A 57671-nucleotide genomic window follows, 5' to 3' on the forward strand; every position below is an offset into this window, starting at 1 on the left:
AGTTGGAAGACAACGTGGTGCTCGGCACCATGATGCTGGAAAGCGGCGAAGTTGATGGTCTGGTATCCGGCGCGGTTCACACCACGGCGAACACCATTCGTCCACCGCTGCAGCTGATCAAAACCGCGCCAAACAGCTCGCTGGTGTCGTCTGTGTTCTTCATGCTGCTGCCGGAGCAGGTTCTGGTGTATGGCGACTGCGCCATCAACCCGGATCCCAATCCAGAACAGCTGGCAGAAATCGCCATTCAGTCTGCCGATTCAGCCAAAGCCTTCGGTATCGATCCACGCGTAGCGATGATCTCTTACTCCACTGGTAACTCCGGTGCCGGTAGCGACGTTGAGAAAGTGCGTGAAGCCACGCGCATCGCGCAGGAAAAACGCCCGGATCTGGTGATCGATGGTCCGCTGCAGTACGACGCCGCGATTATGGAAGACGTCGCCAAATCCAAAGCGCCAAACTCTGCGGTTGCCGGTCGCGCTACCGTGTTCATCTTCCCGGATCTGAACACCGGTAACACCACTTACAAAGCGGTACAGCGCTCTGCTGATCTGATCTCCATCGGGCCGATGCTGCAAGGCATGCGTAAGCCGGTGAACGACCTGTCACGCGGCGCCTTGGTGGATGACATCGTTTACACCATCGCATTGACGGCGATTCAATCCCAGCAGGCCGAAGGCTAATCCCTTCCCCGCCCGGCAAAAAAGCATGCACTTCGGTGCGTGCTTTTTTTTTGCCCCGCACTTCACTGGCATAAACCCTGCGCTGCGCTAACACTGATTGAAGTCTGCCGCTAATTGCGAGGTGAATAATGAGCAACAGTGATGTGCACAGCCGTCGTTTACAAGCCACGCCGCGCGGCGTAGGCGTGATGTGTGATTTCTATGCGGTGAAAGCCGAGAATGCCACGGTGTGGGATCAGCATGGCCGCGAATACACCGATTTTGCCGCAGGCATCGCGGTGCTTAACACCGGGCATCGTCACCCGAAAGTGATGGCGGCGGTGCATCAGCAGCTTGAATGTTTTTCCCATACCGCATTTCAAATCATCCCTTATGAGAACTACATTCACCTCGCTGAGCGGCTTAATGCGTTAGTGCCGATTAATGGCGCGGTGAAAACCACCTTTTTCTCAACCGGTGCAGAAGCGGTCGAAAACGCGGTCAAAATTGCGCGCTCGGCCACCGGTCGTCCCGGCATCATCGCCTTCACCGGCGCGTTTCACGGCCGCACCAATATGACAATGTCGCTAACCGGCAAAGTGGTGCCGTATAAAACCGGTTTCGGTCCCTTCGCCAGTCCGGTGTTTCACGCGCGCTATCCCAACGCGCTGCACAACGTCACAGTTAGTGATGCGCTCGATAGCCTGGAAGCGATTTTCCGCAGCGATATCAGCCCGCAGCAGGTGGCGGCCATTATCTTTGAACCGGTTCAGGGCGAAGGCGGTTTCTACAGTGCGCCGCCAGAGTTTGTCGTTGCGCTGCGTGAGTTATGCGATCGTCACGGAATTCTGCTGATCGCCGATGAAATTCAGAGCGGTTTTGCGCGCACCGGCAAGCTGTTCGCCAGCGACTATTACGCTGTAAAGCCCGATCTCATCACCATGGCGAAGAGTCTGGCCGGTGGTTTCCCGCTCTCGGCGGTGTCGGGACGCGCGGAAATCATGGACGCGCCTGAACCTGGCGGCCTGGGCGGAACCTATGCTGGCAGTCCACCGGCGATTGCGGCGGCGCTGGCGGTGTTAGAGATCATTGAAGAGGAAGCGCTGTGCAGCCGCGCCAATCAATTAGGCAGCCGATTAAAACAGGTGTTACAGCGTGCGGATTGTAAAGCGCTGGCGGAGATACGCGGATACGGCTCGATGATAGCGGCGGAATTCAATGATGCGGCGGGTAAGCCGTCGGCGGAGATTGCCAGAGCTATTCAGCAGCAGGCGCTGGAGCAAGGTTTGATTCTGCTAACCTGCGGCGTGTACGGCAACGTGATTCGCTTCCTCTATCCGCTGACCATTCCGGATGCGCAGTTCGAGGATGCTTTGACGCTGTTGACGGGTATTCTGCGGGAACATTAACAATTGTGTATAAGGTCGCCATAAATGGCGACCCTACGGCATGATTATGCTTCGCTGCTCTGCTTACGGCGCGCAGCATCGCTGTTACGGCTCAGCCACAATGACAACGCCTTAAGCGAATCATCGGTGAACTCGTCACAGCGCGCGGTGATCTCTTCCGGCGTCATCCAGAAGATCTCGTCTACTTCCTCTTCCTGCATAGCAAACGGACCATGGGAAACGCAGCTGAACAGCCCGCCCCATACTCGGCAATGCTGATCTTCAAAGTAGAACTGCCCGTGCTCGGCGAACGGAACGGCCGCAATACCCAACTCCTCTTCCGCTTCACGACGTGCAGATTCCAGCAGGTCTTCCCCGCTCTGCACCACGCCACCGGCAGTGGCATCCAGCATACCCGGCATGAAGTCTTTGATTTCAGTGCGACGCTGCACCAGAATTTTGCCCATGCCATCGTGCACCACAATATAGGTCGCACGATGACGCAGACACTGCGCACGCATCTGCGCACGGCTGGCCTGCGCAATGACTTCGTTCTCTTCGTTAACGATATCAACCCACTCGATACCGTCACCTGCCGTTTGATCCACCATCCGTAACCCTTTTCTGTTTTCGGCGTGCCCAGCACGCGCCTGTTTGCCATGCTTTATTAGAATAGGCGGTAAGGTAAAGCGTTCTTTTCGCCATCGCAAGGCGCATCGTGCTCAGCGTGTTTTACCGGATTCCGCTAACCAAAGTTGCACCGAAGCACGCTGCCACTGGAACTCAGCATAGTGCTGTAGCTTCACTGGCAGCGCATCGCCGTGCAGCGCCAGACGATTAATCATCACGGCTAAATCGGTATCCGCAATCGACCATTCGCCAAACAGATTTTGCTGTCCGTCAGGCAAAAGGCGCTGCACCGCAGCAATGAGTTTATTAGCGGCTTGCTCACCCGCTGGCGTAAGCGGCGCAAAACGTTCGCCGGCGAACAGCACTTCGGTGGGACGCTCGGAGCGCAGCGCCATCAAATCGCTGCGCAGCCACGCCTGCACTTCGCGCGCATGCGCGCGTTTCTCGCGATCGCGCGGATAGAGCCGCTCGAATTCTGGCGCCGGAAAACGCTCTTCCAGATACTCGGCAATCGCTGAAGATTCCGTCAACAGCACATCATCGATTTGCAGCGTAGGCACGCGGCAGGTCAGCGACAGCGCACGGTATTCATCATCCCACTGCGCATTCTGCGATAAATCGACGCGCTTCAGGGTGAAGGGAATGCCCTTCTCGGTTAGCGCAACATAAACCGACATGGCGTAAGGACTGAAAAAGCAGGAATCTGACCACAAGGTAATGGTTGGATAATTCATTGGCTGCCTCAGGAAAGCGTCAGGTGTGCATCATGTTTACCGATTTTTATTTGTTAAGGCAATGGTGCGCTGGTCGGATCTTTAGCTGCTAAGACCAGCGCTGACTTTTCCTTTTTCTTCATAAGCGTAAGCCGAGTCACGCCGCGCGCACGCTTCTCTTCTATGCTCAATCTGAGCAGATAAAAAATGACAAGGAGGCTCAACATGCATTTACTGATCACCGGCGGCACCGGCCTGATTGGCCGCCACCTGATTCCGCGTCTGTTGCAGCTTGGCCATCAGGTGAGCGTTGTTACGCGCGATGTCGCCGCCGCACGCGAAAAACTCGACGCCAGCGTCGCGCTGTGGTCCGGCATCAATCAGCAAACCGATTTAAACGGCATTGATGGCGTTATCAACCTCGCGGGCGAACCGATCGCCGATAAACGCTGGACCGAGCAGCAGAAGCAGCGGCTATGCGAAAGCCGCTGGCAAATTACCGAGCAGCTGGTGTCGCTGATTCACGCCAGCAGCAATCCCCCACAATTTTTGATTTCCGGCTCGGCTACCGGCTTTTATGGCGATACCGGCGATCTGGTGCTGACCGAAGAGGATCCGGGGCACGACGAGTTTACCCATGCGCTGTGCGCCCGTTGGGAGCAATTGGCGCTCACTGCGCAGAGCGATCGCACCCGCGTCTGCCTAATGCGAACTGGCGTGGTGCTGGCGAAAGAAGGTGGCGCGTTATCGAAGATGAAGCTGCCGTTTAAGCTTGGCGTCGGCGGCCCGATTGGCAGCGGCAAACAGTATCTGCCGTGGATTCACATCGACGATTTGGTTAACGCGATGCTGTGGTTGATCGACCATGCTGAACTGCGCGGCCCCTTCAACATGGTTGCGCCCTATGCGGTGCGCAATGAGCAGTTCGCCGCCACGCTCGGCCATGTGATGCATCGTCCGGCCTTTATGCGCACACCAGCCAGCGCCATCAAGCTGATGATGGGTGAATCGGCGGTGCTGGTGCTCGGCGGACAACATGTGTTGCCGAAGCGCTTAGAGGAGTCAGGCTTTGGTTTTCGCTGGTACGACCTGGAGGAAGCCTTGCGGGATGTCGTGTAGGGTCGCCATTAATGGCGACCTGGTTAAACTAACTCCGCTGCTGCACAACACTTGATTTCAACGCAGCCGGTTCGCGCGTATGTCCCGGCTGCGGCACACGAATAATAAAGGTCAGCACACCAGCAAACACATACAGCGCGGTATACGCCCACACCACGCCAACGATATCGAAAAACGGCAACATCACCGAGGCGATCGCAGGCGCAACAAAGTTACTTAGTCCAGCCGACAGATTGTAAATGGATACCGCAGCACCTTTATGATGCGGCTCCAGCGTTGGAAACACCGCAGTCATCGGCACAAAGGCCGCGACAAAAATCCCCAACATCACCGCCGGAATCAACGCCACCCAGAAGTTATGTCCGGCATACAGCGGCAAGTAGTAAAACGCCAGACTGGAAATTGCCATACCGAGGCAACCAAACCAGCGCACCTGACGGATCCAACCCAGTTTCTCGCCGGTAATGCCCCAGAAGATGTTGGTAAAAATGGTGACGAAGAAGAACACCGCCCAGATTTGCAGCCACTCGGAAATGGTAAAACCAAGGCGATCGACGAACAGCAGCGGCATGATAATGGCAAAACCAAACAACGACAGCGTGTTGATGATGCGAATTAAACAGGCATAAAACACATGCTGGTTGGTAAACAGAATGGTTACCGCGCGCGACATTTCGGTCATTTTGTCGCGCATCGGAAAATTGACGCGTGAACGGTCAACCGGCACATGACGCAAGCTGAAGTAAGCCAGCACGCCACCGCAGGCAACCCAAATGATCGCCAGCCACAGCGTGCCGGTTTCGCCCAGCATCGGGATGGTCAGACTCGGCAAATAGCTGCCGACCACACCGATGCCAACTGAATACATCGCCCAGAACCAACCGGTGGCGGCCGCCAGTTTTTCACGCGGCAGCACCTGTACCAGCAACATCATGAATGAGTAGATAAATAGCGGATACGCCAGACCGCGAATGCCGTAGAACAGCACCATCAACGGATAGTTGCGCATGCCAAGGCCGAGTGACATAAACAGCGTGTGCATCACAATCCACAGCACGAAGCCAATCATCATGGCACGCTGGGGCGTAATCAGTTCCGCCACCACGCCCGATGCCCAGGCGGCCAATGCTGCCGCCAGCCCGTAGAAGGTAAACACCACCGCTGACTGCGCCGGCGTGAAGCCCATATCGGTGATATGACGCGACAGGAACGCCATTTCAAAGCCATCGCCCGCCATAAAAATAGCGATGGCGAGGAAGCCCCAGAACATTTTTTTCGGTAAGCCAAACCAGTAATCATTCGATTGCATCTCATTCATCCTCTGTTTGGAATTATTCAGGTAGCAACGCTCGCGCCTGCTGCTGTTGGGCATAGAGCGTGCGGAACAGCTGCAATCGCTGCTGCAGCACCTTGCCGCGCGCAGCATTTGGCTGATAACGCGCCTGCACCGGCGGTTTAAGGCAAACTTCGCTCTCCACACCGCCAGTGGCCAGCCACGCCAGACGCGCAGCCCCCAAAGCGCCGGACGCGCTGGCGGGATGCGTGACGATCGGTAGTTGCAGCACATCGGCGATCAACTGCGCCCACAGCGTGCTGCGCGCCCCGCCGCCGGTCAGGCTGCACTGCAGAATCTGGCGCTGCGCATCACCGAGCACCGCGAAACCGTCGGCCAGACCAAATGCCACGCCTTCAATCACCGCGTAGCCGAGCAGCGCGCGTGGCGTTTCATGGCGCAGATTGAAGAAGGAACCGGAGGCGTCAGGATCGTTGTGCGGCGTGCGTTCACCAGAGAGATAGGGCAGGAAAACCGGCGCATGCCGCCGCTGTTCTTCGCTGAGTTGCGCCATCTCATCCATCAGTTGGCTTTCGGTAACGGAGAGCAGATTGCACAACCAACGCAGGCAGCTGGCGGCACTGAGCATCACGCTCATCTGGTGCCAGCGTCCGGGCAAGGCGTGGCAGAAAGCGTGCACGCCCGATTGCGGATCGGCCAGCAAACGGTCGTTGACCACAAAGATCACGCCGGAGGTTCCCAGCGAGATAAAGGCATCGCCCGGATTTACCGCACCAACGCCGACTGCCGAAGCAGCATTGTCGCCAGCGCCGCCCGCCACGCAGACTGCAGCCGATAAGCCCCATTCACTTGCCAGATCGGCTTTTAATGTGGCGCTGACGGCGCTGCCTTCCACTAACTCCGGCATGTTGGCGCGCGTGAGTCCGGTGATGGCCAACAGTTCGTCGGACCAATCGCGCTTTGCTACGTCGAGCCACAGCGTGCCCGCCGCATCTGAAGGTTCACTGACAAAGCGTCCAGTCAAACGCCAGCGCAGATAATCTTTCGGCAGCAGCACTTTGTCGATGCGACGAAAAATCTCTGGCTCATGTTCTGCCACCCAGCGCAGTTTGGGTGCGGTGAAGCCAGGCATGATCATATTGCCGCTAACTTGCATCATCTCTGGATGTTGCCTGCTCAACGCTTCACACTGCGGCGCGCTGCGCGTGTCATTCCACAGAATGCACGGACGCAGCACCTCGCCCTGCGCATCCAGCAGCACCGCGCCGTGCATTTGTCCCGACAAGCCAATGGCGCGAATCTCGCTCCACGCCTGTGCAGCTTGCTGGCGTAATCCAGCAAGCACTTCACCGCACGCTTGCCACCAGCGTTCTGGATCCTGCTCCGCCCAGTGTGCATGCGGGCGTTGTACGTTAAGCGTGGCGTGATTCGAGGCGATGATCTCGCCCTGCGCATTGATGATCAGCGCTTTGAGCTCCGAGGTACCAATATCAATTCCCAGATACATGCTGCGCTCCTTACACTGCGGCCAGCGAGCGTTCTGGCTGTTTCAGCCACAGCTGCAGATCCGCCACGCTGCGCGTCACCAGCGCATGAAACGCCTTATCCTGTGCCAGTTCGCCAAACAGCGCGCTATCGCTGAGGAAAGCATTCAGTGCATCGGAGCGGCTAAACTGCTGGCGTAGCGCATCGGCTTGCAGCACGCCATCCTGATAGGTGTAAGGCAAATCATCACTGGCCCAGCGTTGCAGAAACAGGAAGAACAGCGCAGGCAGCACGGCGGTGGCCGCCGGTTCTGCACCGCGCTGATAGCATTCGCGCAGTGTTGGCGTCACCATGCCGGGGATTTTCGACAAACCATCTGCACCTACACGCTGGTTGGTGTCTTTGATGTAGGGATTACTAAAGCGCGCCAGAACCACATCGCGGTACTCGGCTAAATCCAGCGGGCTGGGCGACAGCGATGGCATCACATCCTGCGTCACGTAGTCATACGCCAACTGATAGATCGTTGGCTGACGCGTGCTGTCATCGATGTAATTGAGGCCAATCAGCGTGCCTGCCCAGGCAATCGCCGCATGCGTGGCGTTGAGGATACGGATTTTCGCCTCTTCCCAAGGCAATACCGATTCCACCAGCTCAACGCCAACCTTCTCCAGCGCCGGACGTCCGGCAATGAAGTCATCTTCAATCACCCATTGAATAAAGGATTCGGCCATCACCGCCGCGCCATCGTCTTTACCGGTGGCGGCCTTGACGCGCTCAGCCACATCCGGCGTCGGGCGCGGCGTAATGCGATCCACCATGGTATTGGGCGACGTGGTATTTTCGCGCACCCAATTCGCTAAGGCGTTATCGCCTTTGGCCGCAAGAAACGCGAGGAAGCCGTGACGGAAACGTTCGCCGTTGTGGCGCAGGTTATCGCAGTTGAGCAGCGTAACCGGCGCGCCACCGTTCGCCACGCGCTGCGTGAGGATGCGCGCCAGCGCGCCATAAATCGTGCGGATGTCGCCTTTCACATCGGCCTGCACATCCGGCTGGGTTAGGTCCAGTTCGAACTCCGGCGTCAAATAGTAACCGGCTTCAGTGACGGTAAAACCGATCACACGGGTTTCACTTTTCGATCCCTGCTCAACCAGCGCGCTGATGTTGTTATCCCACGGCAGGATTTTGCGCAGTGAAGTAATGGTTTCGTAGGCCCGATCGCCATTTGGCGTCACGGTTTCCAGCACATATTCGCCATCTTGCGCAGCGAGTTGCTGCAGCAATGGCGCGGCATCATTGCGGATATTGCCGAGGGCAATGCTCCAGCTATCATCGCCCTGCTCACGTAATTTATGCAGATAACACGCCTGATGAGCACGGTGAAAAGAGCCTGCGCCGATATGCATCCACACTGATTGATTGGTCATAGCTGCCTCAAAGTAAACATTTGCCACGATTAAGGGCATTTGCCCGATAACGCGTAGCATAGTGCGACCCCGCAGCCATGTTCTGCGAGCCAAATCACAATTAATACTTTTGCTCTTTTTTAGGGCTTTTGCTCAGTTAACACTTAACCGGCATCTCGCGTTAACATGGCGCACCGGTTTTGACGGAACAGTGCGATGAGCAGAGAAGAGAAAAAACAAGAACTGGCAGCACGTGCGGCCTGGATGTATTACGTGGCGGGCGTGACGCAGCAGGAGATTGCGCGCGCATTAGGATTGTCGCGTCAGGTGGCGCAGCGTTTGGTCTCCAGCGCGCGTGAAATGGGCATGGTCAGCGTAAAGATCGATCATCCCGTCACCCACTGTTTGCATCTGGCGCGTGAGGTTCAGGAGAAGTTTGGCCTGCAGCTGTGTCGCGTGGTGCCTTCCGCCAATCTTGATGATGACGCTATTCAGCAGATGCTGGCAGTTGAAGGCGCGGCTGTGATGGCGCAATACATCAGCGAGGAGCAGCCGCAGGTGTTTGGCATTGGTTCTGGTAAGACGCTGCGCTCGATGATCGATGTGCTTCCCTGGGTTGAGCGACCACAGCATCAATGCGTGTCGATGATTGGAGCGATTGCGCGGGACGATTCGGGTACGCGCTACGACGTGCCGCTGAAGATGGCGGAGAAGATGCAGGGAAAATATTTCTTCATTCCTGCGCCGCTGTATGCGGATACGCCCTCCGATAAAGAGATGTGGATTCAGCATCAGGTTTACCAACGCGTGACACAGCGGGCATTGCAGGCGGATGTCGCCTTCGTCGGCATTGGTGAAGTTCAGCCCGGCTGCCCGCTGCATGCCGAAGGCTTTATCACCGATGCACAAGTAGCAGCGCTCAACGCGCGCGGCGTGGTCGGCGAAATGCTTGGGCACTTTTTCAATCAGCAAGGTGAACGCGTGTTGGGTGAAACCGATGAACTGCTCACCAGCGTGTTGCTGGAGAGTAAGACGCAACGCCAGATTATTGGCTTTGCCGGCAGCGAACGTAAATATCCAGCGATCCGCGCCGCGCTGCAGGGCGGCTGGGTGTCAGGTCTGGTGACCGATGAGGATACAGCGCTGAAGTTGTTGCGGGATTAGGCATCTCCTTCCCCCGCTTGCGGGGGAAGGCCGGGATGGGGGACAGCCCGCACAAAACTACTTCAACGATCCCTTCAAAAATTGCTGCAAGCGTGGGCTTTTTGGGTTACCGAACAGCTCATCTGGTGAACCTTGTTCTTCAATCTTGCCCTGATGCAGGAAGATCACATGATTAGAGACGTGACGAGCAAACTCCATCTCGTGCGTCACCACCACCATGGTTTTGCCCTCTTCCGCCAGCTTCTGCATGATGCGCAGCACTTCGCCGACCAGCTCCGGATCGAGCGCCGAAGTGGGTTCATCAAACAGCAACACTTCGGGCTCCATCGCCAGCGCACGCGCAATTGACACGCGCTGCTGCTGACCACCTGAGAGATGCACCGGATATTTGGCACGCGCACGCGCATCAATGCCGACTTTATCCAGATACTTAATCGCCCGCTCACGCGCTTCCGCTTTGCTCAGCCCCAGCACCTGAATCGGTGCTTCGGTGACGTTATCCAGCACCGTCATGTGGCTCCACAGGTTGAAGTGCTGAAACACCATCGTCAGGCGCGTACGCAGCATACGCAGCTGCTCTTTGTTCGCGACTTTCAGTTGGCCATCGGTGTCGCGCACCAGATTGATCTGCTGGTTGTTGACCACAATGGTGCCTTCGCTCGGTTTCTCGAGGAAGTTAATGCAGCGTAAGAAGGTACTTTTCCCGGAACCGGACGAGCCAATAATGCTGATCACATCGCCGGCATTCGCCTGCAGCGATACGCCTTTCAGAACTTCATGTTCACCGTAACGTTTGTGCAGTTCGGTAACGCTTAATTTATTGTCAGCCATAGTGATACTCAATGCGATGAAGAAGGTTTTACGTGCGCCAGGAAGCGTTGTTCAGCTTTGCGGAACAAGCTAATCAGCCCGTAAGAGATAATCAGATACAGCACCGCAGCGATGCCAAACGCGGTAAACGGCTGATAGGTGGCCGAGTTGATATCGCGCGCGATTTTTAACAGATCCGGCACCGTCGCGGTAAACGCCAGCGCGGTGGAGTGCAGCATCAGGATCACTTCATTGCTGTAAGCCGGCAGCGCGGTACGCAGCGCCGAAGGCAGAATAATGCAGCGATACAATTTAAACGGCGAGAAGCCATAGGCGCGCGCCGCTTCGATTTCCCCGTGCGGCACCGAACGAATCGCACCGGCAAAGATTTCGGTGGTATAGGCGCAGGTATTCAACGTGAACGCCAGCAACGTACAGTTAAGTCCACTGCGGAAGAAAGCGTTCAGCAGCTCAGTGCCTTTCACCACTTCCAGCGTATACATGCCGGAGTAGAACACCAGCAGCTGCACATACAGCGGCGTGCCACGAAACACATAGGTGAACAGCCAAACCGGCGTGGAGATAAAGCGGTTAGAGGAGACGCGCGCAATCGCCAGCAGCACCGCGAGCGAACCGCCGATCACCACCGAGATGATCAATAACCACAGCGTAATCGCGATGCCGGTAAAACGGTAACCATCGGTCCAGAGCAGCTGTTTCCAATACTCCTGAATAATTTCAATCATAGCTCTGCCCTTTTCACACCCACCGTGTAGCGACGTTCAAGCCACCACAGCACGCCGTTCGACAGCGTGGTAAACACCAGATAAATCACACCCGCCACAATGGCGAAGTAGAACGGCTGCCAGGTACTTTTGCCAGCCAGCTGCGTGGCTTTCACCACATCTTCCAGCCCCAGCAGCGAAACCAGCGCCGTGGCTTTGAGAATAACCTGCCAGTTGTTGCCGATGCCCGGCAGCGCAAAACGCATCATGGCCGGGAACAGAATGCGACGGAAGGTTTGCGAGCCGGTGAATCCGAACGCGGTTGCCGCTTCGATCTGCCCTTTAGGCACCGCCAGAAACGCACCACGGAAGGTTTCGGTGAAGTAAGCGCCATAGATGAAGCCGAGCGTGATGATACCGGCGACCATCGGATCGATATCAAACTGCGCCAGTCCCAGCGCATCGGTGAGAGTATTCAGCGCGATCTGCAGACCGTAGAAGATCAGCAGCATCAACACCAAATCAGGCACACCGCGGATTAAGGTGGTGTAGCCTTCAAACAGCATCGCCAGCGGGCGACTGCGGGAAAGTTTGGCGCCAGCACCAATTAAGCCGAGCACCACCGCCAGCAACACGGAACTGAGCGCCAGCTCCAGCGTCACAAGGGTGCCCTTGAGGATTACTTCGGAATAGCCATACAACATGGGTTCAATCCTGTCGTGAGGGTAAGTTACAAACGCTGCCCAACTGACGGACAGTCCTAACCAGGAAATTTGAATCGCAGGATGGATGGCGGCAAGCGTATGAAGCCGGGCAGTTTACATATGTAAGCGCCCGGAGTGAATACTTATGTGCAACCTTCCTGCATTTCACAGACCAGGATTAGGAAACAGGATAATTAATCGCCGTACACGTTGAAATCAAAGTACTTCTTGGCAATCTTGTCGTAAGTGCCGTCTTTGCGCATCTCATTAAAGGCTTTATCGATCGCCGCTTTCAGGTCTGCGTCATCTTTACGCAAGCCCATACCGGTACCCACGCCAAAGACTTTTTCATCTTTCACCGCTGGGCCCGCAAACGCATATTTAGCGCCAACAGGCTGCTTCAGGAAGCCTTCGCTCGCCTGCACTTCGTCCTGGAACGCGGCATCAATACGGCCAGCATTCAGATCCTGATACACCAGATCCTGGTTAGCGTAAGGCGTAACGGTGACACCTTTTGGCTGCCAGTACTCTTTTGCATAAGTTTCCTGGGTGGTGCCCTGCAGCAGACCGATGTTTTTGCCTTTCAGCGATTCAATGGTCGGTTGCAGCGTTGAGCCTTTTGGTGCCACTAAGCGCGCGTTCGCGGCGTACAGTTTTTCAGAGAAGTTGATCTCTTCCTGACGCTTTTCGGTGATTGAAAGAGAAGAGATGATGGCGTCGATCTTCTTCGCTTTCAGCGACGGGATCAGCGCATCGAAATCACTTTCCACATAAGTACATTTAGTCTTGATACGCTTACAAATTTCGTTCGCCAGATCGATATCAAAGCCAACCAGCTGACCTTGCGCGTTCTTGGATTCGAATGGCGGATAAGTCGGGTCAGTTCCGATGCGCAGCGACTGCGGTACAGCGGCGAAGACACTCGCGCTACTTACCATTGTCAGCATCAGAGAAAGAGCCAGAACTCGCTTTTTCATAGGTAACCCTCAAGTGAAGTGCTTATTGTTATGTGGTGCGTGATGTGTTGGTTTGCGCTGTAAGCTGTGCAGGTTTCATGCCAGTTATGCGAATTGGCTAAACGCTGCGCAAGCGCGCTAAATACTGCGCCGGTTAGCGGCGCAAGCACTTAGTTTGTGAGGGAAATATAACAGCGGTGTGAGGAAGAAAAAGCGACATTGTTAACTTTTGGTGCACAAGATGCACGAAGAGTGATCGCACACGCGAATTTGCACACGAGCAGTGCATTAATGCACCATTATGCGCCACTCCAGCGAGTGAAAAGATCTTCCGGCAGCTCAATATCGAATTGATCGAGCACGCGATTCACCGTTTGATCGACTAAATCGCCGATGGATTGCGGACGGTGATAGAACGCCGGCACCGGCGGCATAATCAGCGCACCCAACTCTGCTGCGGTGGTCATCATGCGCAGATGTCCCAGATGTAGCGGCGTTTCACGCACGCACAGCACCAGCTTACGCTGCTCTTTCAGTACCACGTCAGCGGCGCGGGTCAGCAGGCTGTCGCTGTAGCTGTGCACAATGCCCGACAGCGTTTTCATTGAGCACGGCGCAATCGCCATGCCGAGGGTTTTGTAGGATCCGGATGAAATGCTGGCAGCGATGTCGCGCACGTCATGCACCACATCGGCCATCGCTTGCACCTCGCGCAGGCTGAAATCGGTCTCCAGCGCCAGCGTTTGCCGCGCGGCGGGGCTGATCACCAAATGGGTTTCCACCTCCGCCAGCGGTTGCAGCACTTGCAACATGCGTACGCCGTAGATCGCGCCGCTGGCGCCGGAAATGCCAATGATCAGTCGTTTCATAATTCAGCCTTGCAGGTTCAGATTGCGGCAATGATAGCGGCTCGCTGAACAAAAATACAAAAACAAACAGGGCGGGATTGCGCCCGCCCTGCTTTTACTCTGCCACAACCTCCGGCTTAGCCTTCGTTGTGCAGCTCCAGCCCTTCCACTTCAGTCTGACGCGCAATGGCTTTGGAATCGTCATTACGCAGCGACTGCAGATACTCAAGGTACTGTTGATCGACGTCTTTGGTGACGTAGATACCGTTAAATACCGAGCACTCAAAGTTGGCGATATCCGGGTTCTCTTCACGAACCGCTTCGATCAGATCGTTGAGATCCTGGAAAATCAGCGCATCGGCTTTGATCAGCTGGCAAATCTCATCCACTTCGCGGCCGTGCGCAATCAGTTCGGTCGCACTTGGCATGTCGATGCCGTACACGTTCGGGAAACGAATTTCCGGTGCCGCCGAGGCGAGATACACTTTTTTCGCGCCCGCTTCACGTGCCATCTCAATGATTTGCTCAGACGTGGTGCCGCGTACGATGGAGTCATCCACCAGCAACACGTTCTTATCACGGAACTCAGCACGGTTGGCGTTCAGCTTACGGCGAACCGCGCTGCGACGCTGCTGCTGGCCTGGCATGATAAAGGTGCGGCCAACGTAGCGGTTCTTCACGAAGCCCTGACGATATGGCTTGTCGAGGATGCGCGCGATTTCCAGCGCGATATCGGTCGAAGTTTCCGGAATCGGAATCACCACATCGATATCCAGATCTTCCCACTCGCGGGCAATTTTGTTGCCCAGCTTGGTGCCCATGCGCACGCGCGCGCTGTACACCGAGATTTTGTCGAGGAACGAATCCGGGCGGGCAAAATAGACGTACTCGAACAAGCATGGATTGGTTTTCGGGTTCTCGGCGCACTGACGCGTCGAAAGCTGGCCCTGCTCGGTGATGTACACCGCTTCGCCAGGTGCTACATCACGAATGAACTCGAAGCCCAGCGTATCCAGCGCCACGCTTTCTGACGCCACCATGTATTCGGTGCGGCCCCCGGCGATAACGCGCTTGCCCAGCACCAGCGGACGAATACCGTTGGGATCGCGGAAGGCGACCATGCCGTGTCCGATAATCATTGAAACCACTGCGTAAGCGCCGCGCACCTGCTGATGCACCGCCGCCACCGCAGCAAAAATGTTGTCAGCTTCCAGCGGATAGTGCTGAAAACGGTCCAGCTCCTGCGCAAAGATATTCAGCAGGATTTCGGAATCTGAGGTGGTATTGACGTGACGGCGACCCGTTTCGAACAGCTGTTTACGCAATTCATGGGCGTTGGTCAGGTTGCCGTTATGCGCCAACGTGATGCCGTAAGGGGAGTTCACGTAGAAAGGCTGCGCTTCAGAGGCGCTGGAGCTGCCTGCTGTTGGGTAGCGCACATGGCCAATGCCGATGTTGCCCTGCAAACGCTGCATGTGACGCGCTTCGAACACATCGCTGACCAGGCCGTTAGCCTTACGCAAACGGAAGCAGTTAATAGCATCGATGGTACAAATGCCGGCGGCATCCTGCCCGCGGTGCTGAAGCACCGTTAACGCGTCATAGATTGACTGGTTTACTGGCATAAAACCGGTGATACCAACAATACCGCACATATTGTCTTTTCCTCATTAGCCGCACGCCCGATGGTGTCACCGGGGTAAAAAACTCGACGTACTTTTCAGGTAATCGAAAAACCACCTGATGATGTAACTGAATTCGGGGATAAGTTGCGACTGTTGCCAGTCCGGACTTTTCGAAAAGCCGGTGAATGTATCGAGGAAGAACAGCATAGCAGATACGATCAGCACGCCACGCAACGCCCCGAAACAGACACCCAACACCCTGTCGGTTCCCGACAAGCCAGTTTTTTCAACCAGCGAGCCGATGACATAGTTGACGATGGCACCCACAATCAGGGTAGCAACGAATAACACCCCGATGGCGATGCCGTTGCGCACCAGTTCGTCGCTAAAACCGGTAAACCAGACTGCAAGGTAGGCGTAATAATGACTGGCGACAAAAAACGCGCATCCCCAGGTAACGAGAGATAAGGCTTCCCGGACAAACCCACGAATCAGGCTGACCAGAGCCGAAAAACCAACTACCGCAATAATGACGTAATCAATCCAGATCATGAACTCTTCCAGCCCAGTGCTATCGCACCCCTGCATCCAGTTCGGGGCGCATTCTAACAGAAAAAGAAAACGTTTGCGTAGGGTTTTCCGGTTCTGTTTCCGCAAAAAGGGCGATGAAAAAAACTTTCCTCGCCCTGTGTATTATCAGGGATTTAATTCCCTGATATTCAATGATTTTATCGCCGCGCTTCGCTACGAAACTTTTGTAAAGCCGCGCCTTTTACTGTTATCGGCGCGGCTTATCAGCGCTTTATCTGGCGCTATACGGTTTCACCACACCACCGAGGCCGGAAATGCTTTGCAGCTCACTCAGCGAGCCTTGCAGCTTGGCTTTGTTCGCATCCGGACCAACATAAATACGGGTGATTTGTCCCTGCACCGGCGTCGACGGCACGGTGAAGGCGCGATAACCGGAGAGACGTAGCTGCGCGACAATCTCGCTTACTTTCGCCGCATTCTTCAGCGCTCCGAGCTGTACCACAAACGCCTGGCCGGCTGGCGCTGCAGGTTCACTCTGCTTCGGCGTTTCCACCGGTTTTGGCTGTTCCACCGGCTTCGGCTGCTCGACAGGTTTCGGCTTCGGTTGCTCAACCGGTTTTGGCTTCGGCTGTTCAACCGGCTTCGGTTTCGGCTGCTCGACCGGTTTTGGCTTCGGCTGTTCAACCGGTTTCGGCTGCACTTGCTGATGCACCGGCGGCGGCGTCACCACGCTTGGCTCGCTATTCTGCGTTGGCTGCTCGCTGCCGTTGGTGGCGGTCTTACCGCCGTTCTGATTTTGTGCCGCGCCCGCCCCTTCCGGCGGCTGCGCCGGTAAGGGTTGCGTCACCGGCGGCACCATTTCGCTATCCTGCTGATCGTCCGGTTTTGGCACCAGCGGAATGGCGGCGAACTCTTCTTTATAGTGCTTCTTCTTACCGTCCAGCAGGCCGGGCAATACGATGACACCAATCGCCACCAGAATGACCGTACCGACTAAGCGATTTTGGAACTTACTTGCCACTGCCGTTCTCCGCTGCCATCGATTCCATAACCTGCGCTACGGTGTGGAAAGAGCCACACACCAGAATCACATCTTCGGGACGCGCCTGCTGACGCGCCGCTTGCCAGGCCGCATCAACGTTGCTGTAGGCCACGCCGCCATCCAGATGAGCGAGGAGCTCATCGGCGGAGGCACCGCGCGGGCCGTCGAGCGGCGCGCAGTACCAGCGGTCAACCTGAGGCGCCAGCGCCGCCAAAGTCCCCGCGATATCTTTATCGTGCAACATACCGACCACCGCATGCACTTCACCGCTGTGCGGCTCTTCAGCCAGGCGTGAAGCCAGATAATAAGCGGCATGCGGATTGTGCGCCACATCGAGAATGACGCGCGGCGCTTCGCTGACGGTCTGGAAACGCCCCGGCAGAATCGCGAGCGGCAGATGCTGACGAATAATCGCTTCGCTCACCGTTAAACCCGACGCACGCAGCGCGGTCAGCGCGGTGGCGGCATTGGGTAACGGCACCTGCGGCAGCGGTAAATCGCGCAGCTCGCCGTGCGCATCCTGCAACATCCAGCTGGCGCCGGTTTGCTGCCACTGCCAGTCGCGATTGCGCTGCAGCAACACCGCGCCCTTCTCTGCCGCAACATCCGCGATGGTGCCCGGCATATCGGCTTCACCGACAATTGCCGGTTTACCTGCGCGGAACACGCCAGCTTTTTCCCGGCCGATACTTTCACGGTCCGGACCGAGCCAATCGGTGTGATCCAGCGCGATGCTGGTGATCACCGCCACATCGGCATCGACAATATTGGTGGCATCAAGACGTCCGCCCAGGCCGACTTCAAGGATCACCACGTCGAGATTCGCCGCGCGGAACAGATTGAAGGCCGACAAAGTGCCGAACTCAAAGTAGGTCAGTGAAATGTCACCACGTCCGGCTTCAATCGCGGCAAAACTGGCGCTGTGTTGCGCTTCATCCAGTTCAGCGCCCTGCACACGCACGCGTTCGGTGTAACGCACCAGATGTGGCGAGCTGTAAACGCCCACGCGATAGCCCGCAGCCATCAACAGCGTTTCCAGCGTGCGACAGGTGGTGCCTTTGCCGTTAGTACCGGCGACGGTGAAGACAAAAGGAGCGGGTTTGAGCAGGTCGAGGCGTGCTGCGACGCGTTGAATACGATCCAGACCCAGTTCAATGGCCTGCGAGTGCAGATGCTCAAGATAATGAAGCCACGTGGCCAAAGGCGACGTGGCTTGAGGAAGAGAATTATCCATGTGTCCCGTTAAAAATCAATACATTAAATAACTTAAGGTCGCGGGCCATATCGGATGCAACCTTAAGTATTCAATGTAGACGGTGCATTGGAGGAAAGGAACATTGCTGCGCCTTTCCGTTGCCTGTCAGGCTTCGTTGCTCTCCGGCTCAGCCACATTAGGCTGATCACCATCCAGCTGCGGCGCTGGCAGGTTCATCATTTTCGCCAGCAGGCTTGCCAGCTTAAAGCGCATTTCCGGACGACGGATGATCATGTCGATCGCGCCTTTCTCAATCAGGAACTCACTGCGCTGGAAGCCCGGCGGCAGTTTCTCACGCACGGTCTGCTCGATAACGCGTGGACCGGCAAAGCCGATCAGCGCTTTCGGTTCCGCCACGTTGAGATCGCCCAACATCGCGAAGCTGGCTGAAACGCCGCCCATGGTTGGGTCGGTCAGCACGGAGATGTACGGCAAGCCGCGCTCCTGCATTTTCGCCAGTGCAGCACTGGTTTTCGCCATCTGCATCAGCGACTGCAGCGCTTCCTGCATACGAGCACCGCCTGATGCGGAGAAGCAGATCAGTGGGCAGTTGTCTTCCAACGCCTGCTCAACGCCACGCACAAAGCGTGCGCCAACCACAGAACCCATTGAGCCGCCCATAAAGGAGAACTCAAAGGCCACAGCAACAATCGGCATGCCGTGCAGCGTGCCTTTCATCGCCACCAGCGCATCTTTCTCGCCGGTATCTTTCTGTGCGGCGACCAAACGGTCTTTATACTTCTTCGAGTCGCGGAACTTCAGCAGATCCTTCGGTTCCAGCTCGCTACCCAGCTCAACCAGCGAACCTTCATCCAGCATGCTATGCAGACGCTCACGGGCGTGCATGCGCATGTGATGGTCGCACTTCGGGCAGACCTCGAGGTTACGCTCCAGCTCGGCGCGGTACAGCACCTGTCCACAGCTATCGCACTTGGTCCACACCCCTTCCGGGATGCTGGCTTTGCGCGTTGGCGTGGCAGTGCTTTTATTCAGTATGCGTTCAATCCAGCTCATTGATGACCTTTCTATTTAATGCTGACCTGGTCCAGTCTTCTCATTGCTGCTGAAATCACCTTCAGCAGGCCGTAAATGTCGCTCATTAAACCACAACCCGTTCACGCTGTGGATAAAAATCTGGTTACGAGCTTACTGTGACTTCTGCTGACGGCGGTGACGCCACACTTCAATTACGCCTGGCAGTATGGAAACCACGATGATGCCAACGATCAGCAGCTTCAGGTTCTCCTGCACAATCGGCAGGTCGCCAAACAGGTAACCGGCGTAAGAGAACAGCAGCACCCACAGCAGTGCGCCCGTAACATTGTAGAGCGCGAAGTGGCGATAAGACATGTGTCCCATCCCTGCCACAAAGGGGGCAAAGGTTCGCACGATTGGTACAAAGCGCGCAAGTATAATGGTTTTGCCACCGTGGCGATCGTAGAACGCGTGGGTTTTATCCAGGTAACTGCGACGGAAAATTTTCGAGTTCGGGTTACTGAACAGCTTCTCACCGAACAGACGCCCAATAGTGTAGTTCACCGCATCACCGAGGATGGCGGCGATCACCAACAGCGTCACCATCAGATGCACGTTGAGATCGTTACCCGGCAGTGCCGCCAGCGCACCGGCAACAAAAAGCAGGGAATCACCAGGCAGGAACGGCGTGACCACCAAACCGGTTTCACAGAACAGAATCAGGAACAGAATGGCGTAAATCCAGATGCCGTACTGCGCCACCAGTTCGGCCAAATGCACATCAATATGCAGAATAAAATCGACCAGAAAGTGGATGAACTCCATATAACAACGACTCCCCGATACCCGTCATACTTCAAGCTGCAGCTGCGTTGGCTGCGTGCGCTCACCTCGGTCACTTACTGATGTAAGCTCCCGAGGATTCACTCACTTGCCGCCTTGCCGCAGCTCGAATTATTTAGGGTATACATATTAAAGTAATGGTTAATCCGCGAGGAACAAGGGTCCCAACGCAGGCTGAGGTAATGCAAAGTGGGATGGATAATCCACCGCCACCAGATAAAGCCCCTCGGCTTTGGCGGTCGCCGCCGCCAGCTTACGATCTTTGGCCGCCAGCAGCGTCGCCATCCACTCTTCCGGCTGATTACCGGTGCCGATTTCCATCAGGCTGCCAACAATGTTACGCACCATGTGATGCACAAAAGCATTGGCTTTGATATCCACCACCACATACGGCCCATGACGCGTGACGTTAAGATGCATCACATTGCGCCACGGCGTGCGTGACTGGCACTGCACCGCGCGGAATGAGGTGAAGTCATTCTCGCCAATCAGCGCCTGCCCGGCGCGCTGCATCTTCTCTGCATCCAGCGGATGGTAATAATGGGTAATGCCATTGCCCAGAATCGCCGGACGCAGCCGATGGTTGTAAATTACGTAGCGATAGCGGCGTGCCGTCGCGCTAAAACGGGCATGGAACTCCTCCGGCACCGCTTTCACCCAACGCACCGCGATATCATCGGGCAGATTGGCGTTCACGCCCAACGTCCAGGCCGCGTCAGCACGCGGCGAAGTGGTTTCGAAATGCACCACTTGTCCTGTGCCGTGCACGCCAGCATCGGTGCGGCCCGCGCAGAACACCACCACCGGATGATCCGCCACTTTCGACAGCGCCTTTTCCAGCTTTTCCTGCACGCTGCGCACTTCATTTTGCCGCTGCCAGCCGTAATAACGGCTGCCATCGTATTCAATACCCAACGCCAGCTTAAGCGTCTTACCTTCAGGCAACATTAATAGAAATACTCCTGCACCAGTTTTTCAGCAGTTTTTACCGCCATCAGTGCACCGCCGAAACGGATGTTGTCTGCCACAGACCAGAACTGCAGCAGCTCTGGGATGCCGTAATCATTGCGCACGCAGCCAATGCTCAGCACGTCGCTGCCAGATGCATCGCCCACCTGCGTTGGGTAATCGCTCTCTTCGCTCAGGTTGATATCCCCGGAGCGGCCCAGTTCATCTCGCGCTTCTTCTGCAGAAAGCGGGCGCAGATTCTCCACGTGCACGATCTGCGCATTGCCGTAGAACACCGGTGCCTGCACGCTGCTTACCGCGATCGGCAAACCTTCGTCTTGCAGCACTTTACGCACCTGCTCAACCACGCGACGCTCACTCTCGACGCTGCCATTGCTGTCAGCCAGCAGCGGCAAAATGTTGAACGCCAGTTGGCGGCCAAAGTAGTGCTGCTCCGCAGGTACGCCGTTCAGCAAACGCGCACTTTCACCGGCCAGGCCATCAACCGCCGCTTTGCCGTGACTGGAAGCCGCAATCAGGTTGGTAACCTGCAAACGGCTCAGACCGGCGAGATTCACCAGCGGTTTGATTGCGCACAGCAGCTGGCTCACCAGGCTGTCGGCAACTGTAATGATGTTGCGATTGCGGTAATCCGCCAGCACTTGTGGATTCACATCTGGCACCACCAGCGGCACGTCCGGTTCGAGCGCGAACAGGTCGCTGCTATCGATCACCAGACAACCCTGGCTGGCGGCTTCTTCGGCATAGCGCGCCGAGGCTTCACGACCTGCAGTGAAGAACGCCAGCTGCACTTGTGTCCAGTCAAATTCGGCCACGTCCTGCACCAGCACGGTACGTCCCTCAAAACGTTTGTTCTCACCGGCACCGTTTTCACTCGCCAGTAGATACAACTCACCAACCGGGAACTGGCGTTCAGCCAGCAGTTCCAGTACAGCGTTCCCTACTGCGCCTGTTGCGCCCAAAAGCGCGATATTCCAGCCGTCAGACATGTTGGTTACTCCAGAGATTGACACAAAAACAGAAGGCGATGAAAACATCGCCCGAGATTTAGGAATTATCCCCCGCAATATTGCAGGTGATTGAAATTTCTTTACAAACTGGCGCGGAAGCCAAGTTGATTGAGCATCGCCGCCGTCTCCGCATCATCGCAATGCACCTGCAGCGATGACCATTCACGACGCTCTTCATATTGCTTGCGCAGGCGATCAAACTCGCCTGGCTTTGCCGCCACTTTACGCAGTGGCGCATCGTCGCGGCGCACATCATACACCAGATGCACTAAGCGTTTTAGCGTTGGCTGATCGAGCTTGCCGCGCAGGGTGATAGAACCAAATTCCGGTGCGGGCAGCAGGCTTTCCAGCGCCACCTGCTGCGGCTGGCCGATAAAGTCGCACCAGGCTTCAAACACTTGCGTGGTGCCACGCGCTTTACCTTCCAGCGTGTAGCCGGCGATATGTGCGGTGGCGATATCAACTTTATCCAGCAGCTCGAGCGACAGATCCGGTTCTGGCTCCCACACATCCAGCACCACGCTGAGATCGTGGCGCATTTTCAGCACTTCCAGCAGCGCTGCGTTATCCACCACCGGACCGCGGCAAGCGTTGATCAAAATGGTGTTGGGTTTAAGCGCCATCAGCAGCGCCGCATCGGCCAGATGCCAGCTTTTATAAGGGCCATCTTTAAACAGCGGCGTGTGGAAAGTCAGGATGTCGGCCTGTGCCACCAGATCATCCAGCGAATGGAAGGTTTCCTGATCGCCACGATCGGCGCGTGGCGGATCGCACAGCAGCGTTTTCACGCCCCAGGCTTGCAGACGCTTCTGCAGGCGGCCTCCGACATTACCCACGCCAACAATGCCCACTGTGCGATCGCGCAGTTCAAAACCAGCGCGCTCCGCCAGCAGCAGCAGCGAGGAGAAAACATATTCCACCACCGCAATGGCGTTACAGCCTGGCGCCGCAGAGAAGCTAATGCCGGCCGTTGCCAGCGATGCATCATCAATATGATCGGTGCCCGCCGTCGCGGTGCCGACAAACTTCACCGGCGTACCGGCCAGCAGCGCCGCATTCACTTTGGTGACGGAACGCACCATCAGGCCATCGGCATCTTGCAACTCGGCTTCCGGCAACGGACGTCCCGGCACCGCCACAACATCGCCGGTGCGGCTGAACAGTTCACGGGCATAAGGCATATTTTCATCGACGAGAATTTTCACTGCGGCGGTCCTGTCTGCAAAAATTTAAGGCGCGTATTTTGCCATAAAGCCGGGGATTAACCTAACCGACTGCGATAGCGATCGGGCGTGGTACCGGCCTGTTGCTGGAACATCACAATCAGCGCCGAGGCGGAGCTGTAACCCAGCTCATGGGCGATGCCCTGCACGCTGCAGCCCTGCTCCAGCAGCGCGATAGCGCGCAGAAAGCGTAAACGTTGCCGCCACTCGCTGAACGACATATTCAACTGCTGCTGACAGCGTCGCGCTAGCGTACGCTCGGTGGTGAACACGCGCTTCGCCCATTGTGCCAGCGTGGTGTTATCGCCGGGATGCGCTTCGAGCGCGCGCAGAATCGGCGCGAGGAATTTGTCATCTGACATCGGTAAATAGCTGTTGTGCACCGGCGCCAGACGCAGGCGATCAATCAACACTTCGCACATGTGCCAGTCGGCTTGCGTCTGCGGCTGCTCCAGTTCACGGCGGGCAAAATCATTCATGATGGCGTGCCCAATGGCATCGACATGCAATAAGCAGGCTTTATCCGGCAGGCCCGCGCAGAGATCGGCGGCAAGATTAAAGGTGCGAAAACGCGCATCGTTGTGGTTGTAGCTGCTGTGACGATGGCCGGCCGGGATCCAGATCGGAATATCGGCGGGCGTCAGCAGACGTTCGCCCTCCACTTCCATCTCCAGTACGTGGCTGGTGACAAAAATCACCTGGCCCCAATCATGCGCATGCGTGAGGTATTCGGTTTTGGCGTTGACCTCGTCGTAACGCATAAAGAAGCGCAGCAAGGGCGCATCAATCGGCGGCTGGTATTCGACTTGAAGATTCATTCTGTCCGGTCACTAACAAATATTGTCCGATTTTAACTATCTACTTTAAACCGGTCAAACGTAAACTATTCGCGATTATCTGAGGAGCTGTATCATGAATTTACTGTTTCCGCTGATCGCGGTGCTGATCTGGTCGATCAACACTATCGTCAGCAAACTCTCGGCGGGAAGTATCGATCCTGCGGCGATCTCCTTCTATCGCTGGCTGCTGGCGCTGGTGGTGCTGGCACCGTTTTGCCTGCCGGGCGTGTGGCGCCATCGTCACACCATCAAAGCCAACGGCTGGCGATTGCTGATCCTCGGTCTGCTCGGCATGGTGCTGTATCAAAGCCTCGCTTATTACGCAGCGCACAGCGTTTCTGCGGTGATGATGGGGATTCTCGGCGCGACCATTCCGCTGCTGACCATTCTGCTCAGCCTGGTGGTGCTGCGCCTTGCACCGACGCGCGGCATTTTGATTGGCGGCTTGCTGTCGTTCGCCGGTTTGGTGTGGCTGGTGAGCGAAGGCAATCCGGCACAGTTGCTGAATCAACGGCTTGGCAATGGTGAATTGATGATGCTGGCAGCGTCCACTTCCTACGCCTTGTACGGCGTGCTGACCAAACGCTGGGCGATTCCGCTGCCAACCTGGCAAAGCCTGTATGTGCAGATTTTCTTTGGCGTGCTGCTGTTGCTGCCTGGCTTCCTGCATGCGCCGGATGTCACGCTCAATATGCACAATCTGCCGCTGGTGCTGTATGCCGGACTGTTTGCGTCGATCATCGCACCGTTCCTGTGGATCCTTGGCGTGCAGCGTCTGGGTGCCAGCACCACCAGCATTTTTATGAATTTCGTACCGGCGTTTACTGCCATTATTGCCGTGATGTTCCTGCATGAGCAGCTACACGCCTATCACTGGATTGGCGGCGGCATGACGTTAGTTGGCGTTATTCTGGCGCAACGTCTGAAAACCCCGCTGCGTAAGCCACGTAGCGCGACCCTTGCCGATCCTGCTGCCTGATTTTATTATCCGGAAAGGCCGCAGCCCCCGTGGATTTCCTGGGGGCTTTTGCTATCATGTGGCCTCTTTTTTCCGGCGCACCCGGATCTGACCCGTTTTCAAGGATTCCGCCATGCAACCTCTCAGCGGTCCCGGTGTGCCCGCGGGCGATCGTTCCCCTTTATCTCAGGCCACTGGCCCGACGCGTCCTGGCGGTCCAGCCGGTGAGCAGCCGCTCTCTCCTGCCCAGCGCACCACGCTGGAACGCCTAATCGTGCGCATTATGTCTTTGAGTACGCTGAAAGCGCCGGAGCTCTGGGCTGGCGTGCGGCATGAAGTCGGGGTGAAGAGTGAAGCGGAGCTGCAATCGCGCCACTTCCCGGCGGCGGAACAGCATCTCAATGGTCGCTTGACGCAAGTGCAAAACAGCCTCGCTACGCGCCAGCTGTTGCAGCAACTGCTGGAAAAATTGCCGCAGGGAAATAATCGCCAGGCGGTGAGCGAATTTATTCGTCAGCAGTTTAACCAAACGGTGTTGAGCGCGTTGTCGCAGGATCAGCTGCGTCAGGTGCTGACCATGTTGCAAAACGGCCAGATGGCGATCCCGCAGCCGCAGCAAACGCGCGTGTCCGATCGCAGCTTGCTGCCGGCAGAACAGCAATCACTGAATCAGCAGGTTACGCGTCTTGCAGCGAAAACCGGTGAATCGCCGGTGAAATTGCTGGCCGATACGCTGAAGCTGGTGCATCTGAAAAGTGGCGATCCGATTCCATCACGCCACTTCCCACTGCTGACGCAATATTTGCAGGTGCGTCAGACGCTGGCTCAGCACAGTGCGCCGACTTTGCAGATGCTGGAAACCTCGCTGCGCCAGCCGTTAACCCACGATGAGCAGCGACTGCTGGAAGATTACAGCCAGCAACGTTTCCAGGCGCTGCCGACCACCGTGCTGACGCCAGCGCAGACGCAGGATCTGCTGAATCTGCTGTTTAGCCGCCGCGCCGAGAAACTGCATGAGCAGCCGCTGGCCGATAGCCAAATTCGTCCGCAGCCAATCTGGTCGCCGTTTATCCAGATGCTGCCGCAGCCGCTGGCCCAGCGCCCGGCACTCACGCTGATTGCCGGTATCTTCTTGTTCATCTTCCTGCTGTGGCTGTTTATCTAGCAGCCGCAGTTGGCAGCGGGCGTGGCGTGCGGCCATTCACCCGCTGCCGCGCCCCACGCCATTGGATGGCCATCGCGCTTCCAGAAATCCAGCCCGCCAATTAACTCCTTGACCTGAAAACCCAGCGACGCCAGCTTGAGCGCAGCTTTGGTTGAACCGTTACAACCGATGCCGTCGCAATAGGTGATGTAAACTTTGCTGCGATCAAGATGCGCAGTGGATTCCGCATTCATGGTGCGATGCGGAAACGAAAGTGCACCGCAAATATGGCCAGCCTGATACACCTCGTCAGAACGCGCATCAATCACCACGATTTCCGTGATGCCCTGCGCCAGATCCTCCGCTAAATCCCACGCATCGGTGTAGTACGCCAGTTTATGTTGCAGATACGCCACGCTTTCACTGGCGCTGGCTGGAGCAATTTTTAAGACCGCTGACATCGCATTCTCCTGTTATGATTTTCAGCTAGTTTACGGCAAAGTGGTCTGCATATTGATACCACTTCCAGCATAGTGATAAGACCATTGTGACCACTTCATTTCTCGCGCTGTTTAGCCATCAAACTCAGGGCGGTTTGCGTGAGCGATTGTGCAATACCTTGCGTCAGGCCATCGCCAACGGGCATCTGCGGCATGAGCAGAAGTTGCCGTCCAGCCGCCAGTTAGCCAGCGATTTATCGCTGTCGCGCGTCACGGTGGAGGCAGCTTACGCGCAGTTAGAGAGCGAAGGTTATCTGCAGCGTCACGCTGGGCGAGGAACTTTTGTTTCGATTCGCATGGCATCGCCCATGCAGAAACCTCGCATCGAGCGATCACCGCACTTTTCCCAGCGCGGCCAGCAGGTTTTGGCAACCGGCGGCTGTCAGGATCCGCCCTTTCCTCACGCCTTTGCCGCCGGTTCGCCCGAGTTACGCGCTTTCCCGCACGCGCAGTGGCGTCGCATCAGCAATCAGGTTCAGCGCTCGATGGGCAGCAAAGTGATGGGTTACGGCGATCCGCTTGGATTGCCCTCGCTGCGGCAAGCGGTGGCGGATTATCTGGCGCTGTCGCGCGGCGTACGCTGCACGGCGGAGCAAGTGGTGATCCTCACCAGCTCGCAGCAGGCGCTACAGTTGCTGGCGCTGATGTTCCTCGATGCGGGTGACGAAGTGTGGCTGGAAGAGCCGGGTTATCCCGGCGCGCGTAATGCGTTTCTTGCCGCCGGAGCGCGCTGTCGCGCGATGCCGCTGGATGCTGAAGGTGCAATGCCGCTGAGCGGCAGCGCGAAATTGGTCTATCTGACACCGGCGCATCACTATCCCACCGGCACAGCCATGAGCCTGGCGCGGCGCTTGCAGTGGCTGGCGTGGGCGCAACAGCAGGATAGCTGGCTGATAGAGGACGATTACGACAGCGAATTTCACTACGACGATCGCCCCGCTCCGGCACTGCAAGGGTTAGCAGCGGATGGTCGGGTAATTTGCCTTGGTACCTTTTCCAAAACGCTGTTCCCATCGCTGCGACTGGCGTGGATGGTGGTGCCGCCACAACTGGTGGAGCCGTTGGGCCGCGCGCGCAGCGTGATGGATGGTCACAGCGCGTTGCTGCCGCAGGCGATTTGCGCAGAGTTTCTGCAGCAAGGCCATTTCGCCAGCCATTTGCGCCTGATGCGCCAACTCTATCGCAGCCGACGTGACTGCTTGCTGGCGCAAATTGAAACGCGCCTACAACCGTGGCTCCAACCGCTGCCAGCGGCGGGCGGCTTACAGTTGACGGTACAGCTGTTGCAAGGAGATGAAGCGCGACTCACGCAACAAGCCAGCGAAGTCGGATTGCTGCTGCCGCGCCTGTCGCCGCTTTATGCCGGTGAAGTGCAGCAAGCGGGCTGGCTACTGGGCTTTGCAGCGCTGACGCCCGGTGAGATTGTCAGCGCCTGCGATAAGCTGGTTACGCTGTTGTCGCACTCCGCGCAAACGTCCAGGTGACCAGAATGCCCAGCGCCGCACAACAGGCACCCGCGGCATAGACCGAGCCGTAACCCAACGCCGTCGCCAGCAAGCCGGTCAACGGGCCGCTGGCACCGTAGGCGATATCCTGAAACGCCGAGAAACCGCCGAGCGCGGTGCCGCGAATCTGTGGCGATACGCGCTTAATCACTTCGACGCCCAGCGCCGGGAAGATCAGCGAGCAGCCGCAGCCGGTCAGGGCCGCGCCAATCAGCGCCATCCAGCCAGAACTGGCGAACGCCAGCAGCAGCAGACCGGCGGTTTCCACCAGCAAAGAGACCATCGCCACTTTTACGCCGCCGTGTCGATCCGGCAAGCCGCCAAAGAACACGCGCACCAGCACAAACGCACAGCCAAAAGCGGTCAGCGCGAAACCGGCATTGCCCCAATTTTCTGCAGCAAAATAGAGTGACGTAAAGGTGCCGATTACCGCAAAGCCGGTGCCCTGCAGCGCCAGCGCCAATCCCGGCTGAAAGATAATCTTCACTACGCTGAACAGCGATGGCCGCTCGCCACCGGCGACCGGCACTTTACCAATCCAGCTGTTGATCCCCAGCGCCAACAACGGCAGAACCAGCGCGACAGCGCCCAACGCAGCAAAGCCGCCGTACTGATTGATCAGCAAGCCGAGCGGTGCGCCAGCCGCCAGCGATCCGTAAATCGCCATGCCATTCCACGACATCACTAATCCGGAACGTTTGCTACCCACCAATCCCATGCCCCATGTCAGATTGCCGGTCAGCAGCAGGCTTTCGCCGAATCCTAACAGCAAGCGCCCTATCGCCAGCAAACCAAACTTCGTCCACGGAGAAACCGGTAACAACGCCGCCGCCAGATACGCAACGCCCACCAGCGCGATGGCCAGCATGCCGTGCTGGGTGGTGAGTTTTGCACCGTGCTGATCGGCACGACGTCCGGCAAAGCTGCGCGTTAACAACGTGGCAAAGAACTGAATCCCCACCGCCACGCCAACCATCAGGTTGCTCATGCCGAGTTCATGATGGACATATAGCGGGATCACCGGCAGCGCGAGGCCAGCGGTCAGATAAGTGAGGAACACCGCAAATGAGGTGCAGGCCAGCGGCATAACGGATTGCGTCTGCGCGTCAGCAGTCGTGGTCATGATGGGTCAAACTCCTTGTACTAACCAGACACGCGCTTGCTGCCAAAACAGAAACGGGATATTTGGTTCACGTTAGTGTGAAGTGATAATTTTATTTCGGATGGAGTGAGAGTTTAGGCAAGCAGGAGGTGGATTGTCAAAAACAACAAAGGCCGGATAACCGGCCCTTGTGATATTGCTGGCATAATTAGGTCGCCATGAATGGCGACCCTACGGGATTATGCTGGCAACTTACGCATGGTAAGAGTTGCGTTAGTTCCGCCAAAACCAAAGCTGTTCGACATCACGGTGGTCAGCGCTTTTTCAGTTGGCTTGGTCACGATGTTCAGACCTTTACCCGCTTCATCCAGCTCTTCCACGTTGATGCTTGGTGCGATGAAACCGTGCTCCAGCATCAGCAAGGTGTAGATCGCTTCCTGCACGCCCGCCGCACCCAGTGAGTGACCGGTCATAGCTTTGGTGGCAGACAGTGATGGGCAGTTATCGCCGAACACTTCACGAATAGCACCCAGCTCTTTCACATCACCAACTGGCGTAGAAGTGCCGTGGGTGTTGAGGTAATCGATTGGGGTATCGAGACCTTGCATCGCCATCTTCATGCAGCGCACTGCGCCTTCGCCTGAAGGAGCAACCATATCTGCGCCATCAGAGGTTGCGCCGTAGCCAACGATCTCAGCGTAGATGTGTGCACCACGTGCCAGAGCGTGTTCCAGCTCTTCAACCACCACCATACCGCCGCCGCCAGCGATGACGAAGCCGTCACGGTTGGCATCGTAAGTACGTGAGGCTTTTTCTGGGGTTTCGTTGTACTTGGTCGACAGTGCGCCCATCGCATCGAACTCACAGGCCATTTCCCAGCTCAGCTCTTCGCCGCCGCCAGCAAAAACGATGTCCTGTTTGCCCAGTTGAATCTGCTCAACCGCGTTACCGATGCAGTGTGCAGAAGTGGCACAGGCTGAACTGATTGAGTAGTTCACGCCGTGAATTTTGAACGGGGTTGCCAGGCAAGCAGACACGCCTGAACCCATCGCTTTGGTCACCACATAAGGACCGACCGCTTTCAGGCCGCGTGGGCTACGCATCGCGTCAGCTCCAAACACCTGATAACGCGGAGAACCGCCGCCAGAACCAGCAATCAAACCGACACGTGGATTCTGCTGATACTGCTCTTCAGTCAGGCCAGAATCTTTGATCGCTTCGGCCATGGAAAGGTAAGCATAAATAGAGGCATCACTCATAAAACGCACGATTTTGCGATCGATGAGCCCGTTGGTATCCAGTTTGACGTTGCCCCATACGTGGCTGCGCATACCGGCATCTCTCATCTCTTCAGAGAAAGTAATACCGGAACGGCCTTCACGCAGAGAAGCCAGCACTTCTTGCTGGTTATTACCAATGCTGGAAACAATACCCAGGCCAGTAATCACTGCACGTTTCATTCAATAATCCTCGTTCCACATATTTGGATGACGTGCACTCTAGCGTACAGTTGTAAGCCGAACAAGTCCGATCAGCCATTTCCCTTTGTAAATTTGCGTCATGTGACGTCTATCGCTAAACTCGCGCCACTGCCTCAAATATGAGCCTTTCCCCGTGAAATTAACCCCGGTTGAACACGCCCAAATAAACTGGAATGAACAGGGTACACCTGTGTCCCGAGCGTTCGGCGACGTCTATTTCTCCAACGATAATGGACTGGAGGAAACGCGCTACGTGTTCCTCGATGGCAACCACATTCCACACCGTTTTGCCGCACATGCGCGCGATTTATTTATTGTCGCTGAGAGCGGTTTTGGGACTGGTCTGAACTTTCTCACCCTGTGGCAAGCCTTCGATCGCTTCCGTAATGAGCAACCCAACGCCACTTTGCAGCGTCTGCACTTTATCAGCTGCGAGAAATTTCCGCTGACGCACGCCGATCTTGCTGCCGCACATGCCCATTGGCCGGAGCTGCTGCCGTGGGCCGAACAGCTGCAACAGCAGTGGCCGCAGGCGTTGCCGGGCTGTCAGCGCCTGCTGTTTAACGGCGGCGAAGTCACGCTGGATCTCTGGCTTGGTGATATTAACGCGCTAATTCACACCTTTGATGACAGTCTCAATCGTCAGGTGGATGCATGGTTCCTTGATGGCTTCGCGCCAGCGAAAAATCCGGAGATGTGGACGCCAGAGCTGTTCTCCGCGATGGCGCGCCTCGCCCGTCCGGGCGGCACGTTGGCGACCTTCACCGCATCGGGGTTTGTACGGCGCGGGCTGCAGGACGCCGGTTTCAGCATGCAGAAGCGCAAAGGCTTTGGTCACAAGCGTGAAATGCTGGTCGGCGTAATGGAACAGGCTGCAGAATTGCCGCACAGCCAGCCGTGGTATGCGCGCCCGCCGGCCAGCAGCCAGGATGTGGCGCTGATAGGCGGCGGCGTCGCCAGTGCAGTATTGGCGCTGGCACTGTTGCGACGCGGTTGGCGCGTGACGCTCTATTGCGCCGATGACGCGCCCGCGCTGGGCGCATCCGGCAATCGTCAGGGCGCGCTCTATCCGCTGCTGAACCAGCACGATCCCGCGCTGGCCACCTTCTTCCCGGCGGCTTTTGGTTTTGCCCGACGTCTGTACGATCGGCTGCCAGTGGAGTTTGAACATGACTGGAGCGGCGTGTTGCAGCTGGGCTGGGATAGCAAAAGCGCGGAGAAAATCGCGCAGATGCTCAATATGGAACTGCCGCATGACATCGCGTACGGCGTTAATAAAGAAGAAGCGCAACAGCTGGCAGGCGTCGAACTCGGCGTCGGCGGGATTTTCTATCCGCAAGGCGGCTGGCTGTCGCCTTCTCAGCTAACCAGCAATTTGCTGGAATACGCGCAATCGCTGGGATTACGCCTTCACTGGCTGCATCGCGTCACGCAGTTAACGCACGATGAAGATCACTGGACGTTGCACTTTAGCCAGCAGCCACCAGTGCAGCATCCCCAAGTGGTACTGGCAAATGGTCACGCGTTGCTGGAACTCGAGCAAAGCAAAATGCTGCCGGTCTACGCGGTGGCGGGACAGGTGAGCCACGCGCCGACCAATCCGTCATTAGGCGCGCTGCGCACCGTGCTGTGCTACGACGGCTATCTCACGCCGGTCAGCCCGAACTTTGCCACCCATTGCATCGGCGCTAGCTATCATCGCGGCGAAACCGCGACGGATTTCCGCGCCGACGATCAGCAGGAGAATCGCCAGCGGCTGATCAACTGTTTGCCGGAAAGCCAATGGCCGCAGCAAGTTGATGTGTCAAATAACCAGGCGCGCAACGGCGTGCGCTGTGCCACGCGCGATCATCTGCCGATGAGCGGCAGCGTGCCAGATTATGACGCCACCCTGGCGCAGTATGCCGACTTGCCGGAACAGCGTGCGCGCGCTGCAAATGTGTCCGATGCGCCGGTACATAACGGTTTGTTTGTGTTGGGAGCACTAGGTTCGCGTGGCTTGTGCAGCGCACCGCTGGCGGCTGAAGTGCTGGCAGCGCAGATGAGCGGCGAACCGCAGCCGCTGGATGCTGCCACGCTGGCGGCGATGAATCCAAATCGCTACTGGGTACGAAAACTGCTGAAGGGTAAAAAAGCGGGTCGATAATCTGCGGGGCGAGCGATCGCCCCGAGACGTTAAGCGGTTTGACGTGCCTGCAGGAACAGATTGTCCCACATGCCGGTGACCAGCGCCTGATCGCGTGGCGACAGTTCACCGGCAGCAATGGCTTTTTGCAGGCTGTTGGTAACGTGAGTTTGCAGCGCTTCCGGCGTGTGTTCACCGCTCAGCTCAATCTCCGCCACTGCCAGGGTCAGATGACCACGCAGATAGCCGCCCGCAAACAACTCGTCATCGCTGGCGTGATCGACCATATCGTCAATCAGGGCCAGAATTCGGGTTTCAAATTCTACGATCATCTCTTCCTCTCTTCTTATAACCTTCGCGGATTACAGATCTTCCGGCCAGGGGAATTGTGCCGCCGTCAGTGCCGGCGTGCCGTAATAATTCGTCAGTGCATCAATGAAACGGGCCGGTCGCAGCGGAATGCCCTGCTCCAGATACGTCATCACTTGCGCATGAACCTTACGCTGAAACGCGATGCGATCTGGCTCACAATCGCCTTCGAGATTGTCACAACTGACGTTGAAGGGAAAGCCCGCCGCCACGCAGAACAACCACTCCAGCGCCTGCGGTTTCACCTCAACCGATTCGAACTGGCTCTGCGTTTGCGCATCGCGTCCGTCCGGGCAATACCAATAACCAAAATCTACCAGCTTGCGGCGCGCTTCACCGGCAATGCACCAGTGGGAAATTTCATGTAGTCCGCTGGCGTAATAACCGTGCGCGAACACCACGCGATTCCACGGTGAGGTTTCATCCGCTGGAAGATAAATAGGTTCGTCGTCGCCTTTAATTAGACGGGTCTGAAAATCGTCAACGAAGCAGCCATCAAAGATGGCAATCAGCTGATCGTAATGGTGTGTTGTACTCATAATTTTTAATCTTTAAAAAAAACCGGCGCCATTGTCGCATTGGCAGCCGGTCTTGACGAGTGTTGGATTACAGCGTGGCCAGCCAGGCCATCAATTCTCCGCCGTGACTGTCCCATAACAATTTGGCGCTCATTACCGCAGAAACGATCACCACCATGGGGCGAATCAGTTTCTGACCGCGGCTCAATACCAGTCTGGCGCCGAGGCGCGCGCCGATAACGGCGCCGAGCAGCATAATCGCGCCGGTGCCCCACACCACTTTGCCGCCGAACATAAAGAACAGCAGACTGCCAAAATTCGAGGTGAAATTTAGGATTTTGGCGTGGGCGGTGGCTTTCGCCAGATTGAAGCCGCACAGCGTAACGAAGGCCAGCGCGTAGAACGAGCCGGCGCCGGGACCAAAAAAGCCGTCGTAGAAACCGACACAGCCGCCGCCCACCAGCGCATAAGGCAAACCGTGCAGACGACGTTCGCGATCTGCTTCACCCAAACGCGGCATCAGCAGGAACCACAAACCGATACAGATCAGCAGCAGCGGCAAGATTTGGCGCAGCACATCTGCTTGTAGGTGCTGAATCAGAATGGTGCCGGCAATCGCGCCAAGAAAGGTCATGGCGATATTCAGCCACTGCTCGTTCAGCTTCACCGCGCCGCGACGAATGAAATAGAGGCTGGCTGAGAATGAACCACCGACCGATTGCAACTTATTGGTGGCTAACGCCTGCGCTGGAGAGAGTCCGGCCGCCAGCAATGACGGCACGGTAAGCAATCCACCACCGCCCGCGATCGAGTCGATAAACGCCGCCAGCATTGCCACGAAAAACAGCACACCAACGACTAGCGGGCTAACAACGAACCAATCCATTGAAATACCTACAGAAGATGCTTATCGAGTAAAGCCTGACAAGACGGCGGTAGTGGCGGCGGCGTTTTCTTCACCGGCGGCGTGCTGCCTGGTTTTTTCGGCAGGAACCAGCTATCCAGCTCAGCGCCACAGCCATCGCCTGCTGGTTGAGGAGCCTGATCTTCACACTCCAGACTGCCCGCCGGGCAACGCAAACGCACATGCATGTGCGCGCGATGGGCAAACCACGGACGTACTTTATTCAGCCACGCACGATCGCTACCAGCATCGGCACAAAGCTGCCGTTTAATGGCTGGATTGACGAAGATACGCGTGACTTCGTCGTCTTTCGCTGCCAGTTTAATCAGGCTATCAATTTGTGGTTGCCAGTGACGTGAAATCACCTGCTTATCATCGGCAGAAACCAAATCGAGCGGCTGCGGCTTGAGCAATTGCTGCGCCGTCCAGCGGGTTTTCGGCAGTTGCAGCCAGATATCAACATCCAGACCGGTTTGATGGCTGGCGTGGCCGCTGCTAAAACGACCGCCCGCCGCCATGCCCATATCGCCAATCAGCACTTGTCCCAGCTGAAGCTGATGAACCTGGGTGCTGAGACGCTGAATAAAGGCGATCAAATCGGGATGGCCGTAATAACGACGCTGATCCTGACGCATCACCTGATAATTGGGTGAATTGAGCGGCAGCTGTTGCGCACCAACAATACAGCCGTTGGCGAAACCGCCAATCGACTGCGGGCTGCCGGCGATCGGCTGATGAATTTGCTGCCACGGCGTGGCGGCAACTGCGGCGGCACTGCATAACAGCGCGGCACAGGTGATGAGCAGACGGCGCATCATCGGGCTTACCAGCGCGGCACGCTGCTGTTGACGTCACCGTTTTGCGCGCGCTGGCGCAGCAGGTGATCCATCAACACAATCGCCATCATCGCTTCGGCAATTGGCACCGCACGAATACCAACACACGGATCGTGACGACCTTTGGTGATCATCTCAACTTCTTCGCCGTCGCGGGTGATGGTGTTGCCCGGCACGGTAATGCTTGAGGTCGGTTTCATCGCCAGATTGGCGCTGATGGTTTGGCCGCTGCTGATGCCACCCAAAATGCCACCCGCATGGTTGCTCTGGAAACCGTTGGCACGAATTTCATCGCGATGCTGGCTGCCACGCTGGTTGATGACTGCGAAACCGTCGCCAATCTCCACGCCTTTCACCGCGTTGATGCTCATCAGCGCATGCGCCAAATCCGCATCCAGACGATCAAATACCGGCTCGCCCAAGCCCGGCGGCACGTTTTCTGCCAGCACGGTGACTTTAGCACCGATGGAGTCGCCCTCTTTCTTCAGGCCGCGCATCAGTTCATCCAGCGCTTCCAGCTTGGAGGCATCCGGGCAGAAGAATGGGTTCTCTTCCACGATGCTCCAGTCTTTCAGCTCGCAAGCCACATCGCCAATCTGCGCCAGATAGCCGCGCACCACGATGCCATGCTTCATCTGCAAATACTTCTTCGCAATCGCACCTGCCGCTACGCGCATCGCGGTTTCACGCGCCGAAGAGCGTCCGCCGCCACGATAGTCGCGCAGGCCGTATTTCTGCTCGTAGGTATAATCGGCATGGCCAGGACGGAACAGATCTTTGATTGCGCCGTAATCCTGTGAACGCTGGTCGGTGTTCTCAATCAGCAGACCGATTGAAGTCCCCGTCGTCACGCCCTCAAACACGCCGGACAAAATTTTCACCTGATCCGGCTCGCGGCGCTGTGTGGTGTAGCGCGACGTGCCAGGACGACGACGATCGAGATCGTGCTGAATGTCGGCTTCCGTCAGCGGAATGCCGGGCGGCACACCGTCAACGATGCAGCCCAGCGCAATACCATGCGACTCGCCAAAAGTGGTTACGCGAAAAACTTGTCCGATGCTGTTTCCGGCCATGCTGGTTCCTTGTTGCGATGTTGCGGGCGAGCGCTCGCCCTCTTATTTAGTCTTTGTAGAATGAGAAGTGATGCTGTGCCGCGACGATTTGCTCGCGCGTCAGCATAAACACGCCGTCACCGCCGTTATCAAACTCCAGCCAGGTAAACGGCACGTCTGGATACTGATCGATCATGTGCACCATGCTGTTACCCACTTCGCAAATCAGCACGCCTTGTTCGGTAAGGTAATCCGGCGCACAGGCCAGAATACGGCGTACCAGTTTCAGGCCGTCGCTGCCCGCCGCCAGACCGAGTTCCGGCTCGTGGCGATATTCGTTCGGCAGATCGTCCATATCTTCCGCATCCACGTAAGGTGGATTGGTGACGATCAGATCGTATTTCACTGGCGGCAAGTTGCGGAACAGATCGGCGCGGATGGGCGTGACGTGGTTCAGCAGGCCGTGCTCTTCGATGTTCTGCTCGGCAACCGCCAGCGCATCGGTGGAGATATCCACCGCATCCACTTCCGCTTCCGGGAAGGCGTAAGCGCAGGCAATGGCGATGCAGCCGCTGCCGGTACACATATCGAGAATGTGATTAGGCGAATCGCTGATCAAACCGGCAAAACGGTTCTCAATCAGTTCACCAATCGGTGAACGCGGCACTAATACGCGCTCATCAACGTAAAATTCATGGCCGCAGAACCAGGCTTTGTTGGTGAGATACGCCACCGGAATACGCTCGTTGACGCGGCGAATCACGCGCTCAACAATGCGATGACGCTCGCTGGCGGTCAGGCGCGCATTGCGCATATCTTCTGGAATATCCAGCGGCAGCCACAGCGTGGGCAGAACCAGTTGGACTGCTTCGTCCCAGGGATTATCCGTGCCGTGGCCGTACCAAATGCCTGCCGCCGAAAAACGGCTGACAGCCCAGCGCAGCATGTCCTGAATGGTGTGCAGTTCATTCACTGCCTCATCGACGAATATCTTGTCCACGTAGCCCTCCGCAGGCCATAAAATCAATCGGCCGATAGTGTGCCACGAAGCCGGGCAGAATTCAGCGCAGCGAGGTGAAAAAGCTGACATTTGTTAACGCTAACGGTTAAGGTATGCGCCTCAATGTTTATCAGCCTTTTCTGACCCCAGCACAGAGCCATGAGTAAAAAAACGCCGCTAAGCCAGGACGATCAGCAAATGTTCCGCCAGTTAATGACCGGAACGCGCAAGCTGAAACAGGACACCATCGTGCACAAACCGGTGGTGAAAACGCGCCAACTGCCGTTAAAGCGCCTGATATCAGAGCAAGCCGATAATAGTCATTATTTCTCTGACGAGTTTCAGCCGCTGCTTTCCAGCGAAGGTCCGGTACGCTACGTGCGCGCCGATGTCAGCCATTACGAGCAGAAAAAGTTGCGTCGTGGCGATTACACGCCGGAAATTTTTCTCGATCTGCATGGCTTAACGCAGATGCAGGCCAAGCAAGAGCTCGGCGCGCTGATCGCTGCCTGTCGCCGTGAGCATCTGTTCTGCGCCAGCGTCATGACCGGGCACGGTAAACACATCCTCAAGCAGCAAACACCGCTGTGGCTGGCACAACATCCGCATGTGATGGCGTTTCATCAGGCACCGAAAATGTTCGGCGGCGACGCCGCGCTGCTGGTGCTGATAGAAGTAGAAGAGTGGCAGCCGCCTGAATTGCCGTGATGGCTGCGGTAGAAAAGGATAGGGCCGCGTTTGCTAGCGGCCCACAGAGATTAGATTGCTTTAGCCAGTTTTGACGGGCTGACCTGCCACTCCAGTTTGCCTTCGCAGGCATCTGCATCAAAGTCCACACAGGCTATCGCGGAGGTGGCGAACATCGGCGGCGCTTCCTGCGGGCAGAGTTCAGACACTAAATAACCCACCAGCGGCAGATGCGAAATCACCAGCGCCGATTTAACCCCTTTCTGCGCCAGCACCTGCAAATAGCTGGCTACCATCGCGGGATCGCCGCCTGGCGTCAGTTCCGGCAACACATCCTGCCCTTCCGGCAAATTCAGCGTTTCACGTACCGTTGCCAGCGTTTGCTCGGCGCGCAGATACGGACTCACTAATACCCGATCGATTGCTGGCGTTTTGCTGTTGAGCCAACTCGCCATTGCTCTCGATTCATCACAGCCACAGAGGGTGAGAGGTCGAACTGAATCACTCGCTGCTTCCAGAGCTGCGTCGCCATGACGCATGATAAAAACTTGCATAAAGCACCGCTGTTGTTTGTCGATATCGCCCGGTACCACAGCACCAGACGCTTCATTCTGCGAATGAACGGTGTGTTTTACCCCAATGGCTTCAGTATAGTCAACCGGTTGTTTATTAAATAAGCATATCTCAGAATGGTGCTGCGCTTACCGCTGCGCAGCCATCTGACTAACCCGCTGAATCTGTGCGCCTATTCATGATTGTGCAGAAGTGTAAAAATTCGTTTGCTGTTCTGACATTGCGATCAGCGCCTCACTTGGCGTAAAACGTTCGCCGTGTTGCTGCATTAATGAGCTTAATGCTTTGACGGTATCGCCAATGCCGCGTTGATCCATATAGCGGAACGGGCCGCCGAGGAACGGCGGGAAACCGATGCCAAATACCGCTGCAATATCGCCATCGCGCGCGTTGCGAATCACCGCTTCATCCAGACAACGTGCCGCTTCGTTCAGCATCATCATTACGCAGCGCTCGGCGATCTGCGCTTCGCTCTGCTTCGCCTGCGGTTTGATGTTCAACAGCGTGTAGATTGACGCATCAGCTTTGCGCTTGCCCGGCCAGCGCGAACGTTGGTAGAGGTAGAATCCTTTGTGGTTCTTACGCCCTTTTCTGCCGTCAGCCAGAATGGCGTTCGCGGCGCTGGGTGCGCTGAAGCGAGAACCGTAAGCCTGCTCAAGAATCGGGCTGATTTTGCTGCCGACATCAATGCCCACTTCGTCCAGCAGTTGCAACGGCCCAACCGGAAAACCGAATTTCACTAAAGCACGATCGATATGCTCAATCGGCTCACCTTCCTGCAAACAGTGCATCGCTTCATTTATATAGGGCGCGAGAATGCGGTTTACATAAAAGCCAGGACGATCTGCTACCACCACCGCTGTTTTACCCTGTTGCCGCGCCAGCTGCACCGTGTTCGCTAGCGTTTGCGCTGAGGTATTGGCATGTGGAATCACCTCCACCAGCGGCATTTTGTCCACCGGGCTGAAGTAATGCAGGCCGATAATATTTTCCGGTCGCTGCGCATGGGCGGCAATGTCGGCAATCGGTAGCGACGAGGTATTGGAGGCAAATATGGTGTGCGGCTGGCAATGACTTTCGATTTCGCTGACCATCTGCTGCTTGAGCGCCAGATCCTCAAATACCGCTTCGATCACCAGATCGCGCTGGCTGAACCCTTGATAATCGATGCCGCCGCTGATGCGCGCCATCTGCTGCTGACGTTCAGCCGCTTTCATTTGACGCCGCTTCACCTTGTTGCTCAACAAGTCCCAGCTGTATTGCAGCGCATGATTTACGCCGACGAGATTGATGTCTTTAATGCGCACCGGCAAACCGGCTTTCAGCGCCGTGACGCTGGCGATGCCGCCGCCCATCAACCCTCCGCCAAGCACGCCAATCTGCTTCAGCGTTTGCGGTTCAACACTCGCCATCGACTCTTTCTTTAAGGCGGTTGAGGCGAAGAACAGGCTACGCAGCGCGGCCGATTCTGGCGTCATCGCCAGTTGACCAAAGGCGCGCGCTTCCGCTTCGTGCCCGGCGCTGCTGCCCTGCTCCAGACCGATGCGCACCACTTCAAGAATACGGTCAGCCGCAGGATAGTTGCCCTGGGTTTTGCTGTGGGTTTGACGCTGTGCCAGTGAAAACAGCACCTGACGCGCAATCGGCCCCTGCAGCAAACGATCGCGGCGCGAAAGTTCACGGCGAGCGCCTTTTCCTTTATGTACGCGCGCAATCGCCGTTTCCAGCAGAATCGATTGCGGCACCGCGTCATCCACAATCCCGAGTTTGAGCGCCTGTTTGGCGCGCAGCTGTTTGCCAGTGAGAATCAGTGGCAGCGCCTGCTGCAAGCCAATCAGGCGCGGCAAACGTTGCGTACCGCCAGAACCCGGCAGCAAACCGAGCTGTACTTCCGGCAAACCGAGGCGCGTTTTGTCATCCAGCGAACAGATGCGCGCATCGCAGGCCAGCGCCAGCTCGAGGCCGCCGCCAAGGCAGGCACCGTGAATCGCCGCCACCACCGGAAACGGCAGCGCGGCAATCATCGCCATCACATCTTGTCCCTGCTTTGCCAGCGCTTCAGCTTCTTCAGCCGTTTTGCAGCTGGCGATCATGCTGATATCCGCACCGGCAACAAAGTTGTCTGGCTTGCCGGAGATCAACACTAATCCGGCTAAATCCTGATGGCTGCGCGCTTCATCCAGCACCGCTTTGATCTGCGGCACAAATTCGGCCTTCAGCGTGTTCATCTTCTCGCCCGGCACATCGATGGTAATCACACCGACATGATCGAGGCGCATATGTAAATGAAAGGCAGATTCGCTCATTATTCGGCCTCCAGAACCATTGCCGTGCCCAAGCCGCCCGCCGCGCAGGCGGTGACCAATCCTAAACCGCCCCCGCGCCGCCGCAATTCCTGCAGCGTTTGCGTAATCATGCGTGCGCCGGTAGCGGCAAACGGATGACCATAAGCAATCGATCCGCCGAGCACGTTAAAGCGCTCTTCATTCACTTCGCCCAGCGCATGCGGACGATTCAACACCTCGCGCGCAAAGCGTTCATCGCGGAACATTTTCAGGTTCGCTAAGGTTTGTGCGGCAAAGGCTTCATGCATATCAATCAGCGTCAGATCGTTGAGCGTGATGCCAGCGCGGTCCAGCGCCAGCGGCGAGGCGTAGGCTGGTCCGAGCAGCATGTCCTGCCAGACATCAATCGCCGTGAAGGCGTAGCTGCGCAGATAGCCGAGCGGCTGAATGCCGAGTTCGCGTGCGCGCCCTTCGCGCATCAGGATCACCGCCGCGGCACCATCGGTCAGCGGCGTGCTGTTGGCGGCGGTCACTGAACCGTGGCGACGATCAAACGCCGGACGCAGCTTGGCGTAATCGGCGGCGCTAGCGTTAAAGCGAATATTGTTGTCCTGCTCAATGGGCGCTTTCCACGGCGGCACAAACGCCGGCATCACTTCCTGGCTTAGCACGCCCGATTGCCAGGCGCGCGCCGCATGCTGGTGCGAACGCAGCGCTAACGCATCCTGCTGTTCACGCGTGATGCCGTGACTTTTCGCCATCTGCTCGGCGGTATCGCCCATACGTAATCCGGTGGAATACTCCGCCACCGCCGGTGGCACTGGCAACAGATCGCGCGGACGCAAACGACGCAGGATGCTGATTTTTTGGCTGAAACTGCGCGCTTTGTTGAGATCCACCAGCGCACGCGCCAGCGTCTTACTGACGCCAATCGGCAGCACCGAGGATGAATCCGCGCCACCGGCAATGCCGACATCAATGGTGCCCGCCATCAAACTTTCCGTCACGTTTGCCACCGCCTGAAAACTGGTGGCGCAGGCGCGACTGACGCTATACGCATCGGTATGTACGCTTAGTCCGCTGCTCAGAACAATTTCTCGCGCAATATTCGGCGCTTCAGGCATCTGCACCACCTGGCCAAACACCAGTTGATCGATAACCTCGACCGGTAATTCACTGCGCGCCATCAGTTCGCTGATCACCATGCGTCCCAACTCCAGCGCGGGAATACCGTGAAAATCGGTCGCCTGACGGGCAAAAGGGGTGCGTAATCCGTGGGTTATGGCGATACGTTCGCCCTGACGCGTCAGCAGCGGCTGCGCTTTGCTCATTGCAATCACCTGTAATTTTCGACCGGGGCATCATTGCCAAACAGGTCTGACCTGATCATCAGTGTTAACTAAGTGTTGCTAAGTAGCCAATAAGCAGAGGAAAAAAGTGCGAGGGAATACACGAAAATGAGTTAAGGCTGCCGAAGGGGTTTCGGCAGCGGCGGGTTTAGCGTAGGCCGAGCTGGAAAATCAGGGTTTCCGCCTGGCAGGCAAAGGTGAAGTCGATAGACAGGCGCACTGCATCGCCTTCATTGGCAAATTCTGCACGAATATCGCAGGGATCGGATTCCACCTGACGTGCGCGCTCGGTCAAATGCGCCAGCATCGCATCTGCCGCATGACGATCGGCAAACACGCCAGACCAGCTCGCGGTGCAATCGGTATTGTCCATCACGGTTCCCACATCTACGCAGCAGCAGGCGGCCGTTTCGTTCGCACTACATTTTTTAATGGCATCAGTCATGGTTTTCTCCTGACGATAAATTCAACACAATCGGATCATTTTCTGCCGCAAAGTGTACGCCTGCTGGGTTTTCACATCCACGATCAAGCCGCTAAGTGACGAATATCACACTAAAAATTGATCCAGAACAAAATTGAAAGCTATGTTGAAGGCGAACCGCTAAGATTTTGTTAAGCAGATCTGATTTTATCGATCAAATCAGAAATATTTAAAAAACAATATTGCAACAAATACACAGGTCGGACCTATACTCGTCGCACTGGTCTGATATGTGGTTTTGACGTCAGTCCCTACAATTCGCCGCTCTTTGTTACGCGACGTAACAACGTTAAATAATAAATCTAGATGAGGTTGTGGTCATGAACCATAAAAACCTGTTTGCAAAGTCAGCTGTGGCAGCTGCAGTAACGCTCGTCTGTTCTCATGTTTACGCCGCGGGCTTTCAACTGAATGAATTCTCAGCAATTGGTTTAGGTCGTGCGTATTCCGGTGAAGGTGCGATGGGTGATACCGCCGCCTCTGCCAGCCGTAACCCGGCAACCATGGCGTTAATGGATCGCCCTTCTTTCTCGATTGGTGCGGTTTATATTGATCCTGAAGTGGATATTAGCGGCCAAAGCCCGTCTGGTCGCAGCCTTGATGCCAAGAATATTGCGCCGAATCAGTGGATCCCTAATCTTCACTACGTGCATCCGATTAATGATCAGTGGTGGATTGGTGCGTCTGCAACCTCCAACTATGGTCTGGCAACCGAATTTAATAATGGCTATACCGCAGGTGGTTATGGCGGCAAAACCGACCTGATGACCGGCAACTTTAATATCAGCACCGCTTATCGACTGAATGAGAATTTCAGCTTCGGTATCGGCTTTGATGCGGTTTATGCCAAGGCGAAAATTGAGCGTTATGCCGGTGAATCTGGCGCAGCGCTAGGCATTCCTGCCGATACCCAAATTGCCCATTTAAAGGGCGATGAATGGGGCTACGGCTGGAACGCCGGCATTTTGTATGAAGTGGATAAGAACAACCGCTTCGGTTTCACCTATCGCTCAGAAGTTAAAATCGATTTTGACGGCGATTACAAAAGCAGCTTGCCAGGTTACGTGAACTCCCTGCCACAGGCGCAGTTGTTAGGTCTGCCATACGGCACCGGCGGCTCAACCATTCCGGGTTCTCTGACGCTGAATCTGCCTGAGATGTGGGAATTGTCCGGCTACCATAAAGTCGCACCACAATGGGCGGTTCACTATAGCCTCACGTATACCAGCTGGAGCCAATTCCAGGAGCTGAAAGCCACCGGCAGCAATGGCCAGACGCTGTTCTATAAGGATGAAGGCTTCCACGATGCTTATCGCATCGCGTTAGGTACCTCGTACTTCTATGACGACAACTGGACCTTCCGTACCGGTATCGCCTTTGATGACAGCCCGGTTCCGGCCGATAAGCGCTCTATCTCCATCCCGGATCAGGATCGTCTGTGGTTGAGCGCCGGTGCGTCATACGCGTTCAATGAAGATGCTTCAGTCGACTTGGGTATTTCTTACATGCACGGTCAGAAAGTCACCGTGAAAGAAGGCCCGTATACCTTTAACTCTGAAGGTAAAGCCTGGCTGTACGGCGCGAACTTTAACTACAAGTTCTGATGTGCAGATAGCAATGAAAACGGCGACAGTGATGTCGCCGTTTTTTTATTGCCTGTTTCTATCCGCGCGCCGGTGCCAGATCCTTCACATCCGCCGGATGTTCGCCCATCTGTAAATGCAGGCGTTTGCCGCTGTACGACGCATGCTTCGCCACCACATCCATATTCAGTTCAACGCCGAGACCCGGTTCATTCGATGGAATGATATAACCCTCTTCCCATTGAATTGGACGCTTAAGAATTTCCGCGTGAAAACCATCCCAGCAGCCAATGCTCTCCTGAATCAAAAAGTTCGGCGTACAAGCCGCTAACTGAATGCTCGCCGCTGCGCCAATCGGTCCGTTATACAGATGCGGCGCGATTTGCGCGTAATGCACCTCGGCCAGCGCGGCGATTTTCTTCGCTTCCAGCAAGCCGCCCACCCGCGCCACGTTCATCTGCAGAATGCTGGCAGCGCCGGCTTGCAGCAACTGGTGAAATTCGTATTTGGTGGTCAGGCGTTCACCTGCGGCGATAGGGATTGAGGTGCTGCGCGCCACTTGCCCCATCGCTTCAGGCTGTCCGGGCGGCACCGGCTCTTCAAACCACAACGGATCGTACTTCTCCAGCCGCTGCGCCAAACGAATGGCGGATGACGGCACCATCTGCCCATGTGTACCAAACAACAGATCGGCTTTGCTGCCGACCGCTTCACGAATGCGTTTGCAAAACAGTTCACAGCGGTCCAACACTTCAACCGAGAGTTGGTGGCCGGAATAGGCGGTGTAAGGCCCGGCAGGATCGAATTTCACCGCCGTAAAGCCTTTGCGTACGTTTTCCGCCGCACATTCCGCCGCCAGATCCGCATCGTCATAATCATATTCGCCGCGATGATTGACCGGATAAAGATAGGTATAAGAGCGCAGACGCGGCTGAACCAAGCCGCCCAGCAACTGATAAACCGGCTGATTAGCCGCCTTGCCGACGATATCCCAACAGGCCATTTCTAAACCGCTGACGACGCCCATCATGGTGAGATCGGGGCGTTGCGTGAAGCCGCTGGAGTAACATTGGCGGAACAGACGCTCGGTATGATGCGGATCCTGATTCAGCAGATAGCGTTCAAACACATCGTTGATGATCGGCACCATCGCATCAGGGTGAAAAGTGGCAGCATAAATTTCGCCTACACCTTCGATGCCGTCGTCGGTCTTAAGTTTAACAAACAGCCAATACATACCGCCGAGATGCGGTGGCGGAACGGCAACAACGTGAGTTTCCAGTGAGATAACTTTCATCAGGCTTCCTTATTTTCGATTAAAGCGAACGTGCAAACGCCAGGCGCCAAAGGCACCGCACAAGGTAATCACTACGATATAGCTGAAGAACAGCCGATATCCCATCGCTCCTGGGAAATGCTGGGTGAGATAGCCGCTGAGCAGCGGCAGGTAGATATCCGGTGAATAGCCAATCACTGAAACCAAACCAATCGCCAGGCCGGTACAGTGCGGCGGAATGTCGCAGCGATCGAGCAATGCCCAATAAAGGCCGCGCACCGCATAGGCGAACATGCCCACTAACAGCACAAAGGCAATCAGCGCAATGTGAGGGATGCCTGCTGGCAGCAGAATCAAGGCGGATATGCCGAACGCACCGCAGATCAACACGCCACAAAGTACGCCAGCCCGCGACATTTTATCCGCCAGCCAGCCGCCGCCGATGCCGCCAATCGGCCTCATCCACATTTTTCCGGCGGTAATAAATGCCGCCAGAGCTGCCGGTACGCCGTAGTCGGAAGTGCGTAAATAGGCGGAGAAATTGTAAGTCGACCAAAACAGTTGATAACCGCAGAACACCACGCTCGCCAGCAGCCAAAGATTGGGTTTTGCCGCCAGGGTTTTCAGATCAAGCCACAAATTGCTATTACGTGCGGCAACACGATCCTGATGCTGCGCGGTGGCAGGATCGCGGATAAATAGCAGAATCACCGCCAGCGTGACACACAACGAGGCATACATCAGGATGACATTGCGAAAGCCGGTTTGCTCCAGCCCCTGAGCGGCATACCAGCCAAACAACGCCACCGCAACGGTTGCCAGCGACGCTTCCACCATGCCGCGTCCACCATCCAGAATGCCAAAGAAACGTCCGCGCTCGCTGGATTGAGCAATTGAGCTCACGCGTTTGATGACCGCCGACCAGAAGGTTAATCCTGTCGACAATCCCCAGCAGGCGAAAATCAATAGTAGCCAATCAAACCCTGGCTTGCTGGCGTAAAAGTAGCCCAGTAATCCGGAAGTAAAGAGTGAAAAACAGATAAGGATACGCGGCGCAACGCGATCTGCCAGCCAGCCGCTGGGCAAATAGCAGAGCACAAAAACAGTGCCAAGTGTGGAATAGAGTTGCCCGAGCTGCAGGTCGTTGATGCCAAAAAAAGCCACCATCGTCGGTTGATAATATTGCCGCAGATACAGCAAGGGATAGATGGTGCCTGCCGCCAGCACCACCAGCGCTAGCTGGTACCAACGTTGTCGAGTGCTGAGTGAATTCACAGGCGTTTCGACGGCGGAAAGAGACTGATTTTCTGCAGATGAAGTGCTGTCTGTCATAGCTTTTCCTTGCTGATAGAAGAAGTAAACCGCTGTTTTACTTCTTCTCAACTTATCCAACAGGAATAGTGACGACTAGCGTTAAGGTTAATTTTGTAAAAGAATTGTGAAGAGAATGCGGAATTAATCCTGATATAAGATTAATAGCAAAATTTACCGTGAAGTGGATCTAACTATGATGATGAAAATTTAACTTAAGTTAAATCCAGAAAAAAAATGGCGACCTAATGGGTTAATGCTGGCAGTTAAGCGTGAATCGGTCGCCATGAATGGCGACCCTACGATGATTTACGTGAATAGGTCGCCATAAATGGCAACCCTACGGTGATTTGGTGGGGGTTTCGTAGGGTGCGCATTCATGCGCACCTGCATACATACGCCATCCTGTCTTATTCGCTGTTAAAAGTGCTGCTTTACTGCGAATCGATATCTTTCAGATCATCCTGAATCGCGCTGGCGTTCGGATTATCTTCCGGCTTCAGCTTGCCACCGTTGGCGATAAAGTCATGTCGCTGGAAGTAGGCATTACGAATGAAGGCATATGGATCTTGCTGCTGACGCAAAATGGCGTCCGAATCCAGCAACTGCGCACGGGTTTCAATCCCTTCCAGCGTCCATTTGCCCACCGAAATTGGCCAGCTCAACCAGCTTAATACCGGATAGAGCGTATCAACGAAGTCACCGCCATCTTCACGGATGGTGAAGCTGCCGTAGGCCGGCAATTCAACATACGGACCATAACCGACGCCATAACGTCCCAGCGTGCTACCAAAGCGATGCGGCACTTCACGCGCCAGCTCCGGATTGGCTTTGCCCGCCACGTCGATAAAGCCACCCAGCCCTAATACGGTGTTCAGGAAGAAGCGGGTAAAGTGGATACCTGCCTGGCGCGGCTCACCAACCAGAATGGCGTTGACCATGCTGGCAGGTTCTTCCACGTTAGCTAATACATTACTTATGCCGCTACGTGCCGGCACCGGCACATAATCGCGCCAGGCTACCGCCACCGGGCGTAGAACATACGGATCCAGCACGTTGTAGTTGAAGTTAAACATCGTGCGGTTAAAGCCTTCCAGCGGATCGCTGCGCTGCGCAGGTTCCGTATTGTCAGCCGGTTTTGAGCTGGCACAACCCACCAGCAGTAAGCTGGCTAACGCCAAACCGGTCAGGCGGTTATTCATTCTTCTCTCCCTGTGCGGATCAGTAAGGTATCGCTTCAGGGCTGCTGTTGATTAATTTCCACAGCCAGTTGCTGATGACCATTCCAGGGTGTGACCGCGCTTAATCCAAACCAGTCGCCAGACTGCGGATTGGCACTGCCGTCGCGCGAAATGCGCACCCTGACTTGCACCTGATGCTGCGCCGAAAGCAGGCGATCGGGCATCATGGCATTGCTGTCATCCAGCGTGAGCGATAACGGGAAGTGGCTCAGCGGTAAACGCTTCACAGCCACAGGCACCGGTGAAACACCGTCAGACACAGAAATATACAACACTCCGCCTTGCGGTAACATTTTTTCTGCCTGCGGCGTCAAACTCACCGTCAATGCCAGATTGCTATTTTGCTGTCCCGCGTCAGTTTTCGCTTGTTCAATGCTGCGCTCGATCATGGTGATGCGGCGATCGCCTGCCGGTAACAGTTTCAGCATCACCTGCCACGCACCAATCGCCTCGTTGTACTGCTGCTGTTCAAAGGCGTTAAACGCCAGCAGACTCAGCGTGCGCACATCGCTGTGATCGCGTTTCAGCAGCTCTTTCAGCAACACATTGGCCTGACGGTTATCCTGCGGATCGCTGGAGCGGGTCAGCACTTCGGCGTAATCCTGCTGCAGTTCGATATTGTCTGGCGCCAGCTGCAGCGCATGTTCAAATGCCTGGCTGGCATCGGTGGCGTTATTCAGCACCATGCCAAGGCGGCCCAGCATCGCCCAATCGTTGAGGTTTGAAGAGTCATTTTGCAGCGAGCTGCGTAGACCCAGCTGCAGACGCGCCAGCTCTTCCATAGTCAGCGGCTGCGCTTTGGGATCCATCACGCGCGCACGTAAGGCAGGATACTCTTGTTGCACGCTAACAAACGCGGTTTGCTGCGCCAGTCCGCCGGTTTTCAGATACATGCCAACCGACACCACCAACAGCACGATCACGCCTGGCAGCAATACCCAGCGGCTACTGCGATGAATGGTTGCGGCATCCTGCTGTGGCACATCGGTTAACAGCGTTTGTTGCAGCTCGCGCACCATTTCCGGGCGCTCAGCCACCACGCCCTCTTCTTCATCACGCTCCAGCTCGCGCAGACGCTGCTGATAAAAATCGGTGTTGAGACGATCGCGATCGCCACTGCTGGCCTCGCGCTGACGCCAGCCGGCACGCAGAAACAGCGCGATAGCCGCCAGCAGTAAAATAATCAGGGTAATCCAGAATCCAGTCATTACGGCTTCCCGTCACGCTTAAGTAACGCCGCAAGGCGCTGTTGTTCACTGTCGTCGAGTTCGCTACGCGCTCTGCCGCGGCGATTGCGCAGAATAATGATCAGCGCACCCAGTACCACAAACAGCGCTGGACCCACCCACAAAATCAGCGTGGAAGGCGTTACCGGCGGCTCATAGGTGACAAAATTACCGTAACGCGCCACCATGTAATCAATGATCTGCTGGCGATTTTCGCCCTGCTTCATCAACTCGTAGACTTTGAGCCGCATATCCGCCGCGATCATCGCATTGGAATCGGCAATGCTGTTGTTCTGGCATTTCGGGCAACGCAACGATGCAGTGAGATCGCGGTATTGCTCTTCCTGCTGCACCGAATCGAATTGATAAGTATCAATCGCCGCCCACAGGCTGGTGCTGAGCAGTATTCCCGCTAAAAGGAGAAGCAGCCGTTTCATACGCCCGCCTCCTTGCTGTATTTGTCCCACAGCGGTTTCACTTCTTCGAGCCAGACGCGATCGTTCATGTCGCCTGCGTGGCGATAACGAATGATGCCTTTACCGTCGATGAGGAAGGTTTCCGGCGCGCCGTAAACGCCGAGATCAAGACCCAGCATCCCGTTGCCGTCATACAGGCTGAGCGCATACGGATTACCCAGCGTGTTCAGCCAGGTCACCGCTTTGGTACGATCGTCCTTATAATTGAGGCCAACCACGCGAATGCCTTTTTCCGCCAGCGTATTGAGGTATTGATGCTCAGCGCGGCAGGTTGGGCACCAGGTCGCCCAGACGTTGAGCAGAATCGGCTTGCCGTCGGTTAGCACCTGCTGATCGTAGATTTTACCGGGCTGATCCAGCGCTTCCAGTTTGAACACTGGAACCGGCTTGCCGATCAGCGCCGATTCAAGACGCGTGGGATCATCGCCGTTGGCGTTGCGCGACAGCTGCCACAGCAGCGCCGCAGCCAGCAGCAGAAATAGAACTAACGGGATAAACAGGATTTTTTTGTTCATGCCAGCTCCTCGCGCTCTTCTTTTTTGCGTGAGCGATAGCGCGGATCGAACAGGCAGAACAAGCCGCCCACCGCCATAAACACGCCGCCGTACCAGATCCAGCGCACGAACGGTTTGTAGTAAATCCGCACTGCCCATGAACCGTCATCCAGCTCTTCGCCCAGCGCCGCATAGAGGTCGCGGGTGAAACCGCCGCTGATCGCCGCTTCGGTCATCATGGTGCGCGCTGCTGCATAGAAGCGTTTTTCCGCCTGCATCACCGCTTCCAGCTTGCCGTTGCGCGTCACTTCAATCACCGCCACGCCGCCGCTGTAGTTCGGCCCTTGCAGGTTGCGCACGCCGTGGAAGGTAAAGTGGTAATTGTGGATATCGACGGTATCGCCCGCCTTCATGCGTACATCACGCTCAACGCTGTATTGGGTGCTAAAGGCGATACCGACCACGGTCACCGCCACGCCTAAATGCCCCAGCACCATGCCCCAATGGCTGCGCGACAGATGACGCAAACCTTTGAAGAAGGAGTGACGATGGGTGGCGCGCTCGTGCAGTTCCATCAACGTCAGCATGATCACCCAGATCGACATCAGCAGGCCGATAACCGTCATCGCCTCAATGCGATCCTGCAGCAGCCACGGCAGCGCGATCGACAGAATCAGCGTCACCAACAGGCCAACGCCAAGGCGTTTCCACAGTTTCTGCGGCTGGTCACGACGCCAGCGCACCAGCGGACCGATACCGAGCATCAGCGCGAACGGTGCCATCAGCCAGGTAAACATAGTGTTGAAGAACGGCTCGCCCACCGAGATGCTGCCGAGACCCAGCTGTTTATGCACCAGCGGCAGCAGCGTACCGAGTAACACCACCAGCATCGCGGCGATCAGCAGCACGTTGTTACCCAGCAGGAAGGATTCACGTGACCAGGCTTCACTCTGCACACGGCTGCGCACCTGACCGCCTTTCAGCGCATACAGCAGCAGCGAGCTGCCAATCACAATCACCAGGAAGGCGAGAATAAACATGCCGCGCGCCGGATCGGAGGCGAACGAATGCACGGAAACCAGCACGCCGGAGCGCACGAGGAAAGTGCCAAGCAGGCTTAACGAGAACGCGGTAATCGCCAGTAATACCGTCCACGATTTGAAGCTACCGCGTTTTTCCGTTACCGCCAGCGAGTGCATCAGCGCGGTACCAGCCAGCCACGGCATAAAGGAGGCGTTTTCGACCGGATCCCAGAACCACCAGCCGCCCCAGCCAAGTTCGTAATAGGCCCACGCTGAACCGAGCACAATGCCGATAGTCAGGAACACCCACGCAGCGGTGGTCCACGGACGTGACCAGCGCGCCCATGCGGTATCCAGACGTCCGGCCATCAGCGAGGCAATGGCAAACGCAAAGGCCACCGAGAATCCAACATAGCCCATGTACAGCAGCGGCGGATGGAAGATCAGACCGATATCCTGCAGCATCGGGTTGAGGTCGCGCCCGTCAATCGGGAAGTTTGGCAAGGTGCGGGTAAACGGGTTCGAGGTCAGAATGATAAACAGCAGGAAACCAAGGTTAATCATGCCCATCACCGCCAGCACGCGCGCCAGCGCATCCTGCGGCATGCCGCGACTGAAGATCGCTACCGCTAACGTCCAGGTACTGAGCAGCAGCACCCACAACAGCAGTGAACCTTCGTGCGCGCCCCAGGTTGCGGCGATGCGATAATAAACCGGCAACAAGGTGTTGGAGTTGGTGGCGACATAGCCAACGGTGAAATCATTCACCACAAAGGCGTGCACCAACACGGCAAAGGAGGCGGCGACACAAATAAACATGCCCCAGGTTAGCGGGCGCGCCATGGCCATCAAACGCGCATCCTGACGCGCCGCGCCCCACAGCGGATAGACACTCAACAGCAGCGCTAAACCCAGCGCCAGACACAGCAGAAAGCTACCAATTTCCGGCATCATGATTGCGCACCTGACTGCTGATAGGCTGCCGCAGGTCCTGTGTGATTTTTCTTCATCGCATCTTCAATTTCAGGTGGCGTGTATTTTTCATCGTGTTTCGCCAGTACTTCTTTGGCGTTCACCAGATTGCCCTCTTCGAGCACGCCTTGCGCCACCACGCCCTGCCCTTCACGGAACAGGTCCGGCAGAATGCCTTCATAAGTAACACTGACCACGCCGTTGGCGTCATACAGTTTGAAAGAGACCGCGAGGGTTTTTGGATCGCGCTTAACGCTGCCCGGCATCACCATGCCGCCAATGCGCAGGCGCTGGCCCGGCTCAGGCTTCTGATGATCTTCGCCCTTGCCGTTGATAATTTCACTCGGGGTATAAAACAGGTCGATGTTGGAACGCAGCGCGTACATCACCAGCGCGGTCGCCAGGCCAAGCCCGATCAACACCGCGATCGCCACATAGAGGCGATTACGACGACGGATATTCACACGGATTCTCCCGCTGCTTCACTGGCAGCTTTTTTCGATTTAGCCGCGCGAATGCGGCGTTCCCTGGACTGACGCTGGCGAATTTCTGCCAGCAAACGGCGGCGGAACAGCACGGTGTGCAGCACCAGGCCGAATAATGGAATCAAGGTGAGGATAACGGCGAGCCAGACGTAAAAGGCATAGCCGCCCATGGCGAAGAAATCGCTCCACGATGCAAAGGCTGGCGTCATGATTTGCTTCCTCGCTGCGCCACATCAATCGCCCACGGACGATGACGCTCAGTAAACAGAATCAGGTTACGCAGGCGCATTAAGGTCAGCGCGCCAAACACCAGCAGATAGCCGAGAATGGACCAGCGCAGCGGTGTGCGCATGCTCGGATCGATGGCCTGCTGCAGAATACCGGATGAGCCCTGATGTAGCGTGTTCCACCACTGTACCGAGAAGTGAATGATCGGCAGATTAACCACGCCAACCAGAATCAAAATACCGGCGGCACGCCCTGCGGTGCGGCGGTCTTCAAAAGAGTGATAGAGCGCGATTACGCCCATATAGAGGAACAGCAGCACCAGCTCGGATGTCAGGCGGGCATCCCAGATCCACCAGGTTCCCCACATTGGTTTACCCCAGGCGGAACCGGTGATCAGCGCGATAAAGGTGAACACCGCGCCAATCGGCGCCATCGCCGCTGAGACCAGATCGGCCATCTTCATCTGCCACACCAGGCCGATAAACGCCGCGATAGCCATTGACGCGTACACGCCCATCGACCACATCGCCGCAGGCACGTGAATGTACATAATCCGGAAGCTGTTGCCCTGCTGATAATCCGCCGGTGCAAAGCCGAAGCCCCAAACCCAACCGAGTAACAGTGTGCTAACACCCAGCACCGCGAACCACGGAATCAAGCGACCGCATAGCTGGTAAAGCCGCTCAGGCTTTGCCCACTGGTGTAACCATTTCCACATTTTGCATAGCTCACAATAAAGAGAATTCAGGTTTCGGCCGCTCTGAGGCGACACGAATTAATGCAGACTGATACGTAAGGCCGCTGCTGTCGCAAACGGCGACAATGTAGCGCTGACGGCCAACATCGCGCCAAGAATCGCCAGATAACCACCGATCGGCAATCCCATCCCGGCGGCATCAATCGCCGCGCTGGCGAATATCAAAACCGGTATCGACAACGGCAATACCAGCAAACTCAGTAATACGCCGCCGCGCCGCAGCCCAACGGTTAAACCGGTACCAATCGCGCCGAGAAAGCTCAGCGTTGGCGTGCCAAGTAGCAGCGTTAATGCCATCGCGCGCCAGCCGGCAAAATCCAGCGACAGCAATAAAGCCGCCAGCGGCGACAGTAAAATCAGCGGTAGCCCGGTAATCAGCCAGTGAGCAATCACTTTGCCCAGCACGGTGACCGGCAGCGGCGTTGGCAACAGAAGTAGTTGCTCGAGCGAACCATCAAGAAAATCGTCACGAAACAGCCGTTCCAGCGCCAGCAATGAGGCCAGTAACGCGGCAACCCACGCCACGCCCGGCGCAATGCGCGCCAGCTGCTGCGGCTCTGGTCCGATACCTAACGGAAACAGCGTGATAACAATCAGGAAAAACCACAGCGGATTGATCACTTCCGCGCCGCTGCGAAAGGCAATTTTTAATTCGCGCTGAATGACCCGGCCTAACATCAAGCCCACTCCGAAGTAAGACGAATTTTACGCACGCGCGCGCTGTTATCGGGCAGATCCTGATGGGTGGTCAGAATCACCGCTCCGCCGTTATCGGCATGGGTGGCGAATCGCGCCATTAATTTTTCTACGCCGCCTTTATCGATGGCGGTTAAGGGCTCATCGAGGATCCATACCGACGCCGGGCTGAGCCACAGGCGGGCTAATGCCACGCGCCGCTGCTGTCCGGCAGAGAGTTGCGCCACCGGCACCTCTTCAAAACCCAGCAGATCGACCTGCTCAAGCGCATCAAAAATCGCGTCTTCATTGCTGCTGCCGTGCCAGAAATGCAGGTTCTCCAGCGGTGAGAGTACCGATTTCACGCCGGGGTGATGGCCAAGATAGAGCAGATTTTGTTGCCATATTTCGCGCTGTTGGCGAATAGGCTGTGACTGCCACATCACGTCGCCCTCTTCCGCCCGGCTTAATCCGGCCAGCAGGCGCAGCAGCGAGGTTTTCCCGGCTCCGTTTGGCCCTTCAATTTGCACAATGTCACCCGGTTGCACACGGAAGCTCAACCCATGAAACAAGGTTCGCTCATCACGAACGCATGAGAGATTAATGACTTCGAGCATAGAAGGGAGAATCACGGCAATGAATGAGGCGGCGATAATACCACATTGAATCTGTGGGCCGAAGTCTGTGAGCTGGCTCCCACTTACCCCAAATGGGGTATTCGTGCGCATCAGATCAAGAAATCGTTCAAAAAACCAACTCGGTTAAAATTTCGTTACTCTTAAATTGAATCTTCGTAACAAATTGACCTTGCCAAAACCAGCTACGCTTATTACGCAATGGCATTATCACCCGAGGGAAACATGAAACAATCACCATCGATTTCAAAGAGTGACAACGATGTAGAGAGTGATGAAAAGGAACAAGGCAAGGAGATTGAAGTCGATGAAGATGCCCTGCCCTCGCAGGCTGCGGCAATTCATGAGGAGATACGTCAGGACGGTGAAAAAGAGCTCGAGCGCGACGGTATGGCGCTGCTTTGGTCGGCGGTAGCGGCGGGATTGTCGATGAGCGCTTCGCTGATGGCGAAAGGCATTTTTCAGGTCCACCTCAAAGGCGTGCCCGGCGCATTTTTACTGGAAAATCTTGGTTATACCTTTGGCTTTGTCATTGTGATTATGGCGCGCCAGCAACTGTTCACCGAGAACACCGTTACCGCCGTTTTGCCGGTAATGCACAAACCCACCGGCAGCAATTTTGCGCTGCTGTTGCGACTGTGGAGCGTAGTGCTGCTCGGCAATCTGATTGGTACCGCGTTGGGCGCGCTCGCTTTTAATCATATGCCGATATTCGACGATGCGACGCGTCAGGCGTTTACCGCCATCAGTGAAAAAGTGATGGTCAATTCCCCCAGCGAAATGTTCGCCAATGCGGTGATCTCCGGCTGGATTATCGCCACCATGGTGTGGATGTTCCCGTATGCGGGCGCAGCAAAAATTGTGGTGATCGTGATGATGACCTGGCTGGTGGCGTTAGGGGATTTAGCGCATATCGTGGTCGGTTCGGTCGAGGTGCTGTATCTGGTGTTTGCCGGCACGCTGCCTTGGTACGAATTCTTCTGGCCCTTTGCCTTGCCTACGCTGCTTGGCAACATCACGGGCGGTACGCTGATATTTGCCTTGATTAGCCATGCGCAGATTCGTAACGATATGAGTGAAGCGGCGAAAGCCAAAGCACGAGCGGAGCAGAAGCGGAAAGAGAAGCAAAAACAGGCGTAAGCCTGGTCTTAAATTGCTGATAGATTGAGCAAACAACCGACGCATAGTTAAAATCAGGTTCGCGGTGCGCTATACTGCGCGCCCGGCGTCTCCTTAGTTAAATGGATATAACGAGCCCCTCCTAAGGGCTAGTTGCAGGTTCGATTCCTGCAGGGGACACTTTTTGCAAGTCTCAGTTTGTCTCATAAAGTTTAAATCCTCTTTTAAAACATACTCATACACCACTCATCATGTCCAGCACCGTCCAGTAAAGTTCAATGGAATCTATACACAGTTGTGTATAAAATTGCGTATAACTCAGTTCGATCTTTTTTCTATACACATGCTGCTATCTGATATTCAAATTAAACGTGCTAAACCGCAAGACAAGCCCTATACGCTCAACGATGGCGCAGGGCTATCGCTGTTGGTTGATGTCAATGGTGCCAAGGGCTGGCGATTCCGTTACCGCTTTGTAGGCAAACCCAAAATGATCTCATTTGGCGTTTACGGGGAAGTTTCGCTTGCAGAGGCACGCCGCAAACGTGAGGAGGCGCGTGCGATGCTAGCTAAGGGGATCAATCCCAGCGACGCACGTAAAGCCGATAAAATAGCGCTGCGTTTCTCGCATGAGAATAGCTTTGAAGCCGTTGCCAGAGAATGGCACAGCGGTAAGAAGTCAACTTGGACGGATGGTTATGCTAAAGAAGTTTTGGACTGCCTTGAGCGCGATATTTTTCCTTACGTTGGCCATAGGCCCATTGAGCTAATAGAGCCGCTCGAGCTATTGGCCGTACTGCAAAAAATAGAGAAGCGTGGCGCACTTGAGCAGGCAAGCAAGATCCGCCGCCGCTGCGGTGAAGTCCTCCGTTTTGCAGTGGTAACTGGCCGAGCAAAGTACAATTTTGCTCCCGATTTGGCAATCGCCTTAAACAAGCCAAAACAGAACCACTTTCCGTTCCTTACAGAGAAAGAGATTCCAGCTTTCGTTGAAGCGCTTGAAGGATATCAGGGCAGCTTACTGACTAAATACGCTACTCAGCTCCTCATGCTTACCGGTGTCCGCACCGTTGAACTCCGAGA

Annotated in this window: 57 protein-coding genes and 1 tRNA gene (2 of these 58 cut by a window edge); 13 read left to right on the forward strand and 45 right to left on the reverse strand. The window is 56.1% G+C overall.

All coding sequences use genetic code 11. The features are described from left to right. Together pta and NR302_RS13065 are read left to right on the forward strand one after the other, a co-directional pair. Positions 1-683, forward strand: partial view of a phosphate acetyltransferase gene (pta, locus tag NR302_RS13060; RefSeq protein ID WP_008105167.1) — the 3' end only. 1462 nt of this gene lie to the left of the window's left edge; the window shows 683 of its 2145 coding nt (coding positions 1463-2145); its start codon lies beyond the left edge, outside the window; its stop codon occupies positions 681-683. A gap of 128 nt (positions 684-811) precedes the next feature. After that, entirely contained in the window at positions 812-2071 is a 1260-nt protein-coding gene (locus tag NR302_RS13065; RefSeq protein WP_258143668.1) for a 4-aminobutyrate--2-oxoglutarate transaminase, read from the forward strand. 44 nt (positions 2072-2115) lie between these two features. Here the strand turns inward: NR302_RS13065 and yfcD are convergent, their stop codons facing one another. After that, positions 2116-2661, reverse strand: a complete 546-nt coding sequence (yfcD, locus tag NR302_RS13070) for an NUDIX hydrolase YfcD (protein ID WP_007889295.1) — start codon at positions 2659-2661, stop codon at positions 2116-2118. Between the two features lie 111 nt (positions 2662-2772). Next, complete coding sequence (yfcF, locus tag NR302_RS13075; RefSeq protein ID WP_154155829.1) at positions 2773-3414, reverse strand: glutathione transferase; 642 nt, start codon at positions 3412-3414, stop codon at positions 2773-2775. A 204-nt stretch (positions 3415-3618) separates the two neighbouring features. On the opposite strand from yfcF, the gene NR302_RS13080 reads away from it, so the two are divergent. Beyond that, a complete protein-coding gene (locus NR302_RS13080) occupies positions 3619-4512 on the forward strand; it encodes a TIGR01777 family oxidoreductase (protein WP_258143669.1) in 894 nt (297 codons plus the stop codon). 28 nt (positions 4513-4540) lie between these two features. Here NR302_RS13080 and NR302_RS13085 read toward each other — a convergent pair whose 3' ends face one another. From NR302_RS13085 to dalD, 3 genes are read right to left on the reverse strand one after another with little or no spacing between them, the layout of a single operon-like run. Beyond that, positions 4541-5821, reverse strand: a complete 1281-nt coding sequence (locus NR302_RS13085; protein ID WP_258143670.1) for an MFS transporter — start codon at positions 5819-5821, stop codon at positions 4541-4543. Between the two features lie 22 nt (positions 5822-5843). Continuing rightward, positions 5844-7313 carry a xylulokinase gene (gene xylB / locus NR302_RS13090; RefSeq protein ID WP_258143671.1) on the reverse strand — a complete coding sequence of 490 codons (1470 nt, stop codon included), beginning with the start codon at positions 7311-7313 and terminating at the stop codon, positions 5844-5846. A 10-nt stretch (positions 7314-7323) separates the two neighbouring features. Then, complete coding sequence (gene dalD, locus NR302_RS13095; RefSeq protein WP_258143672.1) at positions 7324-8718, reverse strand: D-arabinitol 4-dehydrogenase; 1395 nt, start codon at positions 8716-8718, stop codon at positions 7324-7326. A 195-nt stretch (positions 8719-8913) separates the two neighbouring features. On the opposite strand from dalD, the gene NR302_RS13100 reads away from it, so the two are divergent. Continuing rightward, a complete protein-coding gene (locus NR302_RS13100; protein WP_258143673.1) occupies positions 8914-9861 on the forward strand; it encodes a sugar-binding transcriptional regulator in 948 nt (315 codons plus the stop codon). 57 nt (positions 9862-9918) lie between these two features. Here NR302_RS13100 and hisP read toward each other — a convergent pair whose 3' ends face one another. The 15 genes from hisP to NR302_RS13175 form a co-directional block, all read right to left on the reverse strand. Next, positions 9919-10692, reverse strand: a complete 774-nt coding sequence (gene hisP, locus NR302_RS13105; RefSeq protein ID WP_008105186.1) for a histidine ABC transporter ATP-binding protein HisP — start codon at positions 10690-10692, stop codon at positions 9919-9921. A gap of 8 nt (positions 10693-10700) precedes the next feature. After that, complete coding sequence (locus tag NR302_RS13110) at positions 10701-11417, reverse strand: ABC transporter permease (RefSeq protein WP_008105190.1); 717 nt, start codon at positions 11415-11417, stop codon at positions 10701-10703. Then, a complete protein-coding gene (locus NR302_RS13115) occupies positions 11414-12100 on the reverse strand; it encodes a histidine ABC transporter permease HisQ (RefSeq protein WP_008105192.1) in 687 nt (228 codons plus the stop codon). The genes NR302_RS13110 and NR302_RS13115 overlap by 4 nt, the downstream gene beginning before the upstream one ends. Positions 12101-12294: 194 nt before the next feature. After that, positions 12295-13077 carry a lysine/arginine/ornithine ABC transporter substrate-binding protein ArgT gene (gene argT, locus NR302_RS13120; RefSeq protein ID WP_008105195.1) on the reverse strand — a complete coding sequence of 261 codons (783 nt, stop codon included), beginning with the start codon at positions 13075-13077 and terminating at the stop codon, positions 12295-12297. Between the two features lie 278 nt (positions 13078-13355). Further along, on the reverse strand, positions 13356-13925 hold the full coding sequence (locus tag NR302_RS13125) for a UbiX family flavin prenyltransferase (protein WP_061717852.1): 570 nt from the start codon (positions 13923-13925) through the stop codon (positions 13356-13358). A 116-nt stretch (positions 13926-14041) separates the two neighbouring features. Further along, entirely contained in the window at positions 14042-15559 is a 1518-nt protein-coding gene (gene purF, locus NR302_RS13130; protein WP_258143674.1) for an amidophosphoribosyltransferase, read from the reverse strand. Between the two features lie 36 nt (positions 15560-15595). After that, positions 15596-16081 carry a colicin V production protein gene (gene cvpA, locus NR302_RS13135; RefSeq protein ID WP_258143675.1) on the reverse strand — a complete coding sequence of 162 codons (486 nt, stop codon included), beginning with the start codon at positions 16079-16081 and terminating at the stop codon, positions 15596-15598. Between the two features lie 250 nt (positions 16082-16331). Continuing rightward, entirely contained in the window at positions 16332-17081 is a 750-nt protein-coding gene (gene dedD, locus NR302_RS13140) for a cell division protein DedD (RefSeq protein ID WP_008105201.1), read from the reverse strand. Continuing rightward, on the reverse strand, positions 17071-18336 hold the full coding sequence (gene folC, locus NR302_RS13145; protein WP_258143676.1) for a bifunctional tetrahydrofolate synthase/dihydrofolate synthase: 1266 nt from the start codon (positions 18334-18336) through the stop codon (positions 17071-17073). Before folC ends, dedD begins: the two co-directional genes overlap by 11 nt. A 126-nt stretch (positions 18337-18462) precedes the next feature. After that, positions 18463-19371, reverse strand: coding sequence for an acetyl-CoA carboxylase, carboxyltransferase subunit beta (gene accD, locus NR302_RS13150; RefSeq protein WP_008105205.1), 909 nt, complete (start codon positions 19369-19371; stop codon positions 18463-18465). Positions 19372-19503: 132 nt separating this feature from the next. Further along, positions 19504-20157: a DedA family protein gene (locus NR302_RS13155; RefSeq protein ID WP_008105206.1), complete on the reverse strand. Its 654-nt coding sequence runs from the start codon at positions 20155-20157 to the stop codon at positions 19504-19506. Between the two features lie 159 nt (positions 20158-20316). Next, on the reverse strand, positions 20317-21123 hold the full coding sequence (gene truA, locus NR302_RS13160) for a tRNA pseudouridine(38-40) synthase TruA (RefSeq protein WP_091003723.1): 807 nt from the start codon (positions 21121-21123) through the stop codon (positions 20317-20319). Then, positions 21123-22133 (reverse strand): aspartate-semialdehyde dehydrogenase, encoded by a 1011-nt coding sequence (locus tag NR302_RS13165; protein WP_258143677.1) that lies wholly within the window; start codon positions 22131-22133, stop codon positions 21123-21125. The genes truA and NR302_RS13165 overlap by 1 nt, the downstream gene beginning before the upstream one ends. Before the next feature lie 101 nt (positions 22134-22234). After that, complete coding sequence (pdxB, locus tag NR302_RS13170; protein ID WP_258143678.1) at positions 22235-23359, reverse strand: 4-phosphoerythronate dehydrogenase PdxB; 1125 nt, start codon at positions 23357-23359, stop codon at positions 22235-22237. 56 nt (positions 23360-23415) lie between these two features. Then, positions 23416-24195, reverse strand: coding sequence for a helix-turn-helix domain-containing protein (locus NR302_RS13175; RefSeq protein WP_258143679.1), 780 nt, complete (start codon positions 24193-24195; stop codon positions 23416-23418). A gap of 94 nt (positions 24196-24289) precedes the next feature. Between NR302_RS13175 and NR302_RS13180 the strand changes: the two genes are divergently transcribed. Both NR302_RS13180 and flk read left to right on the forward strand, forming a co-directional pair. After that, on the forward strand, positions 24290-25195 hold the full coding sequence (locus tag NR302_RS13180; RefSeq protein ID WP_154155812.1) for a DMT family transporter: 906 nt from the start codon (positions 24290-24292) through the stop codon (positions 25193-25195). Between the two features lie 112 nt (positions 25196-25307). Next, positions 25308-26339 carry a flagella biosynthesis regulator Flk gene (gene flk / locus NR302_RS13185; RefSeq protein ID WP_008101238.1) on the forward strand — a complete coding sequence of 344 codons (1032 nt, stop codon included), beginning with the start codon at positions 25308-25310 and terminating at the stop codon, positions 26337-26339. Here flk and NR302_RS13190 read toward each other — a convergent pair. Continuing rightward, on the reverse strand, positions 26336-26779 hold the full coding sequence (locus NR302_RS13190) for a rhodanese-like domain-containing protein (RefSeq protein ID WP_258143680.1): 444 nt from the start codon (positions 26777-26779) through the stop codon (positions 26336-26338). The genes flk and NR302_RS13190 overlap by 4 nt on opposite strands. A gap of 86 nt (positions 26780-26865) precedes the next feature. Between NR302_RS13190 and NR302_RS13195 the strand changes: the two genes are divergently transcribed. Then, complete coding sequence (locus NR302_RS13195; RefSeq protein WP_258143681.1) at positions 26866-28302, forward strand: PLP-dependent aminotransferase family protein; 1437 nt, start codon at positions 26866-26868, stop codon at positions 28300-28302. Here NR302_RS13195 and NR302_RS13200 read toward each other — a convergent pair. Then, a complete protein-coding gene (locus NR302_RS13200) occupies positions 28265-29446 on the reverse strand; it encodes an MFS transporter (RefSeq protein WP_258143682.1) in 1182 nt (393 codons plus the stop codon). The genes NR302_RS13195 and NR302_RS13200 overlap by 38 nt on opposite strands. A 218-nt stretch (positions 29447-29664) precedes the next feature. After that, the gene (fabB, locus tag NR302_RS13205) at positions 29665-30885 is read right to left on the reverse strand and encodes a beta-ketoacyl-ACP synthase I (RefSeq protein WP_008101249.1); all 1221 of its coding nucleotides are present in this window, start codon (positions 30883-30885) and stop codon (positions 29665-29667) included. A gap of 154 nt (positions 30886-31039) precedes the next feature. On the opposite strand from fabB, the gene mnmC reads away from it, so the two are divergent. Next, on the forward strand, positions 31040-33052 hold the full coding sequence (mnmC, locus tag NR302_RS13210; RefSeq protein ID WP_258143683.1) for a bifunctional tRNA (5-methylaminomethyl-2-thiouridine)(34)-methyltransferase MnmD/FAD-dependent 5-carboxymethylaminomethyl-2-thiouridine(34) oxidoreductase MnmC: 2013 nt from the start codon (positions 31040-31042) through the stop codon (positions 33050-33052). Between the two features lie 29 nt (positions 33053-33081). Here mnmC and NR302_RS13215 read toward each other — a convergent pair whose 3' ends face one another. The 6 genes from NR302_RS13215 to prmB form a co-directional block, all read right to left on the reverse strand. Then, positions 33082-33363: a YfcL family protein gene (locus NR302_RS13215; RefSeq protein WP_008101252.1), complete on the reverse strand. Its 282-nt coding sequence runs from the start codon at positions 33361-33363 to the stop codon at positions 33082-33084. 30 nt (positions 33364-33393) lie between these two features. Then, complete coding sequence (locus NR302_RS13220; protein WP_008101253.1) at positions 33394-33939, reverse strand: elongation factor P hydroxylase; 546 nt, start codon at positions 33937-33939, stop codon at positions 33394-33396. Between the two features lie 67 nt (positions 33940-34006). Next, the gene (locus NR302_RS13225) at positions 34007-34804 is read right to left on the reverse strand and encodes a sulfite exporter TauE/SafE family protein (protein WP_008101255.1); all 798 of its coding nucleotides are present in this window, start codon (positions 34802-34804) and stop codon (positions 34007-34009) included. A gap of 8 nt (positions 34805-34812) precedes the next feature. Then, positions 34813-35637 carry a penicillin-insensitive murein endopeptidase gene (mepA, locus tag NR302_RS13230; protein ID WP_258145195.1) on the reverse strand — a complete coding sequence of 275 codons (825 nt, stop codon included), beginning with the start codon at positions 35635-35637 and terminating at the stop codon, positions 34813-34815. 8 nt (positions 35638-35645) lie between these two features. Then, positions 35646-36731, reverse strand: coding sequence for a chorismate synthase (aroC, locus tag NR302_RS13235; protein ID WP_008101259.1), 1086 nt, complete (start codon positions 36729-36731; stop codon positions 35646-35648). 46 nt (positions 36732-36777) lie between these two features. Then, a complete protein-coding gene (gene prmB / locus NR302_RS13240; protein ID WP_008101261.1) occupies positions 36778-37710 on the reverse strand; it encodes a 50S ribosomal protein L3 N(5)-glutamine methyltransferase in 933 nt (310 codons plus the stop codon). A gap of 159 nt (positions 37711-37869) precedes the next feature. Here prmB and smrB point away from each other — a divergent pair, with 159 nt between their 5' ends. Then, complete coding sequence (gene smrB, locus NR302_RS13245) at positions 37870-38418, forward strand: endonuclease SmrB (protein ID WP_061717868.1); 549 nt, start codon at positions 37870-37872, stop codon at positions 38416-38418. A gap of 50 nt (positions 38419-38468) precedes the next feature. On the opposite strand, the gene sixA is transcribed toward smrB, so the two are convergent. From sixA to NR302_RS13265, 4 genes are all read right to left on the reverse strand, one after another. Continuing rightward, complete coding sequence (gene sixA, locus NR302_RS13250) at positions 38469-38951, reverse strand: phosphohistidine phosphatase SixA (RefSeq protein ID WP_036647371.1); 483 nt, start codon at positions 38949-38951, stop codon at positions 38469-38471. Positions 38952-39146: 195 nt separating this feature from the next. Further along, positions 39147-41276 (reverse strand): fatty acid oxidation complex subunit alpha FadJ, encoded by a 2130-nt coding sequence (gene fadJ / locus NR302_RS13255; protein ID WP_258143684.1) that lies wholly within the window; start codon positions 41274-41276, stop codon positions 39147-39149. Continuing rightward, entirely contained in the window at positions 41276-42586 is a 1311-nt protein-coding gene (fadI, locus tag NR302_RS13260) for an acetyl-CoA C-acyltransferase FadI (protein WP_258143685.1), read from the reverse strand. The genes fadJ and fadI overlap by 1 nt, the downstream gene beginning before the upstream one ends. A 166-nt stretch (positions 42587-42752) precedes the next feature. Continuing rightward, entirely contained in the window at positions 42753-43049 is a 297-nt protein-coding gene (locus tag NR302_RS13265) for a YfcZ/YiiS family protein (protein ID WP_073980747.1), read from the reverse strand. Positions 43050-43408: 359 nt separating this feature from the next. Here NR302_RS13265 and fadL point away from each other — a divergent pair, with 359 nt between their 5' ends. Continuing rightward, positions 43409-44692: a long-chain fatty acid transporter FadL gene (gene fadL / locus NR302_RS13270; RefSeq protein WP_008101276.1), complete on the forward strand. Its 1284-nt coding sequence runs from the start codon at positions 43409-43411 to the stop codon at positions 44690-44692. A 58-nt stretch (positions 44693-44750) separates the two neighbouring features. Here the strand turns inward: fadL and NR302_RS13275 are convergent, their stop codons facing one another. The 12 genes from NR302_RS13275 to ccmA all read right to left on the reverse strand — a co-directional run bounded on the left by NR302_RS13275 (position 44751) and on the right by ccmA (position 55451). Beyond that, positions 44751-45968: a mandelate racemase/muconate lactonizing enzyme family protein gene (locus NR302_RS13275; protein WP_258143686.1), complete on the reverse strand. Its 1218-nt coding sequence runs from the start codon at positions 45966-45968 to the stop codon at positions 44751-44753. A gap of 9 nt (positions 45969-45977) precedes the next feature. Then, positions 45978-47279: a nitrate/nitrite transporter gene (locus tag NR302_RS13280; RefSeq protein WP_258143687.1), complete on the reverse strand. Its 1302-nt coding sequence runs from the start codon at positions 47277-47279 to the stop codon at positions 45978-45980. Positions 47280-47692: 413 nt separating this feature from the next. Further along, complete coding sequence (gene mlaA / locus NR302_RS13285; RefSeq protein ID WP_061717873.1) at positions 47693-48460, reverse strand: phospholipid-binding lipoprotein MlaA; 768 nt, start codon at positions 48458-48460, stop codon at positions 47693-47695. A gap of 35 nt (positions 48461-48495) precedes the next feature. Continuing rightward, positions 48496-49707 carry a c-type cytochrome biogenesis protein CcmI gene (gene ccmI, locus NR302_RS13290; protein WP_258143688.1) on the reverse strand — a complete coding sequence of 404 codons (1212 nt, stop codon included), beginning with the start codon at positions 49705-49707 and terminating at the stop codon, positions 48496-48498. Then, positions 49707-50162 carry a cytochrome c-type biogenesis protein gene (locus tag NR302_RS13295; RefSeq protein ID WP_008101286.1) on the reverse strand — a complete coding sequence of 152 codons (456 nt, stop codon included), beginning with the start codon at positions 50160-50162 and terminating at the stop codon, positions 49707-49709. Before NR302_RS13295 ends, ccmI begins: the two co-directional genes overlap by 1 nt. Next, positions 50159-50716, reverse strand: a complete 558-nt coding sequence (locus NR302_RS13300; protein WP_061717875.1) for a DsbE family thiol:disulfide interchange protein — start codon at positions 50714-50716, stop codon at positions 50159-50161. The genes NR302_RS13295 and NR302_RS13300 overlap by 4 nt, the downstream gene beginning before the upstream one ends. Further along, the gene (locus NR302_RS13305) at positions 50713-52671 is read right to left on the reverse strand and encodes a heme lyase CcmF/NrfE family subunit (RefSeq protein WP_061717876.1); all 1959 of its coding nucleotides are present in this window, start codon (positions 52669-52671) and stop codon (positions 50713-50715) included. Before NR302_RS13305 ends, NR302_RS13300 begins: the two co-directional genes overlap by 4 nt. Continuing rightward, positions 52668-53153: a cytochrome c maturation protein CcmE gene (gene ccmE, locus NR302_RS13310; RefSeq protein WP_008101293.1), complete on the reverse strand. Its 486-nt coding sequence runs from the start codon at positions 53151-53153 to the stop codon at positions 52668-52670. Before ccmE ends, NR302_RS13305 begins: the two co-directional genes overlap by 4 nt. Further along, positions 53150-53383: a heme exporter protein CcmD gene (gene ccmD / locus NR302_RS13315; RefSeq protein WP_008101295.1), complete on the reverse strand. Its 234-nt coding sequence runs from the start codon at positions 53381-53383 to the stop codon at positions 53150-53152. The genes ccmE and ccmD overlap by 4 nt, the downstream gene beginning before the upstream one ends. Continuing rightward, entirely contained in the window at positions 53380-54120 is a 741-nt protein-coding gene (locus NR302_RS13320; RefSeq protein WP_258143689.1) for a heme ABC transporter permease, read from the reverse strand. The genes ccmD and NR302_RS13320 overlap by 4 nt, the downstream gene beginning before the upstream one ends. 57 nt (positions 54121-54177) lie before the next feature. Next, complete coding sequence (gene ccmB / locus NR302_RS13325) at positions 54178-54837, reverse strand: heme exporter protein CcmB (protein ID WP_008101298.1); 660 nt, start codon at positions 54835-54837, stop codon at positions 54178-54180. Beyond that, on the reverse strand, positions 54837-55451 hold the full coding sequence (gene ccmA / locus NR302_RS13330) for a cytochrome c biogenesis heme-transporting ATPase CcmA (RefSeq protein ID WP_061717880.1): 615 nt from the start codon (positions 55449-55451) through the stop codon (positions 54837-54839). Before ccmA ends, ccmB begins: the two co-directional genes overlap by 1 nt. Before the next feature lie 243 nt (positions 55452-55694). Here ccmA and NR302_RS13335 point away from each other — a divergent pair, with 243 nt between their 5' ends. The 3 genes from NR302_RS13335 to NR302_RS13345 all read left to right on the forward strand — a co-directional run. Further along, positions 55695-56609 (forward strand): formate/nitrite transporter family protein, encoded by a 915-nt coding sequence (locus tag NR302_RS13335; protein ID WP_061717881.1) that lies wholly within the window; start codon positions 55695-55697, stop codon positions 56607-56609. 87 nt (positions 56610-56696) lie between these two features. Next, a tRNA-Arg gene (locus NR302_RS13340) sits at positions 56697-56768 on the forward strand. A gap of 163 nt (positions 56769-56931) precedes the next feature. Next, positions 56932-57671 carry the 5' portion of a tyrosine-type recombinase/integrase gene (locus tag NR302_RS13345; RefSeq protein ID WP_258145196.1) on the forward strand. The gene runs 436 nt beyond the window's last position, so only the first 740 of its 1176 coding nucleotides appear in the window; the start codon lies at positions 56932-56934; the stop codon falls past the right edge of the window.

The sequence above is a fragment of the Pantoea sp. SOD02 genome (assembly GCF_024707505.1).
In the GTDB taxonomy this organism is placed as follows: Bacteria; Pseudomonadota; Gammaproteobacteria; order Enterobacterales; family Enterobacteriaceae; genus Pantoea; species Pantoea symbiotica.

Excerpts from the sequence above, each read along its gene's own strand:
- NR302_RS13115 (WP_008105192.1), bottom strand. The coding sequence starts at position 12,100 with ATGTTGTATGGCTATTCCGAAGTAATCCTCAAGGGCACCCTTGTGACG.
- flk (WP_008101238.1), top strand. The coding sequence starts at position 25,308 with ATGCAACCTCTCAGCGGTCCCGGTGTGCCCGCGGGCGATCGTTCCCCT.
- NR302_RS13175 (WP_258143679.1), bottom strand. The coding sequence starts at position 24,195 with ATGAATCTTCAAGTCGAATACCAGCCGCCGATTGATGCGCCCTTGCTG.
- argT (WP_008105195.1), bottom strand. The coding sequence starts at position 13,077 with ATGAAAAAGCGAGTTCTGGCTCTTTCTCTGATGCTGACAATGGTAAGT.
- smrB (WP_061717868.1), top strand. The coding sequence starts at position 37,870 with ATGAGTAAAAAAACGCCGCTAAGCCAGGACGATCAGCAAATGTTCCGC.
- NR302_RS13320 (WP_258143689.1), bottom strand. The coding sequence starts at position 54,120 with ATGTGGAAATGGTTACACCAGTGGGCAAAGCCTGAGCGGCTTTACCAG.
- NR302_RS13165 (WP_258143677.1), bottom strand. The coding sequence starts at position 22,133 with ATGTCTGACGGCTGGAATATCGCGCTTTTGGGCGCAACAGGCGCAGTA.
- truA (WP_091003723.1), bottom strand. The coding sequence starts at position 21,123 with ATGTTGCCTGAAGGTAAGACGCTTAAGCTGGCGTTGGGTATTGAATAC.
- fadL (WP_008101276.1), top strand. The coding sequence starts at position 43,409 with ATGAACCATAAAAACCTGTTTGCAAAGTCAGCTGTGGCAGCTGCAGTA.
- NR302_RS13295 (WP_008101286.1), bottom strand. The coding sequence starts at position 50,162 with ATGAAACGGCTGCTTCTCCTTTTAGCGGGAATACTGCTCAGCACCAGC.
- NR302_RS13225 (WP_008101255.1), bottom strand. The coding sequence starts at position 34,804 with ATGGATTGGTTCGTTGTTAGCCCGCTAGTCGTTGGTGTGCTGTTTTTC.
- NR302_RS13215 (WP_008101252.1), bottom strand. The coding sequence starts at position 33,363 with ATGATCGTAGAATTTGAAACCCGAATTCTGGCCCTGATTGACGATATG.
- NR302_RS13200 (WP_258143682.1), bottom strand. The coding sequence starts at position 29,446 with ATGACCACGACTGCTGACGCGCAGACGCAATCCGTTATGCCGCTGGCC.
- NR302_RS13265 (WP_073980747.1), bottom strand. The coding sequence starts at position 43,049 with ATGACTGATGCCATTAAAAAATGTAGTGCGAACGAAACGGCCGCCTGC.
- NR302_RS13300 (WP_061717875.1), bottom strand. The coding sequence starts at position 50,716 with ATGAACAAAAAAATCCTGTTTATCCCGTTAGTTCTATTTCTGCTGCTG.
- NR302_RS13190 (WP_258143680.1), bottom strand. The coding sequence starts at position 26,779 with ATGTCAGCGGTCTTAAAAATTGCTCCAGCCAGCGCCAGTGAAAGCGTG.
- NR302_RS13125 (WP_061717852.1), bottom strand. The coding sequence starts at position 13,925 with ATGAAACGACTGATCATTGGCATTTCCGGCGCCAGCGGCGCGATCTAC.
- dalD (WP_258143672.1), bottom strand. The coding sequence starts at position 8,718 with ATGACCAATCAATCAGTGTGGATGCATATCGGCGCAGGCTCTTTTCAC.
- fadJ (WP_258143684.1), bottom strand. The coding sequence starts at position 41,276 with ATGAGCGAATCTGCCTTTCATTTACATATGCGCCTCGATCATGTCGGT.
- NR302_RS13180 (WP_154155812.1), top strand. The coding sequence starts at position 24,290 with ATGAATTTACTGTTTCCGCTGATCGCGGTGCTGATCTGGTCGATCAAC.
- NR302_RS13100 (WP_258143673.1), top strand. The coding sequence starts at position 8,914 with ATGAGCAGAGAAGAGAAAAAACAAGAACTGGCAGCACGTGCGGCCTGG.
- NR302_RS13220 (WP_008101253.1), bottom strand. The coding sequence starts at position 33,939 with ATGAGTACAACACACCATTACGATCAGCTGATTGCCATCTTTGATGGC.
- sixA (WP_036647371.1), bottom strand. The coding sequence starts at position 38,951 with ATGCAAGTTTTTATCATGCGTCATGGCGACGCAGCTCTGGAAGCAGCG.
- cvpA (WP_258143675.1), bottom strand. The coding sequence starts at position 16,081 with ATGATCTGGATTGATTACGTCATTATTGCGGTAGTTGGTTTTTCGGCT.
- mlaA (WP_061717873.1), bottom strand. The coding sequence starts at position 48,460 with ATGAATAACCGCCTGACCGGTTTGGCGTTAGCCAGCTTACTGCTGGTG.
- ccmD (WP_008101295.1), bottom strand. The coding sequence starts at position 53,383 with ATGACGCCAGCCTTTGCATCGTGGAGCGATTTCTTCGCCATGGGCGGC.
- mepA (WP_258145195.1), bottom strand. The coding sequence starts at position 35,637 with ATGCGCCGTCTGCTCATCACCTGTGCCGCGCTGTTATGCAGTGCCGCC.
- NR302_RS13065 (WP_258143668.1), top strand. The coding sequence starts at position 812 with ATGAGCAACAGTGATGTGCACAGCCGTCGTTTACAAGCCACGCCGCGC.
- fadI (WP_258143685.1), bottom strand. The coding sequence starts at position 42,586 with ATGAGCAAAGCGCAGCCGCTGCTGACGCGTCAGGGCGAACGTATCGCC.
- NR302_RS13335 (WP_061717881.1), top strand. The coding sequence starts at position 55,695 with ATGAAACAATCACCATCGATTTCAAAGAGTGACAACGATGTAGAGAGT.
- accD (WP_008105205.1), bottom strand. The coding sequence starts at position 19,371 with ATGAGCTGGATTGAACGCATACTGAATAAAAGCACTGCCACGCCAACG.
- yfcF (WP_154155829.1), bottom strand. The coding sequence starts at position 3,414 with ATGAATTATCCAACCATTACCTTGTGGTCAGATTCCTGCTTTTTCAGT.
- ccmI (WP_258143688.1), bottom strand. The coding sequence starts at position 49,707 with ATGACTGGATTCTGGATTACCCTGATTATTTTACTGCTGGCGGCTATC.
- NR302_RS13280 (WP_258143687.1), bottom strand. The coding sequence starts at position 47,279 with ATGACAGACAGCACTTCATCTGCAGAAAATCAGTCTCTTTCCGCCGTC.
- NR302_RS13305 (WP_061717876.1), bottom strand. The coding sequence starts at position 52,671 with ATGATGCCGGAAATTGGTAGCTTTCTGCTGTGTCTGGCGCTGGGTTTA.
- xylB (WP_258143671.1), bottom strand. The coding sequence starts at position 7,313 with ATGTATCTGGGAATTGATATTGGTACCTCGGAGCTCAAAGCGCTGATC.
- NR302_RS13275 (WP_258143686.1), bottom strand. The coding sequence starts at position 45,968 with ATGAAAGTTATCTCACTGGAAACTCACGTTGTTGCCGTTCCGCCACCG.
- NR302_RS13080 (WP_258143669.1), top strand. The coding sequence starts at position 3,619 with ATGCATTTACTGATCACCGGCGGCACCGGCCTGATTGGCCGCCACCTG.
- ccmA (WP_061717880.1), bottom strand. The coding sequence starts at position 55,451 with ATGCTCGAAGTCATTAATCTCTCATGCGTTCGTGATGAGCGAACCTTG.
- yfcD (WP_007889295.1), bottom strand. The coding sequence starts at position 2,661 with ATGGTGGATCAAACGGCAGGTGACGGTATCGAGTGGGTTGATATCGTT.
- hisP (WP_008105186.1), bottom strand. The coding sequence starts at position 10,692 with ATGGCTGACAATAAATTAAGCGTTACCGAACTGCACAAACGTTACGGT.
- NR302_RS13155 (WP_008105206.1), bottom strand. The coding sequence starts at position 20,157 with ATGGAGTTCATCCACTTTCTGGTCGATTTTATTCTGCATATTGATGTG.
- aroC (WP_008101259.1), bottom strand. The coding sequence starts at position 36,731 with ATGGCCGGAAACAGCATCGGACAAGTTTTTCGCGTAACCACTTTTGGC.
- NR302_RS13110 (WP_008105190.1), bottom strand. The coding sequence starts at position 11,417 with ATGATTGAAATTATTCAGGAGTATTGGAAACAGCTGCTCTGGACCGAT.
- ccmB (WP_008101298.1), bottom strand. The coding sequence starts at position 54,837 with ATGTTAGGCCGGGTCATTCAGCGCGAATTAAAAATTGCCTTTCGCAGC.
- fabB (WP_008101249.1), bottom strand. The coding sequence starts at position 30,885 with ATGAAACGTGCAGTGATTACTGGCCTGGGTATTGTTTCCAGCATTGGT.
- NR302_RS13085 (WP_258143670.1), bottom strand. The coding sequence starts at position 5,821 with ATGCAATCGAATGATTACTGGTTTGGCTTACCGAAAAAAATGTTCTGG.
- purF (WP_258143674.1), bottom strand. The coding sequence starts at position 15,559 with ATGTGCGGTATTGTTGGTATCACCGGTTTTATGCCAGTAAACCAGTCA.
- folC (WP_258143676.1), bottom strand. The coding sequence starts at position 18,336 with ATGGATAATTCTCTTCCTCAAGCCACGTCGCCTTTGGCCACGTGGCTT.